We start from the raw sequence: 55,261 nt of genomic DNA on the forward strand, positions 1-55,261 counted from the left end.
GCCATTCTGTACGATGATCGCTTTATCCGTTCGATCCAGTAAAATGCATTCCGGCGAACCTGATGTGGGCACGTCTCAACCCGCCTCAAACACAAAAATCCTGACACTCCCTGCATTTCCTTCTCCCATGGAATTTTTTACCAACATTGTTCGCGATTTCATGGATATGCATGGGAGCAATAAAATTTGCCGGATGGTAATAATTTATCGAGAGATTTGAAAATCGTGCCTGCCATAAAAAAATGCGGTCCAAAACAGCTTCGTGAAAACCTATTTCGAGCAAGAGTGGTAACAACCTGTGCATGAGCAGGCATCTGCTTTGTAGCGATCTCGATCGCACCCTGATTCCGAACGGCGTGCAGCCCGAGTCGCCGGGCGCGCGTAACATCTTCCGGCGACTGGTCGCGCGCGACGATGTGCAGCTGGCTTATGTGAGCGGGCGACATCGCGAACTAATCGCACAGGCCATCGCCGAATACGATCTGCCAGAGCCGGATTTCGTCATCGCCGATGTGGGCACGACGCTGTATTAGGTCGAAGCGGGGAGCTGGCGGCGGCGGGATGAATGGGATGAGCTGATCGCACCCGACTGGGGCGAACTGTCGCGCGAAGGATTGGCACAGTTGCTGCAGGTGTTCGGCGATCTGCGCTTGCAGGAAGACAGTAAGCAGAACCTGCACAAGTTGAGTTTCTATGTCGATCTGACGGCGGACACTTCTGCATTGCAAGCGCAGATGCAACGATCGCTGGCCGAGCACGGCGTCAAAGCCAATCTGATCTGGAGCGTCGACGAGGCTGCGCACGTCGGCCTGCTGGATGTGCTGCCCGCTTCAGCCTACAAGCTGCATGCCATCGAGTTCCTCATGCAACAGCAGGGCTATGGCCGCCTCGACACCGTGTTCGCAGGCGATAGCGGCAACGATCTGGATGTGTTGCAGAGTGATGTGCCTGCGGTACTGGTTGCCAATGCAGCCCCAGAACTGAAGCGGCAGCTCACACACCTCCACAAAGCCTCGCTGTACACCGCACGCGGCGGCTTCCTCGGCATGAACGGCAATTACAGTGCGGGCATCCTCGAAGGCGCGGCGTATCATTGGCCCGAGATCGAAGCCTGGCTGCTGCAAACCAACTGAACGGGACACGATGTAAGAACAAGCCTCACACGCGATGCTGAACGAGATCCTGATCGAGCTGAACCCGGAGATCGGCAAGCTGCGCCTGCGACATTTCTATACGCGTCTCGGTGCGAATTTCTACAACATCCACAGTCTGTTCCACCGCCTGTACGGCGACCGCCCCGACTTCAAGCCGCAGATGGTCAGTCTGGTCGAAACGCTGGCGCAGCGTTACATCGAACGTGCGCCGCACCTGTGCAAATCCGACCTCGTGCGCGAGCGCGACTACAACTGGTTCCTCAGCCAGAAGTGGGTGGGCATGGCTCTGTACTGCGACCGCTTCGCCGGCGACCTGAAAGGGTTGCGTGCGAAGCTGCCATATCTGCAGGATATGGGCGTGAACATGGTGCATGTAATGCCCATCCTGGACTGTCCGGATGGCGCCAGCGACGGCGGTTATGCGGTGCGCGACTTCCACAAGGTGGACGCGCGCTACGGTACGAACGCGGATCTGGAAGCGCTCGCTGCCACGATGAAGAAGCGCGAGATGCTGCTGGTGCTCGATGTCGTGGTGAACCACACCTCGGACGATCATGTGTGGGCCAGGCAGGCGCGCGCGGGCGACAAGAAATTCCAGGACTACTACTACGTGTACGACGACCGCGAGACGCCGGACGCCTTCGAGCAAGGCATGCCGGAGATCTTCCCCAACACCGCGCCGGGCAACTTCACCTGGGACGAGGCGATGGGCAAGTGGGTGATGACGGTGTTCAACACCTACCAGTGGGACCTCAACTACCGCAACCCTGCCGTGTTCATCGAGATGGTGGACATCATCCTGTTCTGGGCCAACAAGGGTGTGGACATCCTGCGTCTGGATGCGGTGGCCTTCCTGTGGAAGAAGATCGGCAGCACTTGCCAGAACGAACGCGAGGCGCACCTGCTGCTGCAGCTGATGAAGGACTGCTGCCAGGTCACCGCGCCCGGCGTGCTGTTCATCGCCGAGGCCATCGTCGCGCCGGGCGAGATCACCAAGTATTTCGGCGAGGATGCGATCATGGCCAAGGAATGCGAGATCGCCTACAACGCCACCCTGATGGCCCTGCTGTGGGACGCGGTGGCGACCAAGAACGCCAAGCTGCTCAACCTGGGGGTGCAGCACCTGCCCGCCAAACTGGAGCGCGCCACCTGGCTCAACTATGTGCGCTGCCATGACGACATCGGTCTCGGCTTCGATGATAAAGATGCAGGACTCGCGGGATACGATCCCTACAGCCACCGCCGCTTCCTGATCGCTTATTTCACCGGTCGCTTCGAAGGCTCGCCCGCGCGCGGCCTGCCGTTCGGCGAAAACCCCAAGACCGGCGATGCGCGCATCTCCGGTTCGCTCGCCTCGCTGGCCGGCCTGGAATCCGCCATCGAATCCGGCGACGAGAACGCGATAGACGCAGCCATTCGCACTATCCTGCTGCTGCACAGCGTCATCCTGTCGTTCGGCGGCATCCCGCTGCTGTATTACGGCGACGGCATCGGCATGCTGAACAGCGTGGAGTATCTGGCCGATCCATCCCGACGCGACGATACACGGTGGGCGCACCGCTCCAGTTTCGACTGGGACAAGGCGGAACGCCGCCATCAACCGGGGACCGTGGAGTACCGCATTTTCAGCGGCTTGAAAAAGATGATCGCCCTGCGCAAGGAATTGCCCGCCTTCGCCGATTTCGATAACCGGCAGCAGGTGTTGGTGGACAACCCCAACCTGCTGGTGTTCGTGCGCAGCGATCCCGTGTCGCCGCGCAACCGCGTGCTGGTCGTGGCGAACTTCAACAACCAGCCGCAGTCCATGGCGCTCGAAGTGTTGCAGCCCTATGGTTTTTTCCAGCGCGGGCCGATGCGCGAACTGTGCAGCGGCATGACGGTCGATCCTGAGGAAGGCAGCCTGAATATTCCGGCGCTGATGTGCTGCTGGTTGACCGACTGACAGAAAGGCTGGGGCACGGTGGAGGTGGCGATGTAGCCTGCGCCGGAATCAGTTGATCTTTTCGCGCCAGAAATAGTACCAGAGGTAGTAAATACCGAGCGGCGTCCCGACTGGAAAAGTCAGCAACGACAACACCGCACAGGGCAGACCGAAACGCCAGGCACGCGGCAGTTTCGCCAGCAAAGCAAATCCGGCTACAAGATAAAGCATGCCCATGGTGACAGCCATTGCGCGCACCAGACGATCGAGTGTAGCCAGATTGAGCGCGACCAGCGACAGGATAAGGACGCCGAACACGAGCCAGCAGATGCCGATGATGCGTTGGTGAATGTTCATTTTAAAATTTCTGCTGATCTATAGCGAGGGGGCATTATGTGGGTCGGGTTTCAACCCGACGGTTTTGATTGTTGTGACTTGCTGTCGGACTAAAGTCCGACCCACAACCCCGCCTCTTCCTGCGGGTCGGGTTTCACACAAATGGTGCGAGAGCCCCGCGGGGAAGCCCGACAAAATCTCTGGGGTGAGCAATTTCGGACCGGTCGTGTTACTGCAACACCGCCAGCGCCGCAGCGTAGTTCGGTTCGTGCTTGATGTCGTCCACCAGTTCCGCGTGCAGGATTTTGTCGTGTTCATCCAGCACCAGCACCGCGCGCGCGGTGACGCCGGCCAGCGGCGTGTCGGCGATCTTCACGCCATAGTTGCGCATGAAGTCGCGGCCGCGCATCAGCGACAGGGTGACCACGTTCTCCAGACCTTCCGCCACGCAGAAGCGGCTCATCGCGAACGGCAGGTCGGCCGAGATCACCAGCACCACGGTATTGTCCAGTTGGCCCGCCGCTTCGTTGAATTTGCGCGCGGAGGTAGCGCACACGGCGGTGTCCAGGCTCGGCACGATGTTCAGCACCTTGCGTTTGCCTGCGTAGTCCTTCAGCGCGACGTCCTTCAGGTCCTTGTCCACCAGCGTGAATGCGGGTGCGGTTTGTCCGACTTCGGGGAATTTGCCGAACAAGGTGACGGCTGCGCCCGCGAGTTTGGTACCGGTCTTGTTTGCGATATCTTTGGCCATGCTATTCCCCTCAAAAGTACACTTCTATTGCACCCCGGCGTAACGAGGTTGAGTACGATTTAACCTAAATCCCATTTGCATTTTTGCATCGGGCAGGAAGCACCTTCCGGGCGATAACACAAGCGGTGCAAATTTCGGAGGCGCGCTTGCGACCATGGAACAAAGCGCCGAAGCCCCTTATCCCAGGCTGATCTTACAATCCATCTTTGCCATAGTGCGGCGAGCGCGGCCCCGGGAGCAGGGTGCCCAGCAACCGGGAACTGGTTACGCCGGCCACGTCGTGACTTTTATCCGAAACGCTTTCGGCAATCTGGTTGACAACGGCGCCTACCAGGACGCCGATGAGACCGCCGGAATTGTTGCGTCCTTCTGCACTGGAGGCACTGGCACTGCCGGTCCACAGCGTGGTGCCATCGCGCAGATCGACCAGGCGGGCGCTGGCCGCAACTACGGACTCACTGTTGATAATGGTGTAGCTCGTGCCATATTGGCTGATCTCAATATAGAGCGCCGCATCCGCACCAAAAATTTCACGCAGTTTGGGCAGTGGCGCAGTGTGCATTTCAGCCGGATTTTCCAGACCGTTTTGGCGGAAGGTTTCGTCAACCAGCGTTACCGGCAGCACGTAGTAACCCAATTCTGACAACGGTGCCGTCACCTGGGAGTAGAAACTATAGGAGGCTCCAACATCGGGTGAGCTGTTGACGGGCGGCAGGACAAGGATGGATGCGGGCTTGGCGGCGCGCAACGCGCTGTAGTCCTGTTTGACCGGAGTGGCGCAGGCCGTGAGCAATACAACACCGGCCAGCGCGGCCCACATTTTCAGACGAAGGATGGCAAAAGAGGTCATTTTGATTTTGTAGAATTCTTCAAGAGGAAATCGATATAGAAACCGCTTTCCGGAAAGCGGGTCTTTTCTTCAACGAGCTGTGCACGCATGCGATCAGTTTGTCCGGCCAGCCCATACAACAGGCCGAGGTGAGCCTGCTCCCCGGGAGGGAGCGGTTTGTTCGCGGCACGCGCCTTTTCGACATCAGCTTCCAGCGCCTGGATTTGTTCTTCGGGCGTTTGACCCTGGTTGAAGTGGGCATAAACCACGGGTTGATACTCACCCCAGTAGTACAGGGTTTCCGGAGGATGGGCGCAGCCGGAGAGAAGCGCCAGCGCGAATACGCCCGTTGCCAGGGCCGAAGTCCGGTAAATATTGTTTGGGGTCATGGTGATCTTTTCGTGATGTTTTTAACGATTCAGCTGCCAGCGTCCCGACTCGATGCCGCCAACCAGGTTGTCAACGGCTTCGCGGATGGCGAGGTCCAGCACCTTGCCGTTGAGGGTCGAGTCATAACCGGCGGTTCCGCCGAAACCCACCACTTGGCGTGCAGACAGTGCGTATTCTCCGGCCCCCTGGGAGGAGAAGATGACTTCAGATGTTTCCACATCAACGACATTCAGCGTGACCTTGGCGTAGGCAATCTGTTTTTTCCCGCGCCCCAGAATGCCAAAGAGCTGGGTATCGCCCACCGACTTCCGGCCAAATTCACTGACATCCCCGGTCACCACATAGCGCGCCCCTTTCAGCGTCTGCTTCGTGTTGGAGATGGCGGCTTCCTGTTTGATCTCGCTCATGTTTTCGCGGTCAAGCACGCTGAAACGTCCGGTTTGTTGCAGATGGCTGATCAGGATGGTTTTCGCCTGGCTGCCAAGACGGTCAACCCCATCGCTGAAGATACCGCGCATGAAATTGGAACGATTATCAAATTTGCCAACCGAGATCGGACTGCGAACCCCCTGGTAAGCTGTCGTCGCAGCAACCGTTTTGGCAACTTCAAGTTTTTGGGAGCTCTCCGTGGCGCAGCCACTGGTTAAAAGGGCAACGATTGCAAGCGCGGCGAGGCGCAGGATGTGTTGTTTCATGTCAATTCCTTTGGGGATGGGGGTTCTTAAAGGGGCTGCGATTCTAGCAGTTAGACGGTGGCGAGGTTAGGCAGACGCACACCAGATTCTTGTCGCCATAGACATTATCCACTCTCGCCACGCTCGGCCAGAACTTGTTTTCACGCACCCAAGGCAACGGGTAGGCCGCTTGTTCACGTGAGTAGGGGCGCAACCATTCGTTGGCGCTTACCTTGCTGGCCGTGTGCGGTGCGTGCTTGAGGATGTTGTCCTGCTTGTCCACCTTGCCGCTGATGACTTCCTCAATCTCCTTGCGGATAGCGATCATCGCATCGCAGAAGCGATCCAGCTCCGCTTTCGATTCGCTCTCGGTCGGCTCCACCATCAACGTATCGACGACGGGGAAAGAGGTGGTGGGCGCGTGGAAGCCGAAGTCCATCAGACGCTTGGCGATGTCGCCCACTTCCACGCCTGCTTTTTTCCATGCGCGGCAATCCAGAATCATTTCGTGCGCGCAGCGCCCCTGCGTGCCGCTATACAAGGTGGCGTAGTGATCCTTTAACGATTCCTTGATGTAGTTGGCGTTGAGAATTGCCATCTTGGTCGCCTCGGTGAGCCCCTTGCCGCCCATCATCTTGATGTAGGCATAGGAGATCAGCAGGACGAGCGCGCTGCCGTAAGGCGCGGCGGATACCGCGTGGATGCCCTGTTCGCCGCCCACGTTGACCAACGGATGCGAGGGCAAGAAGGGGGTGAGATGTTCTGCCACCCCGATAGGCCCCACACCGGGCCCACCGCCGCCGTGCGGAATGGCGAAGGTCTTGTGCAGGTTGAGGTGGCACACGTCCGCGCCGATGGTGGCCGGATTGGTCAGACCGACCTGTGCATTCATGTTGGCACCGTCCATATACACCTGACCACCGTTGGCGTGGATGATGGCTGTGATGTCTTTGATGGATTCCTCAAACACGCCGTGCGTGCTGGGGTAGGTCACCATCAGGCACGACAGGTCGGTTTTGTGTTCTTCCGCTTTCGCGCGCAGGTCTTCCACGTCGATGTTGCCCGCGCTGTCGCACTTCACCACCACGATGTGCAAGCCCGCCATCGCCGCACTGGCGGGATTGGTGCCGTGCGCGGAAGAGGGAATCAACACCGTGTTGCGCTGTGCTTCGCCGCGCGAACGGTGATACGCCTGGATCACCATCAACCCGGTGTATTCGCCCGCCGCACCGCTGTTGGGCTGGAAGCTCATCTGCGTGAAGCCGGTGATCTCAGATAAGGCAGAATCTAATGCCGCGATGAGAAGTTGATAGCCGATCGCTTGCGTCATTGGCACGAAGGGATGCAGGTTGGCGAATTCCGGCCAGGTCAGCGCCAGCATTTCCGCAGCCGCGTTCAACTTCATGGTGCATGAGCCGAGCGAGATCATCGAGTGTGTGAGCGACAGGTCTTTGTTTTCCAGCCGTTTGATGTAACGCATCATCTCCGTTTCGGAGTGGTAGCTGTTGAACACCGGATGGCTCAAGATGGCGGATTGGCGGGGTTTTACGCGCAGAGCTTGCGCGGCGATCTGTGCGGCGGTGACGCGTGGTGCGGGTTTCCCCGTCGCCTGCGCGAACACCGCAAGGATGGCGTTGAGGTCGTCCGCCGAGGTGGTTTCATCCAGCGCGATGCCGATGCCCGCATCGCTGTAACGTAAGTTGATCTGCGCGGCTTCGGCCAGTGCGCGAATCCTGCCGTGGTCGGTATGAATAAGTTTCAGGGTGTCGAAGAAAGTGTCGTAAGCCACCTGGTATCCGAGCTTTTTCAACTCGCTGGCGAGCAGTGCGGCAGATTTGTGTACCTGTGTGGCGATGGCGCGCAGCCCCTCCGCACCGTGATACACCGCATACATCGATGCCATGATGGCGAGCAGCGCCTGCGCGGTGCAGATGTTGGAGGTGGCCTTCTCGCGGCGGATATGTTGCTCGCGCGTTTGCAACGCCATGCGCAAGGCGGGGTTGCCGTCGGCGTCCACCGACACGCCGATGAGTCGTCCCGGCATGGCGCGTTTGAACGCATCGCGCGTGGCAAAGTACGCGGCGTGCGGCCCGCCGTAGCCCAGCGGCACACCGAAGCGTTGCGTCGATCCCAGCACCACGTCCGCACCCCATTCGCCCGGCGGCGTAAGCAACACCAGGCTCAGGATGTCAGCCGCGACCGCGACGGTCATGCCGTTGGCTTTGGCGCGCGCCACGAAATCCGCGTAGTCATGCACCACGCCATTGGCGGCCGGATATTGCAGCAGCGCCCCGTACAACTGGTCGTTCAAGGTGACGGTATTGAAGTCGCCGATCACCAGCTCGATGCCGAGAGGTTTGGCGCGCGTCTTCATGACCTCGATGGTTTGCGGGAAACATTCGTGCGACACGAAGAAAGCATTGCGTCCTGCGGCGGCATCTTCGCGCGAGCGCAGCCCGTGCAGCATGATCATCGCTTCCGCCGCCGCAGTCGCCTCGTCCAGTAGTGAGGCGTTGGCGATCTCCATGCCGGTCAAATCGACAATCATGGTCTGGAAATTCAGCAAAGCCTCCAACCGACCCTGTGCGATCTCGGGTTGGTAAGGCGTGTAGGCGGTGTACCAGCCCGGGTTTTCCAGCACGTTGCGCTGGATCACGGCGGGCAGCACCGTGCCGTAATAGCCCAGTCCGATGTAACTCTTGAACACCTTGTTCTTCGCCGCGATGCCGCGCAGATGGGCGAGAAACTCATGCTCGCTCATGCCGTCGGGCAGGTTCAGCGGCTGCTGCAAACGAATTGCGGCAGGCACGGTCTGCTCGATCAGCGCATCGAGACTGGGCGCGCCGATGGCTTTCAGCATGGCTCGCATCTCTTGCGCGTTCGAGCCGTTGTGGCGAGTGACGAATGGGTCGGCGTTGTTCATGTCAGGCTCGAAAATATTGGGGAATTTTGTAGGTCGGGTTTCAACCCGACGCGGTTTATATCGTTCATGTGTTGTCGGGCTGAAGCCCGACCCACATCGTACCCTCGGTCGTTTTAGTGTGCTTCGCTATCCACAGCAGCTTGATATTTGGCGGCATCCAGCAAGGCCGCCACATCCGCCGCGTTGTCCGGTTTCATCTTGAATATCCACGCGCCATACGGGTCGCTGTTGATATTCTCTGGCGAACTGTCCAGCTCGCCGTTGGCAGCAGTCACTTCGCCGGAAACGGGCGCGTACACGTCGGCGGCAGCCTTCACCGATTCCACCACGGCGCATTCTTCCTTGGCCTTCAGCTTGCGACCGGCAGTCGGCGCTTCGACGAATACCATGTCGCCCAGCAACTCCTGGGCGTGATCCGTAATGCCAACGGTAATCGTGCCATCGGCTTCTTGCTTCACCCATTCGTGGGAGGCGGTGTATTTCAGGTCGGTCGGGTTGCTCATGGTGTTCTCCTAATGTAGGTCGGGTTTTAACCCGACAAAGTTTGATCAAAACATAGCGTGTTGTCGGGTTAAAACCCGACCTACAACAAGCTTTTGCCGTTGCGGGCGAAAGGATACTTCACGACGGATGCATTCAATAATTTGTCGCGGATCTCGACTTGCACGGTGTCGCCGATCGTAACGGCATTCGGCACACGCGCCAGCGCGATGGATTTTTGCAGGGTCGGCGAGAACGAGCCGCTGGTGATCTCGCCTGCGCCGTGTGCTGTCTGCACTTTCTGATGGTCGCGCATCACGCCGCGATCCAGCAGCACCAGTCCGACCAGCTTGCGGGTCGGCGGATGGGCAAGCAAGGCGGCCTTGCCGATGAAATCGCGCGGACTCTTCAGATCGACCGTCCACGCCATCCCCGCCTCCAGCGGACTGATGCTTTCGTTCATGTCGTGCCCGTACAGGTTCATGCCGGCTTCCAGACGCAGGGTGTCGCGCGCGCCGAGGCCGATGGGTTTGACGCCTTTTTCGGCCAGGGTTGACCAGAAAAATGGCGCCGCTTTGGCGGGCAGCATGATCTCGAACCCGTCCTCGCCGGTGTATCCCGTGCGCGCGATAAACATCGACCCCATCTCCACTGCGCTGAACGGAATGAGATGCGCCGACAATTCCCGGCTGCCGGGCAGTGCCTCCCATACCTTGGCGCGCGCATTCGTGCCCTGCACCGCAATCATGGCCAATTCAGGATGGTCGGTGATGTCGAGTTGCGGTGCGTGTTGGCTGGCCTGTTGCTTCATCCATTCAATGTCGTTATCGGCTGTGCCCGCATTGACCACAATGCGAAACCAGGACTCGCGCATAAAGTACACGATGAGATCATCAATCACGCCGCCCTGTTCATTGAGCATGGCGGAATACAGCGCCTTGCCGGGCAGGGCCAGCTTGTCCACGTTGTTCGCCAGCAGGTAGCGCAGGAAAGCGCGTACGCCGTCGCCCCGCACATCCACCACGCGCATGTGCGACACGTCGAACATGCCGCAATCATTGCGCACCTGATGATGTTCGTCGATTTGCGAACCGTAGTTGACTGGCATGTCCCAGCCGCCGAAATCCACCATCTTCGCGCCCAGCGCGCGGTGACTGGCATTCAAGGGAGTTTGTTTGAGAGCGGTCATGGTTACCTCGGGAGGGGTGGGTAAAACAGCAGCAGGCGGTAGCCCGTCGGGTGCAATTCGGCGGTTGCGAGATGCAGCGCCAGCGCCAGCTCGTGCCTGGCGGCCAGAAAATCGACTTTTTCCGCCAATCCCGGCCGGTAATCGGCCGGATGAAAAATGCGCCGGGCAATCACCTGGTCCTGGGTGTCGGTCAGCGTCAATTCCAGGCTGGGCAGGGCTTGCGCGTGACCAGCGTGGTTGCGCAGCAAGACATGCAGGGTGAAGCGGTCGGGGTGTTTGGCATCCGCTTCCAGTTCCGACGACTCGATCGCAAGCAGGTCGGCGTCGCGCGGCAATTCAACGGTACAGGAGAGCAACTCGCAATACTGCACCAGCAGCGGTTTGAGTCCAGGCAGGCGCAGGGCCAGTTCGTTGCGGAAGAAGTAGGCCGCCTGCGCCAGAAGCACGAACAGCAGCAGCAATCCCAGCAGCCATGCACCAACTACACGGCGACGAGCGGGCACAGGCGCCGCCTCCGCCCCGTCCTCGTGGAACTGCACTTGCTGCGCCAAGGATGCCGGCGTTTCTTCCAGTCCGGCGAGACCGGCGACCCGCTCCAGGTCGGGCAAGTCGGGCGCTTCGGCGTTCAGGTCGGAAACTTCCGGGCCGATGAAGTGATCCTCCACCGGCGGATTTTCCTGCGGCAAGCGCTCGCTTGTCGCCGGCATTACCGCGTCATCCCCGATCGGCAGGCTGAGCTGGGGGCTGGGTTCATCCGGCAACATGTGGTCGCGCGCATTGAACACGGTTTCGCAGCGTCCGCAGCGCACCATGCCGTCACGCACCTCAAGCTGTGCCTCGCTGACATTGAAGCGGGTGGCGCAGGCCGGGCATTGCGTGACCGCGATATTCATCTTCTGGCTCCGGACAGGCAGCACCAGCCGTCCTCGATCACGGCGGGCGCAAGGTCGAACCATTGCGCGTAGATGCGCGCCACTTCCGCGGCCTGTTCGGCGAGGATGCCCGACAGTACGATGCGTCCGCCCGGACGCGTCGCCTGTGCCAGCAGCGGTGCCAGCGCGCGCAAGGGATTGGTCAGGATATTGGCGACGACGACATCGTATTGCGCCAGATGGATTCCATCCGGCAGGAAGAAGGTCGCCTGCACCTGATTGGCCAAGGCATTGTCGCGGCTGGCCTGCACGGCCTGCGCATCGACGTCCACGCCGACGGCGCTGCCGGCGCCGAGTTTCATGGCGGCGATGGCGAGAATGCCGGAACCGCAGCCGTAGTCGAGCACGGATTCACCACCGTGGAGTTGTGCATCCAGCCAGCGCAGACAGAGGCGCGTGGTGGGGTGGCTGCCGGTGCCGAACGCCAGGCCGGGATCGAGCGCGATGTTGATGGCGTCGGGATCGCTGGGGGTGTGCCAGGTCGGCACGATCCATAGGCGGTCGCTGATGCGAATGGGATCGAACTGGGATTGGGTCAGGCGCACCCAGTCGTTTTCGGCCAGCATTTCGATGCGGTGCGGCGGCACCACCGGGATGCCGAGCCCGGTGCAACAGGCTTGCAGGACGGCGGCGACATCGGTATCGCGCTCGAACAGGGCATTGACCAGATTGTGCTGCCAGACGCTGGCTGTCGGCTCGCCCGGTTCGCCGAAGATGGCCTGCTCGTCCGGGGTGTCGGCGTCCGCATCGAGCAGGTCAACCGACAGGGCGCCGTGCTCCAGCAGCGCTTCGCTCAATGCTTCGGCATGTTCGGCAGCCGCATGCACCGACAGCGTGAGCCAGGACACGGTCTATTTGCCTTGGGTGCGTTCTGCCAGCTTGTGCTCCAGATAATGGATGCTGGTGCCGCCACGGATGAAAGCCGCATCGTTCATCAGTTCCTGATGCAGCGGGATGTTGGTGTTGATGCCCTCCACCGCCATCTCCGACAGGGCGGTGCGCATGCGGGCGATTGCCTGCTCGCGCGTGTCGCCGTAGGCAATGACCTTGCCGATCATCGAGTCGTAATGCGGCGGGATGAAGTAGTTGGCATACACGTGCGAATCGACGCGAATGCCGGGACCGCCCGGCACGTGCCAGGTCGTGATGCGTCCGGGGGACGGCACGAAGGTGTAAGGGTGCTCGGCATTGATGCGGCATTCGATGGCATGGCCGCGGAACTGGATGTCGCGCTGGCGGAACGGCAATTTCTCGCCGGCGGCGATGCGAATCTGCTGCTGCACGATGTCGATGCCGGTGATCATCTCGGTGACCGGGTGCTCGACCTGAACGCGCGTGTTCATCTCGATGAAATAGAATTCGCCATTCTCGTACAGGAACTCGAACGTTCCGGCGCCGCGGTAACCGATCTTGCGGCAGGCTTCGGCGCAGCGTTCGCCGATCTTGTCGCGCAGCTTCGGGTTGAGCATCGGGGCCGGGGCTTCTTCCAGCACTTTTTGGTGGCGGCGCTGCATGGAGCAATCGCGCTCGCCCAGAAACACCGCGTTGCCGTGCTGGTCGGCCAGCACTTGAATCTCGATATGGCGCGGGTTCTCCAGGAACTTCTCCATGTACACCATGGGATTGTTGAACGCGGCCTGCGCCTCGCTCTTGGTCATGGTCACCGCGTTGAGCAGCGCCGCTTCGGTATGCACCACGCGCATGCCGCGCCCGCCGCCGCCGCCGGAGGCCTTGATGATGACCGGGTAGCCGATGGACTTGGCGATCTTGATGATCTCTGCCGGATCGTCCGGCAAGGCCCCTTCGACGCCGGGCACACAGGGCACGCCGGCCTTGTTCATCGCCATTTTGGCGCTGACCTTGTCGCCCATCAGACGGATGGTCTCGGCGCGCGGTCCGATGAAGACGAAGCCGGATTTTTCCACCCGCTCGGAGAAGTCTGCGTTTTCCGACAAAAAACCGTAACCGGGATGGATGGCTTGGGCATCCGTCACTTCCGCCGCGCTGATAATGGCGGGGACGTTCAGATAGCTTTGATTGGAAGGAGCGGGGCCGATGCACACCGATTCGTCCGCCAGCTTGACGTATTTGGCATCGGCATCCGCCTCAGAGTGGACCGCCACGGTCTTGATCCCCAGTTCACGACAGGCGCGCTGGATGCGCAGGGCGATCTCGCCGCGGTTGGCAATGAGGATCTTTTCGAACATGACGGGTTTGTCCGCCGCCACGATTCTGGGTTTGCGCTCGAATACGGCCATGATCGGTCAACCGATGAGGAACAGGGGTTGGCCGAATTCGACCGCCTGGCCGTTTTGGCTACGGCCGGCGCTGCGCGCCTTGACGTTCACTGCGTTCACGTCAGCCTGCGCCGAAACGGGCAAAGCCATTTTGCTGTGGGATATGCGCATGATCTTTATCCAATGAGAAAGAGAGGTTGGCCGAATTCGACTGCTTGCCCGTTTTCGACCAGGATGGCCTTGATCACGCCGGCCTTGTCGGACTCGATCTCGTTCAGCAGTTTCATCGCCTCGATGATGCACAGCGTCTCGCCTTCCTTCACGCTCTGCCCGATATCGACGAAGGACTTGGCGCCGGGGGAAGGCGCGCGGTAGAACGTGCCGACCATGGGCGACTTGACCACATGGCCTTCCGGCACGGCGGGTGCGGCAGGGGCTGCCGGGGTGGCGGGCGCAGCGGCAGGCGCGACGGCTATCTGCTGCGCCGGAGCGGCATACATCTGCTGCATCGGGGCTGCGACCGAGCTGGTGCGCGAAATGCGCACGTGCTCTTCGCCTTCAGTCAGCTCCAGCTCGGCGATGCCCGAGTTTTCCACCAGTTCAATCAGGGTTTTCAGTTTGCGCAAATCCATGGTTAGCTCCTTACAGAATGTTGTAATGCGAATTGCAAAGCGAGTTCATAGCCGGTCGCCCCGAGCCCGCTGATGACGCCGACCGCGATGTCGGAAAAATAGGATTCCTTGCGAAACGCCTCACGCGCGAACACGTTGGAGAGGTGGACTTCGACAAATGGAATGGCAACGGCCGCCAGCGCGTCGCGCAGGGCCACGCTGGTGTGGGTAAAGGCGGCCGGGTTGATGATGATGAAGTCGGTGCCATCTGCGCGCGCCTGTTGCACGCGTTCCACCAGGGCTGCCTCGGCATTGCTCTGCAGACAGTGCAGCTTCGCGCCGCCCGAATGTGCTTGTGCGGTCAACTTGGCGTTAATTTCATCCAACGTGACGCGACCATACACTTCCGGCTCGCGGCTGCCGAGCAGGTTCAGATTGGGTCCGTGCAAAACGAGGATGTGTTTCATGCCGCGCAGTTTGCCGCAAAATGGGTTAGATTGTCCATTTTTTCGGTGAAGTTCTGTTGAATCAGGGTCATAGACCGGCGCGCTTTAACGAAGCACCGAACATCTCACTATCCTGATAACCGATGACGCGAGAATCGGTTTTTTCCGTGCCGCTCTGATCGAAGAACAGGATCGCCGGCGGGCCGAACAGTTGGAAGTGTTGGAGCAAGGCCTTGTCTTCGGCATCATTGGCCGTGACATCGGCTTGCAGCAGCACGGCCTGTTTCAGTCTGGCCTGAATGGTGGGGTCGCTGAACGTGAAGCGCTCCATCTCTTTGCACGAGACACACCAGTCGGCATAGAAATCCAGCATCACCACTTTGCCCTGTGCCCGGGAAATGCGCGCCTCCAGCCCGGCCAGGCCCTTCACCCGCTCGAACGGCAGCGCCGGAGTCGCGGCAGGAGCGGTGCCGACCACGTTGCCCAGCGGGCGCAGGATGTCGCGCGCGCCGGACAGGGCACCGATCAGATAAGCCGCACCAAGCAGCAGGGCAAGCACGCCGAACGCCTTGCCCAGCCTGCGTGCGCCCCCTGCATTGGCGGGCAACGGATCGAGGGCATGCAGATGGATCGCGCTGAAGATCAGCAGGGCTGCCCAAAGCAGCATCTGTGCCGCGAGGGGAATGACCGGCATCACGATCCAGATCGCCAGCGCCAGCATCGTCACCCCAAAAAACTTTTTGACGCCCTCCATCCACGGCCCGGCCTTGGGCAACAGCGTGCCGGCGGATGTGCCGATCAGCAGCAGAGGCACGCCCATGCCGAGCGCGAGCACGAACAGCGCCGTGCCGCCCAGCACTGCGTCATGGGTCTGACTGATATAGAGCAGCGCGCCCGCCAGCGGCGCGGCGATGCACGGTCCCATGATGATGGCGGACAGCGCCCCCATGGCGAACACGCCGGAGAGATGGCCGCCGTGCAGTTTGTTGCTCGTGTCGGTCAACCTGCTTTGCAGCGCGGCAGGCAGTTGCAGTTCATACAAGCCGAACATGGACAGGGACAGCAGCACGAACAGCGCGGCAAACCCGCCCAGCACCCACGGCGTCTGCAACGCATTGGAGAGCAGGCTGCCGGAATATCCCGCTGCCACACCGACAAGGGCATACGTGACGGCCATCCCGAGCACATAAGCCAGCGACAGCAGGAAAGCGTGGGCATGGGTGATGTGATGGCCGCGCCCGACGATGATGCCGGACAGTATGGGGATCATCGGGAACACGCAGGGCGTCAGCGCCAGAAGCAGCCCGGCGCCAAAGAAGAAAGACACGATCAGCCAGAAATCGCCGGCGCGGAACAGGCGGGCGATCTGCGTGTTTTCGTTCTCCGCCGTCGTCGTTACCAGCACGGGCGCCGCGCTGACGACCTGGGTCAGGTCGAGCGTGTAACTTTTCTCGATCGGCGGATAGCACAGCCCATCGTCGCTGCAGCCCTGATAGACGGCCTCCAGTTGCAGCGGCATTTTCACATCGACCGCGTCGAGCGCCAACTCGCCCTGAAACGAATCATGGAACACTTGCAGCTTGCCAAAATTCGGATCGTCCTTGGTCTCGCCCGGCGGCAATGAAACGCGAGCGATCCGGGCCGTGCCGTTGGCGACACGGAACGAAATCTTGTCGCGGTACAAGTAATATCCGGGCGTGACGGAAAAATGCGCGCGCAGGGTGCGGCTATCAGCCGCCTCCACTTGCAGGACGAACGCCTGATCCGGGGGCAGGAATTGCGGTTTGCCGCCAAACGAAAGCAGGTCGGCCTGCACCGGCGGTGCAAGGCAAAACAGGGCGAGCAACAGCAATCGGCGCATCATTTTCATTCCTTGGTCTCCTGTGCCACCCAGTTCAGATAGGACGGCAGTCCGGCTGTCACCGCGATGGCGACGATTTCCGGCAGTTCATATGGATGCAGTGCGCGCAACGAATCTTCCAGCCGGGCATACGCCTCGCGCGTGGTCTTGATCAGCACGGGCACTTCGTCCGCCCGTTCCAGCTTGCCCTGCCAGCGGTACATCGAAGTGCAACCGGGCAGGATGTTGACGCAGGCGGCGACGCGGGCTGTGACCAGCGCTGCGGCGATACGTTCCGCCGTGCCACGGTCCGGCAGGTTGGTGAGCACCAGCAGCACCTCGCTCATCGTGCCCCCGCACGCGCGCAGCGCAAGCCCAGTTGCAGCAACTCGTCCCATACATCGCCCTGGCGCAGGCCCTTGATCAGACGGTCGATCTGCGCGGCGCGCTGCAAGGCACGCTCGGCAAACGCCGGACTGAAGCGGCGCACCGCGCGTTCCACCAGGGGCTTTTTCGCGCCCCAGACGCGCGCCTCGCGCAGCGCCTGATCCAGAGTGCCGCCGTGCTGCAATGCCCGGGCGGTTTTGCCCAAAAGACGGAGGTCGTCCGCCAGCGACCACAGGATCAGCACCGTGGCCGTGCCTTCGGCGCGCAGCCCGTCGAGGATGCGGGCAAAACGCGCCGCGTCGCCGTTCAGCATCGCCGCCGACAGCTTGAGCACGTCATAGCGCGCCACCTCCATCACGGCACCGCTCACCTGCTCGAAAGTAAGCGGGCCGGGCGGAAACAGCAGCGCGAGTTTCTGGATTTCCTGCAAGGCGGCGAGCAGATTGCCCTCCACCCGCTGGGCAAGAAAGGCCAGCGTTTCCTTGTCCGCACTTTGCTGCTGGTGTTGCAGACGACGGGCGATCCAGTTCGGCAGCGCCGCCAGCGGAACATCGTCGGCGCTGACCACCAATCCGTGCTGTTCCAGAGCGCCGAACCATTTACTCTTGAAGGCGGCGGGCTCGAGTTTGGGCAGCGAGATCAGAGTGACGGTGTCCGGCGGCAGATTTTCGCAATGCGCCTGCAGGGCCAGCGCACCTTCCACGCCCGGTTTGCCCGAAGGAATGCGCAGGTCGATCACCTTGCGCGCGGCGAACAACGACAGGCTTTGCGCGCTGTTGCGCAACTCCGCCCATTTGAAATACTGCTCGGCGATGAACACCTCGCGTTCGCTATAGCCGGCCGCGCGCGCGGCGGCACGGATCGCGTCCGCCGCTTCGATGGCGAGCAGCATCGCCTCGCCGTGGATCACGTACAGGGGCGACAGCCACTTGGCGAGATGGCGCGGCAGATCTTCGCTATTGATCTTCATCGCGCTACTCCCTCGGCTTGGCGCGATTCAGGCGACGCAGGGTCTGCGCCACGGCATCGGCGCGCATGTCCTTGTAAAGCTGCGTCTCTTCCTGTTCCTTGGCCAGCAGTTGCTCGTCGTCGAAGGTCAGCAGGCGTGTCAACTGCACCTCGCCGGCGGACAACCAATCGATGCGCTGCGCGTCGTAAGCGCGCAACGCGACCGTGTAACGCAACTCATACTCGCGCACCCGCCCGCTGCCGGAAAGGGAGAGGATATTCTTGCTGCTTTGTTCCGACAGGACTTCCAGCACCAGGTCCGCCTGTTCCGGGGTATCGGTCAGCGCGACCTCGTGGGCGGCGAGCGCGCGGCGCAGGTCGGCGACGAACAGCGTTTCGCCGGGCACTTTCAGGTACAGCGTCTTGAAGGCGAACTGCACGTCCTGCGGCGTGCTGCCGCGCAAGTGAAAGCCGCACGCCGACAGGGCCAGCGTCGTCAGCAACAAGAATGCGCGGAGCGCCTTCATCAGATCACCACATTCACCAGCCGGCCCGGCACCACGATCACCTTCTTCGCCGCGCCGCCGTTGAGCTGTTTCTGCACCGCCTCGTGCGCCAGCGCCAGGTGTTCGATGACCGCTTTGTCCGCCTCCCTGGACACGCGCAGACTGCCGCGCAATTTGCCGTTCACCTGGATCACCAGTTCGAGCTCGTCCTGCACCAGCGCCGCCTCGTCCACTTCCGGCCAGGGTGCGGCGAGGATGTCGTCGCCGTAGCCCAGTTCTTGCCACAGGGTTTGGGTAATATGCGGCGTGACGGGTGAGAGCAGGCGCAACAGGATCGAAAAACTTTCGCGCAGCACCGCCTCGTTTGTCGCGGGCAGGCGCTCCAGGGTGTTCAGCATCTTCATGGCGGCCGAGGCGACCGTGTTGAACTGGTGCTTGTCCATGTCATAGTTCGCCTGTTTCAGCACCGAATGGATCTCGAAACGCGCGGTCTTCAGCGCGGCAGGATCGATCGCCGAATGGCTGCCGTCCTTGATTTTCAGGCCGAAATTCCACACGCGCCGCAAGAACCGGAACGCGCCTTCCACCCCCGCATCCGACCATTCCAGTTGTTGCTCGGGCGGCGCGGCGAACATCATGAACAGGCGCGCCGTATCCGCGCCATAGGCATCAATAATCGCCTGCGGATCGACACCGTTGTTCTTGGACTTGGACATCTTCTCGGTGGCGCCGATGACGACAGGCAAGCCATCGGTTTTCAGCTTTGCACCGACGGGACGCCCCTTGGCATCGACTTCCACCTCCACCTCGGCCGGATTGATCCACAGCTTCTTGCCGCCCTCAACATCGCGGTAGAAGGTGGGCGCGACCACCATGCCTTGCGTGAGCAGGTTTTTGAAGGGTTCGTCCAAGGGGTTAAATGCGCGTGGCGTGGCGGCATCCCCCTCTCCCACCGGGGGGGGGTTAGGGTGGGGGAACACTCGTGACTCACCGCCGAACAGCCCTTCGTCGCGCATCAGCTTGTGGAAGAAGCGTGCGTACAGCAGGTGCAAAATGGCGTGTTCGATGCCGCCTATGTACTGGTCCACCGGCAGCCATTTTTGTGCGGCCGCCTTGTCCACCATGCCGGTGTCGCATTGCGGGCTGGCGTAGCGCGCGTAGTACCAGGACGATTCCACGAAAGTGTCCATGGTGTCGGTCTCGCGGCGCGCGGGGCCAGAGCAAGTGGGGCAGTTGCATTCGTAGAACTCTGGCATCTTCGCCAGCGGGGAACCCGCGCCGTCCGGCACGACGTTCTCGGGCAACACCACGGGCAGTTGTTCGTCCGGTACGGGCACATCGCCGCAGCTCGGGCAGTGGATGATGGGGATCGGGCAGCCCCAGTAGCGTTGGCGCGAGATGCCCCAGTCGCGCAAGCGGAACTGCACCTTCTTCTCGCCCAACCCTTTCGCGGCGAGATCGGCGGCGATCGCATCGACCGCGGCATCGTGGTTCAGGCCGTCGTATTTGCCCGAATTCACGCACACGCCGTTCTCTTTGTCGGCATACCACTCTTGCCAGGCGGTGTCGCTGAAGGCTTGGCCTTCGACGGAGATGGATTGCTTGATGGGCAAGTCATATTTCTTCGCGAAACCGAAATCGCGCTCGTCATGCGCCGGCACCGCCATCACCGCGCCTTCACCGTAGCCCATCAATACATAGTTGCCGACCCATACCGGCACTTGTTCGCCGGTCAGCGGATGGGTGACTTTCAGGCCGGTGTCCATGCCCTTCTTTTCCATCGTGGCGATGTCGGCCTCGGCAACGCCGCCGCGTTTGCATTCTTCGATGAACTCGGCCAGCCTGGCATTACCTTGTGCGGCACGTGTCGCCAGTGGGTGCTCGGCAGCCACGGCAACGAAAGTCACGCCCATGATGGTGTCGGCACGTGTGGTGTAGACCCAGAGCAGTTGTTTACCCGCGAGTGTTCCCCCACCCTCAGTCCCGTTAATACTCCCTCTCCCTCCGGGAGAGGGCATGGGGAGAGGGAAGGGAGAGGGAAGAGTGGCGCCGACTTCGTCGGCGATTTCAAACGCGAAGCGTACGCCATAGCTCTTGCCGATCCAGTTGGCCTGCATGGTCTTCACCTGCTCCGGCCAGCCGGACAGCGTGTCGAGACCGGCAAGCAACTCCTCGGCGTATTGCGTGATGCGGAAGAAATACATCGGTATCTCGCGCTTCTCCACCACCGCGCCAGAGCGCCAGCCGCGCCCGTCGATGACCTGCTCGTTGGCCAGCACGGTGTTGTCCACGGGGTCCCAGTTCACGGCCGAGGTCTTCTTGTAGATCACGCCCTTTTTGAACAGCTTGGTGAACAACCATTGTTCCCAGCGGTAATACTCCGGCGTGCAGGTCTTCACCTCGCGCGTCCAGTCGATGCCCAAGCCCAGCGCCTTCAACTGCCGCCTCATATAGCCGATGTTGGAGTACGTCCAGGTGGCGGGCGGTACATTGTTCGCCATCGCGGCGTTCTCGGCAGGCAGGCCGAACGCGTCCCAGCCCATCGGCTGCATCACGTTGAAGCCCTGCATGCGGTGGTAGCGGCTCAATACGTCGCCGATGGTGTAGTTGCGCACATGGCCCATGTGCAACTTGCCGGAAGGATAGGGAAACATCGACAGGCAATAGTATTTGGGCCTGCCGTTGTTTTCCTGGGCGACGAAGGCCTGCGTGGATTCCCACTGCTGCTGGGCGGCCGCTTCGATTTCGTTGGGTGTGTAGTGCTGTTGCATGATGGGCGTTTATTTTTGAGCCGAATCGTAAAGAGGCGCCATTATATCGGTAAGGCGCGCCCCGAAGTGATACGTTAGCTGCCTGCGGGAGGTTCTGCTAGAATCGGCCTCCAAAAATTTTATTCATAATCGTTCAGGAGAGATCGTTATGTCAGCCAAGCACCCCGTCATTGCCGTCACCGGTTCTTCCGGCGCAGGGACCACCTTCGTCAAACGCGCCTTCGAAAACATCTTTCGTCGCCAAAGCATCAAGGCTGCCGTAATCGAAGGCGACAGCCTGCACAGCCTGGACCGCATGGCGTTCCGCGCAGCCGCCGCCGAAGCCGCCAAGGCCGGCAACAACACGTTCAGCCACTTCGGCCCGGAAGCCAACCACTTCGACAAGATCGAAGGCATGTTCAAGCAATACGGCGAAACCGGCAAGTGCCAGCGCCGTTTCTATGTGCACAGCGAAGAAGAAGCGGCGCTGCACAACAAGCACTTTGGCCTGACCGACCTCAAACCCGGCGTGTTCACGCCCTGGGAAGACATCGAAGCCGGTTCCGACCTGCTGTTCTACGAGGGCCTGCACGGCTTGGCCAAGGATGACAAGCAGGGCATCGATGCGCGCCGCTACGTCGATCTGGGCATCGGCGTGGTGCCGGTCGTCAATCTGGAATGGATCCAGAAAATCTTCCGCGACAAGGAAGAGCGCGGCTACTCGGCCGAAGCGACAGTGGACACCATCCTGCGCCGCATGCCGGACTACATCAAATACATCACGCCGCAGTTCACCCACACCGACATCAACTTCCAGCGCGTGGCCACGGTGGACACCTCCAATCCGTTCATCGCGCGCGACATTCCGACCCCGGACGAGAGTTTTGTCATTATCCGTTTCCGCAATCCGAAGGGCGTGGATTTCCCCTACTACCTGCAAATGATTCCCAATTCCTTCATGTCGCGCGCCAACACCATCGTGGTGCCCGGCGGCAAGATGAGCCATGCCATGGAAATCATCCTGACCCCGATCATGCACGACATGATCGAGAACAAGAAAAAGTAAAGCACGGCAGACCGGAGTGATCCGGCACGGCACGAACGGGGAAGCGGCAGCGCTTCCCCGTTTTGTTTGCGCCAGCGGAAGGGAAACAGGGCAACGCGGTCGCCTGTGGGATAATGCGCGCATGAATTCCTCCCTGCTTTCCGGCCTCAATCCCGAACAACGCGCCGCCGTCGAACTCCCCGCCCAGTCCGCACTGATATTGGCGGGTGCGGGCAGCGGCAAGACGCGCGTGCTGACCACGCGCATCGCCTGGCTCATCAGCACCGGACAGGTAACGCCCTCCGGCATCCTGGCGGTGACCTTCACCAACAAGGCGGCGAAGGAGATGGTGACGCGCCTGGCGGCGATGCTGCCGATCAACACGCGCGGCATGTGGATCGGCACCTTCCACGGCCTGTGCAACCGCATGTTGCGCGCACACTTTCGCGAGGCGAACCTGCCGCAGACGTTCCAGATCCTCGATTCCGGCGACCAGCTTTCCGCCATCAAGCGCCTGATGAAGACGATGAACGTGGACGACGAAAAATACCCGCCGCGCGAGATGCAGCACTTCATCAGCGGCAGCAAGGAGCAGGGCCTGCGCGCCTCCGAAGTCGAGGCCTACGATCCCTACACGCGGCGCAAGGTGGAAGTGTTCGCGGAATACGACATGCAGTGCCAGCGCGAAGGCGTGGTGGATTTTTCCGAGCTGTTGTTGCGTTGCTACGAGTTGCTGGCGCGCAATCAGGCGCTGCGCGAGCATTATCAGGCGCGTTTCAAGCACATCCTGGTGGACGAGTTCCAGGACACTAATCCTTTGCAATATCGCTGGCTGAAACTATTGGCGGGAGTGGGTGAGCGGCGACAACCCCCTCCCCAACCCTCCCCCGAGGGGAGAGGGGGTGAAGGTCATAGGGGGTTCCCCCTCCCCAACCCTCCCCCGGAGGGAGAGGGGACGAACGTATCGCTGCGCGATGATGCTTCAACCTCTGCGCTTTTTGCGGTCGGGGACGACGACCAGTCCATCTACGCCTTTCGCGGCGCAAACGTCGGCAACATGCAGGAGCTGTTGCGCGACTTCCATGTCGAGAACGTAATCAAGCTGGAGCAGAACTATCGCTCGCACGGCAACATCCTCGATGCAGCCAACGCCCTCATCAGCAACAACAAGAACCGGCTCGGCAAGAACCTGTGGACGGCGGAGAACGGCGGCGAGCAGTTGCGCGTGTACGAGGCGGAAACGGATGTGGACGAGGCCGCCTTCATCGTGGAAGAGATTCGGGAACTCCGGCGGGAAGGCGTGAATTTGAGCGAGATGGCCCTGCTGTACCGCTCCAACGCGCAGTCGCGGGTGCTGGAGCACGCACTGGTGTCGGCGGGATTGTCCTATCGGGTGTATGGCGGCCTGCGCTTCTTCGAGCGGCAGGAGATCAAGCACGCGCTGGCCTATCTGCGCCTGATGGAAAACACGGATGACGACAACGCGCTGTTGCGCATCATCAACTTTCCGGCGCGCGGCATCGGCGCACGCAGCCTTGAGCAGTTGCAGGAGGCGGCCAGGCAATACAACACCCCCTTGTGGGATGCGGCGGCGCGCGCGGGCGGAAAGCTCACGGCTTTTGTCGGACTGGTCGAATCCTTGCGCGGCGGGGCGACCGGTCTGCCCCTGCCGGAAATCATCGACCACGTGTTGCAACACAGTGGTCTGCTGGCGCATTACGAGAACGAAAAAACCATCGCCTCGAAGCGGCGCGAAGCCGAAGAACGCCTGGAGAACCTGAACGAACTCGTCAATGCCGCAACGTTGTTCGTGCATGAGAATGAGGATGACAGTCTCACCGCCTTTCTTGCGCACGCTTCGCTGGAATCCGGGGAGCATCAGGCGGGCGACAGCGAGGATGCGCTGCACCTGATGACGGTGCATGCCGCCAAAGGCCTGGAATTCCACAGCGTGTTCATCACCGGGCTGGAAGAGGGCTTGTTTCCGCACCAGAACAGCATCGACAACGGCGAACTCGACGAGGAACGGCGCCTGATGTACGTGGCGATCACGCGCGCGCGCCGCCGCCTCTACCTCACCTTCGCGCAGCGGCGCATGCTGCACGGGCAGACGCACTACAGCCGGGTGTCAAGTTTCCTGCGCGAGTTGCCGGAAGCCTTGTTGCGCTGGATCACGCCGCGTTTCGCCGCCGCCAGGCCATATGCCGGCGACAGCCGCGACACCCGGAGTTACCTCGATGCCTTTGCCGCGGCACCCATGGCGACTGCGCCGCCCGCGCCGGGCTCAATCTGGCGCATCGGCCAGCGCGTGTTTCACCAGAAATTCGGCGAGGGCGTGGTGACCGGGACAGAAGGCGGCGGCAGCGAAGGACGGGTGCAGGTCAATTTCAAACGCGCCGGCAGCAAGTGGCTGGCGCTGGAATACGCCAAGCTCGAAGCGCTTTAACGGGAACGGCCAATGTGCCGACCATGATGATGAAGCGCGCCATGCCAGTTTCCCCCACCCCAACCCTCCCCCGGAGGGAGAGTGGGGCGATCAAATCGCTGCGCGAGTTTTGTTAAAGCGGAGCGGACGGCGGGTATTTCGCGGCCAGTTTGTCCGGCACTTCGCCTTTTGCAGCCTGCGCGGCGGCGCTGAATTCCAGCACGGCAGTGACCAATACCATGATCAGCGTAGGCAACAGCGCGATACGGGTGAGCGCGATCCAGAGGATGTGCCCCATGTGCGCGTCGTTCGAAGTCTGGCTCAACAGCCAGGCAAGCAGGATCAGCGTGGCCGAGACGGCATAACCCAGCAACAACAGCCGGCCGCGCCCCCAGGCCAGACGCCAGTGCAGGGCGACAAACCCGTCTTCCAGAGTGCGGCTGCGCCACCCGATCCATACCAGCAGCGAGCCGGAGCAGACGAGAGGAATCAACAGGCCGATCATGCCGATCTTCATGCCAATCACGGCCGGGGTCAGCAGCAGGTCGAAGGCAAACAGGCCAATAATGAACAGGTTGTGGGGCGTTTGGGCGCGTTGCAGGGCGCGGGCATCGGCTGGATATTGCATGGGTCAGTCACCTTGGGGAATGGCGGGTTGCGGTTCGTCCAGCCAGGGAAAGATGTTGCGGTAGCTGACATAGAGCGAGACCAGGCCGAGGGGCAGCAGCAGAATCATGCCCAGGCCGTAGGGCAGGATGCCGAGCACCACTGCGACCAGTTGCATGATGAGGCTGTACACCGTGTAGGGAATGATGTTGCGCAGCGTGCCGAGGAAACTGGCCTGCAGCGCCAGCCACGGCGAGATGCCGCTGAAGAACACCAGGATCGGCGCGTATTGCCACGCAACGACCAGCACCAGCAGCAGCGAGAAGCCAAGCAGGAGCGCCAGCGCGACCTGGCTGTCGGCATTATTCAGCGCCTCCACCAGCACTTGCATGTCCTGCGCGCCGTGGACCTGTTCCATCACAGAGGCAAACCCTGCGCCGCCGACAAACACCATCAGGGTGGAGATGAAGAACATGCCCAGCATCAACATTGCGCCGAGCGTGATCAGGCTGCGCGTGTGTTGCCTGAATCCGGCGAGCAGCAGGGACAGATCGGCCGGTTCATTTTCTTCCAGCGCGCGGCAGAGCCGCATGTAGCCTGCCAGCATGATGGGAAGCAGGGCGATCGCCAGCAGCGGGCCCAACAGCGGCAGCAGCAGCACGGCAAACACGGCCAGGGTGCTGGCGAGTGCGCCGCTGATACCGAGCAGCGGGTTGCGCAGCAGAAGCTGGTAAGCATGCCGGATCCACAGCCAGCCGCGCGCGGCTTTCAATTTGCGAATTTCCATGGTGTTCTCTTATAACCAGACCGTTTTTGTATGTGCAATGTGCTGGCGCAAAATGCGCTCGAAGTGCGCCGGATCGTGTGCATTGACCAGCTCGCCGTCGCGCGGCAGGTGCAGATCGTACAGGCGCGACAGCCAGAAACGCAATGCCGCCCGGCGCAGAATCAGCGGCCAGGCCTCTGCTTCTTCCGCCGTGAACGGGCGCACCGCCTGGTAGGCGCGCAACAGGGCGCGGGCGCGCGTCGCGTCGAGCGTCCCCGCCGCCCCCATGCACCAGTCGTTGGCTGTGATTGCCACGTCGTACAGCAGCGCGTCGTTGCAGGCAAAATAAAAATCGATCAGCCCGCCGACGCGCTCTCCGTCCATCAGCACATTGTCGCGAAACAGGTCGGCGTGAATCACGCCCTGCGGCAAGGTGGCGCCGTTCGTGCGCGCGTGCAGGGCGACTTCATCCGCCAGCAACGCCCGCGCTTCCGCCGGCAGGAAACGCGCGACCTCGGCGGCAGCGTTGGCGCGCCAGGCCGCGCCGCGCGGGTTTTCCATCCGCTCGCCGAAGCTCTGTCCGGCCAGGTGCATCTGTCCCAGCATCGCGCCCACGGCGGCGCAGTGCGCCGCGGTCGGCTGGGTGACCGACTTGCCGTGCAGGCGGCTGACGATGCAGGCCGGCTTGCCGTTCAGCTCGCCGAGGAAGCGGTTATCGCGGTCTGCCACCGGCGCCGGACAGGGGATGCCGTGCCGCGCCAGGTGCGCCATCAGGTTCAGGTAGTAAGGCAGCTCGGACGCGGTGAGTTTCTCGAACAGCGTGAGCACGAAACGGCCGTTGCTGGTGGTGACGAAATAATTGGTGTTCTCGATGCCGGACGGGATGCCTTGCAATTCCAGCAGGGTGCCGAGGGAATAGTGGGACAGCCATGCCGTGATGTCGGCATCGGTGACGCGGGTGAATACGGCCATTTGTCTTGACCGTCAAAAACTGAACAAGGTCCAGCGCGGCACGCGCAGGCCGGAATCCAGACCTTCATGGCGCGAGAACTTGCCATCACCGAGATCATCCACCAGATAGTAGGGCACACCGTGTTTCGGCGTGATCTTGATCATGTAGAGCTTGCCGTTGGCGCGGTATTCCTCCACCGTCTGTCCGGCTTCGCGCGAGATGGTCACGGCGGGCTGGTCGGTGGCGTCGCCGCTCACGCTGGGCGGGATTTGCGGTTGTTCGGCCGCTTGGGCGAGCGGGGTCAGCAGGCAGGCAATGCACAGGACGAGAAGGCGCATGATGGTTTCCGTGGTCAAAGGTTGAGTTGCATTTCGCGTTCCGCCGCCGAAGGCTCGAAGCCGCGTGTTTCATAGTGCTTGAAGATGGCGGCCACGACCTGTTCCGGCGCGTCGATGACCTGCAGCAGGTCGATGTCGCCGGGATTGATCATGCCTTCGGTGAGCAGGCTGTTGCGGATCCAGTCCACCATCCCGCCCCAGAAGCGGCTGCCGACCAGGATGATCGGGATGCGCCGCGTCTTGCCGGTCTGCACCAGCGTCAGCGCTTCCATCAATTCGTCCAGCGTGCCGAAACCGCCGGGCATCACCACATAGGCGCTGGCGAATTTGACGAACATCACCTTGCGCGTGAAGAAATGATGGAAGGTCTGGCTGATGTTCTGGTAGGGGTTGTTGTGCTGCTCGTGCGGCAACTGGATGTTGAGACCGACGCTGGGCGACTTGCCGTAAAACGCCCCTTTGTTGGCCGCCTCCATGATGCCGGGACCGCCGCCGGAGATGACCGAGAAACCCGCATCGGACAACAGGCGCGAGATTTCTTCGGCCAGTTGGTAGTACGGATGGTCGTGCGGGGTGCGCGCGCTGCCGAACAGGCTGACTGCCGGATGGATGTTGGAGAGGCGTTCGGTGGCGGAGACGAATTCTGACATAATGCCGAACACCCGCCACGACTCCTTCGACTGCATCAATTCGGGCGATTGCGCCGGCGGCAGTTTCATTTCGTTGTTCATAGCGGATCCCTGAAAGATGAAAACCCTGTTGTTGGTGGACGGCTCGTCCTATCTCTACCGCGCTTTCCACGCCATGCCCGATCTGCGCAGCCCGCAGGGCGAACCGACCGGCGCCATCCACGGCGTGCTCAACATGCTGCGCCGGCTGCGCGCCGATTTCCCGGCGGATTATAGCGCCTGTGTGTTCGATGCGAAGGGCAAGACGTTCCGCGACGACTGGTTCCCCGAATACAAGGCGCATCGGCCCCCGATGCCGGACGACCTGCGCGCGCAGATCGAGCCGCTGCACGAGGTCGTGGCCGCCGCCGGCTGGAACATCCTGATGGTGGACGGTGTGGAGGCAGACGACGTGATCGGCACGCTGGCCCGCGAAGCTTCGCGCAACGGCGCGCGCTGCATCATTTCCACCGGCGACAAGGACCTCACGCAACTGGTGGATGATCGTACGCTGTGGGTGAACACCATGAGCGAGGAGCGACTGGATGTCGCCGGCGTTACCGCCAAGTTCGGCGTGCCGCCCGAGCGCATCGTGGATTACCTCGCGCTGGTCGGCGACACCGTGGACAACGTGCCCGGCGTGCCCAAGTGCGGACCCAAGACTGCCGTCAAATGGCTGGCAGAATACGGCACGCTGGACAACCTGATCGCGCATGCCGATGACGTGAAAGGCGCGGTCGGCAACAACCTGCGCGATGCATTGGCATGGCTGCCCATGGGCAAACAACTGGTCACGGTGAAATGCGACGTTCAGCTTCCCAAACATTTCGACGAACTGGTCGCGCCCGCTGCCGATACCGAAAAACTGCAAGCCCTGTATGAACGCTTCGGCTTCCGCACCCTGATGCGCGAGCTGACCGGCAATGCGTCTGCCCCCAAGCCGCGCGCCGCGGGCAGCACCGCGCAGCGCGACTTCTCGCAACCCGCAGCGCCGCAAGACCTGTTCCAGAACGACACCTCCCATTACGAAACCCTCCTCACCGCAAGCCAACTTGATGCCTGGCTGGAAAAACTGGGGGCGGCACCGCTGGTGAGCCTCGACACCGAGACCACCGGCCTGGATCCGATGACCGCGCAACTGGTCGGCATTTCCTTCTGCATCGATCCGCACCAGGCCGCCTATCTGCCGCTGGCGCACCACTATCCCGGCGCGCCGGACCAGCTCGGGCGCGAACAGGCGTTGCAAATATTGCGGCATTGGCTGGAAAGCGGGCAGCACAAGAAGCTCGGCCAGAACCTCAAATACGACCAGCATATCTTTGCCAACCACGGCGTCAACCTGCGCGGCATCGCCGAGGACACCCTGCTGCAATCCTATGTGCTGGAATCGCACAAGCCGCACGAACTGGGCAATCTCGCGCTGCGCCATCTCGGCATGAGCACCCTCAGCTACACCGATATCGTGGGCAAGGGCGCCAAGCAGATTGGCTTCGATCAGGTCGATGTCGAAACGGCGACGAAGTACGCGGCAGAGGATGCCGACATCACCCTGCAATTACACAACACGCTGTCGCCGCAGTTGCAGGGCCGATTGGCCGAGGTGTACCGCGACATCGAGATTCCGGTGCGAGAAGTATTGTTCAAGATGGAGCGCAACGGCGTGCTGATCGACAGCGGCAAACTCTCGCGGCAAAGCCACGAGCTGGGCTTGCGGATAAACGAGATCGAGCAGCAGGCGTTCGAACTGGCCGGGCAGCCGTTCAACCTCGCTTCGCCCAAGCAGTTGCAGGAGATCCTGTTCGACAAGCTGGGCATCCCGGCCAAAAAGAAGACGGCCACGGGTGCGCGTTCGACGGACGAGGAAGTGTTGCAGGAGCTCGCGCTGGATTATCCGCTGCCGAAAATCCTGCTCGAGCATCGCGGCATGGCGAAACTCAAATCCACCTATACCGACAAACTGCCGCAGATGGTGAATGCCAAGACCGGCCGCGTGCACACCAGCTACGCGCAGGCCGTGGCCGTGACCGGGCGCCTGGCATCGAGCGATCCCAACCTGCAGAATATCCCGGTGCGCACCCCCGAAGGCCGCCGCATCCGCGAAGCCTTCATCGCGCCGCAAGGCAGCCGCATCGTCTCCGCCGATTATTCGCAGATCGAGTTGCGCATCATGGCGCACCTGTCCGGCGACGAAGGATTGCTGAAAGCCTTTGCGGCCGGCGAGGACATCCACCGCGCCACCGCCGCCGAAGTGTTCAACGTTGCGCTCGACGCGGTGAGCAGCGAGCAGCGCCGTTACGCCAAGGTCATCAACTTCGGCCTCATCTACGGCATGTCGGCCTTCGGCCTGGCCGGTCAGCTCGGCATCGAGCGGGCAGCCGCGCAGCAATACATCGACCTTTATTTTGCGCGTTACCCCGGGGTGAAACGCTACATGGACAGCACGCGCGAACAGGCGAAAGCGCAAGGGTTCGTCGAGACCTGGTTCGGGCGCAGATTGTGGTTGCCCGAGATCAACGGGGCCAACGGCATGAGAAGACAGGCTGCCGAGCGCGCGGCGATCAATGCGCCGATGCAGGGCACCGCCGCCGACCTCATCAAGTTGGCGATGATCGCGGTGCAGGATTGGCTGGAGAAAGAGAAGTTGGCAACCCAGCTCATCATGCAGGTGCATGACGAACTGGTGCTGGAAGTGCCACAGGGCGAATTGTCCGTCGTGAAAGCTGAACTGCGCGCGCTGATGTGCGGCGTTGCCGAACTCAAGGTACCGCTGGAGGTGGGATTGGGCGAGGGGCAGAACTGGGACGAGGCGCACTAGTGCAGTGTTGCATTCTTGATGGCACTTATTTCGAACATTTGTGGGTCGGACTGAAGTCCGACCCACACAGGCTTTCCCGCGCATTGACATAAGTTCCAGATAGCGCGCAACACTTCACTAGCAGCCTGTCTGGCAATCGGCAGCGCGCGATGGGTTCGCCGGATCACCGGCGGACCGCTCACTTTTCCCGGTTCGGGAAAAACCGGTTCAGGGTACGCAAGTGCCACGGCACGGTCGGCTCGGCGCCTTTGTCGTGGTGTTGTTTTACAAAGTGCGCGTAATCCAGGTCTTCGCCCTGGATATGGCTGACCATCCAGGGTTTGACGAGCGCCAGCGCCTTCTGCGCGACATATTCGCCCTGCTGCGCGCGCCGCAGATAGGCGCGGCATTCCTCGATATATTCATCGTGAGCATGCTTGTGCGGCTTGAGGAAGGGGTAGCCTGATTCTTTCAACAGCCTTTCCTCGTAGGCGCAGTGGGCAACCTTGTGCTCGACCAAGAGAGCCAGCGTCTGGTTGGCCAGGGTCAATTCGCCGCGCTCGAGGTTGCCCTGCAATTCGTTGATGAGCTCGACGATCCGGCGATGTTGTTCGTCGATCAAGGGGATGTGGGTCGCCAGTTTTTCCGACCAGATTATTTTTTGCATGTCCTGTCTTTGCAGTAATTGCGGGGTGAAGGCGGCAGAACGATCCGGTTCAGCCGAAGAATTTCTTCAGCATGCCGCCCAGCCAGCCCCCCGTTGTTTTGGCTTGTTTCAGTTCGACGCCGAGCGACTTGACCACGTCGTCCACATAGTCGGCATCGTCCCCCTTGATGTGGTTGACCAGCCACGTCTTCAGCATGCTGAGCACTTCGGGGACCACGTTCTCGCCGGCCGCCGCGCGCTGCTGGAATTCACCCACGCGTTTGGTGAAAATCTCGTGCACGCGCTTGTGCGCCTTGTAGAAGGGGTAGTTTGCCTTGAGCTGCAATTCCTCTTCGAAGCTGAAATGCGACAGGGTGTAATCGACGAGCTCGGTCAGCACGTGCTTGATGACGGCGGGGTCGCCTGTCTCGTTGGCGGTATTCAGTTCGTTGATCAGTTCGACGATGCGATGATGCTGCGTGTCGATGACCTCTATCCCTGTGTCCAAATCATTGGACCAGTGCAGGTATGCCATAATCTCCTCCCGGATATTTCGTGAAATATCGTTATATTTTTTTAACTGCGGGGCGCATTCTTTTCTACCCCAACCGTGGTGTCAACTTGGATGAGACAAATTTTGTGCCTGCCGCCCCCTATTTGAGCCAAGAGGTGTTTTCCACGCGCCGCGCCTTGTTGCGTCGATATCTGCTGGCCTGCTATGTGCTGATGATCGTGTATGCAAGCCTGTCGCCGTTTGTGGGCTGGCACGTGCCGGAAAGCGATTTCCGGCACGTGCTGGCAACCCCTCTGCAGCAGGCCTATACCGCGTTCGATGCCCTGACCAACTGGCTGGCCTATTTGCCGCTGGGCCTGTTGTTGGCGCTCACCCTCATGACCCGCCAGAACATCCGGCGCAGCCTGTTATTCGCCACCCTGGGGGGGCTGCTGCTGTCGGGGCTGATGGAGTATGTGCAGTACTTCCTGCCCTCCCGCGCCAGCGCCCTGATCGATGTGCTGACCAACGGCGCGGGCGCTTTTTGCGGCGCACTGCTGGCGGTGATCATTGCGCCCCAAGCCTGGTTTGCCCGGATCACCCGCTGGCGCATCGATCTGTTGCAGCGCGGGGCGGGGGTGGACTTCGGCCTGGCGCTGACCGTGTTGTGGATGTTCGCGCAGATCAATCCGTCCCTGCCGATGCTGGGCAATGTGTTCATTACCGCAACGCCGGCATTCCCCGCCCTGGCGGAAGTTTCGTTCAGCCCCCTGGGCGGTCTCGCCGTGGCGCTCAATCTCTGGCTGGCCGGAATGCTGCTGCTGACGTTGTTCCGCCACCAGCGTGCCGCTGTATCCTCGCTGCTCCTCATTTTGTGCGGGGTGGCGCTGGGCAAATTCATCATGGCGGCCGTGTTGCTGAAATCTTGGGCGCTCATGTTGTGGCTCAATGGCGAAACCATGCTGGGACTGGTGCTGGGGCTGGTGTTGCTGGGGCTGAGCGCCTGCCTGCGCGGCACGCAGTTGCTGCCGCTGCTGTTCCTGACGGCCGGAGGCTATATGCTGCTGGTGTTCAGGGTGATGGACAGCGACGCACCATCGGCCGCCATGCAGCTTTATCATTGGCACTACGGCCATTTGCGCAATCTCAACCGCATGGCGCAAACCGTATCGGTGCTGTTTCCCCTGCTGCTATGGCTTTACCTCGGGCTGGCGCACCAACGTATTCTCGATCACAACAGGAGATTTCGATGACACCGTATTACGACAAACACGTGTTTTTCTGCACCAACCAGCGCGCAACCGGGGAAGATTGCTGCAACAATCGCGGGGCGCAGAAGGCGCGCGATTATGTGAAGGATCGGGTCAAGGCGCTGGGACTCTCCGGCCGCGAGAACCGCGTCCGCATCAATTCGGCGGGGTGCATGGATCGTTGCGACGACGGCCCGGTGATCGTGGTTTATCCCGAAGGGGTCTGGTACACCTACGTGGACGAAAAAGACCTGGACGAGATCATCGAGTCGCACCTGAAAAACGGCAAAATCGTCGAGCGCCTGAAAATCTGATGGCGATCGCACTGCAAAAATTCTCGCTGTCCGGTCCGGCGGGGCATCTCGAAGGGGTGGCACACATCCCCGACGGTGCGCCGCGCGCCGTCGCGGTGGTGGCGCATCCGCTGCCGACAATGGGGGGCACCATGGAAAACAAGGTTGCAGTAACGCTGGGCAAGACGTTCTCCGAACTGGGCTGCGTGGCGCTGCGGTTCAATTTTCGCGGCGTGGGTGCGAGCGAGGGAGAATTTGACGGCGGCGAAGGGGAAACGGAAGACCTGGCCGCCGTCGCGCGTTATGCCCAGGAACAGTTCGGGGAAGCCCTGCCGCTGCTGCTGTCCGGATTTTCCTTCGGCGGGTACGTGGCCGCGCGCGCCGCGCAAAAACTGAAGCCGCAACATCTGGTGTTGGCCGCGCCTGCCGTGGGACGTTTCGCCATGCCCGCCGTGGTGCCGGACACCCTGGTCATCCACGGCGAACACGACGAGGTGGTGCCGCTGGCCGATGCGCTGGCCTGGGCGCGGCCACAACACCTGCCGATTGTGGTGTTGCCCGACGCCGGGCATTTCTTCCACGGACGGCTGACGCAGTTGCGCGACATCGTGAAGCGGCATTTCAGCGGAGTCGAGTTGTGAGTCAAAAGCAAATCAGCCACAAAGGAAACAGAGCGCACAGAGAAATACCAAACACAGACTTCTCTGTGAACGCTGTGGCAAAAGGGTTCTAAAGAATGAATGCAGTCATCAAAGCTTCCGGGTTACAAAAGTCCTACGCCGGCCATCGCGTGGTGGACGGACTCGACCTCGCCATCCAGAGCGGCGAGTGCTTCGGCCTGTTGGGCCCGAACGGGGCGGGCAAGACCACCACCTTGCGCATGCTGCTCGGCCTGATCGAGCCGGATGCCGGAAGTGCCACCCTGCTCGGCCTGCCGGTGCCGCAGGCGGCGCGCGAGGCGCGCATCCGCGTCGGCGTGGTCCCGCAGATGGACAACCTCGACCCCGACTTCAGCGTGGCCGAGAACCTGCTGGTGTACGGGCGATACTTTGGCTTGAAGGATGCGGAAATTGAAGCGCGCATTCCCGCGCTGCTGGAATTCGCCAGCCTCACCCACAAGCGCGATGCCAAGGTGCCGACATTGTCCGGCGGCATGAAGCGGCGCCTCACGCTGGCGCGCGCGCTGGTGAACGACCCCGATGTCATTTTCCTCGACGAGCCGACCACCGGGCTCGACCCGCAGGCGCGCCACCTGATCTGGCAGCGCCTGCGCGAATTGACGCGGCAGGGCAAAACGCTGCTGCTCACCACCCATTTCATGGACGAGGCCGAGCGCCTGTGCCATCACCTCGCGGTGCTCGACAAAGGGTGCCTGATCGCGCAGGGCAGTCCGCGCGAATTGATCGAGATGCACATCGAGCCGCAGGTGGTGGAGGTGTTCGGCGAACCGGCAGCGGCCTGGGCGGCGCAGGCCGCGATCGCGTTCTCGCAGCGTTTTGAGGTGAGCGGCGAATCGGTGTTCTGCTATGTGCGCGACGCGCAACCGCTGCTGGAACATCTGCAAATGCAGAAAGAACTGCGCTTTGTGCATCGCCCGGCAAATCTGGAAGATGTGTTTCTGAAACTTACCGGACGGGAGATGCGGGAATGAACCTGATTTTCCGCATGCTGTGGGTCATTGGCCGCGCCTTCTTCCTGCCGCGCATGGAACGGGATGGTCTCGCCAGCACGCTGAACCTGCGCGTGTTGCCCAATGACATCGACATCAATTTCCACATGAACAATGGCCGCTATCTGACCATCTGCGACCTCAACCGGGTGGATGTGTTTGCGCGCACCGGCCTGCTGAAAGCGATGTTCAGGCGCAACTGGATCCCGGTCATCGCCGAACACACCATGACCTACAAAAAACCGCTCAACCTGTTCCAGCCTTATCAGGTGAGCCTCGAAGTGCTGCACTGGGACGAGAAATATTTCTACATGGCCCACCGCTTCCTCGTAGGCGATCGCGTCATGGCGGAGGGCACATCCAAAGGCTGCGTGTACGAGCGCGGCGTGGGAGTGGTGGCGCCCGAGCGCGCGCTGGCGGCAGTGGAGGCGGATCGAAAAGCATGAATGGCCATTTTTACAGCCTGCCCCACCTGAGCCTGCGCTTCCTGCCCATCTGGCGCCGCCACTGGCTGGTCTGGCGCAAGGTTGCCGCGCCCTCCATCCTCGGCCATCTGGCCGACCCGGTGATCTACATGCTCGGCCTGGGTTACGGGCTCGGCAGCCTGCTGCCCGAGATGGGCGGCATGCCTTACATCAACTTTCTGGCAGCGGGGACCCTGTGCTATTCGGCGATGAACAGCGCCAGTTTTGAAGCCCTGTATTCGGGGTTTTCGCGCATGCACGAACAGCGCACGTGGGAAGCGATTCTCAACACGCCAGTCTCGCTTGACGATGTCGTGTTGGCCGAGATGCTGTGGGCGGCGAGCAAGGCGCTGATGTCCGGCGCGGCGGTGCTGCTGGTGATCTGGCTGCTCGGCCTGTCGCATGCGCCCCTGTCGCTGTGGATGATCCCGCTGTCTTTGCTGATCGGGCTGACCTTTGCCGCCATCGGTCTGATCGTCACCGCACTGGCGCCGGCGTATGATTTTTTCATGTACTACTTCACCCTGGTGATCACGCCGATGATGCTACTATGCGGCGTTTTTTTTCCGGTGACACAATTGCCGCCGGGCCTGCAAATGCTGGCGGGCGGATTGCCGCTGACGCATGCGGTGGAACTGGCGCGCCCCCTGATGAGCGGCAGCGTGCCGCCGCAGGCCCTGCTCCATATCGCGGTGTTGCTCGGTTATACCGCATGCGGTTTTTATCTTTCTCTGGTGCTGTTTCGTCGTCGCCTGTCCCGCTAAACTGGAAGGCGCGGGCAGCATCCAGGTTTTTTTAAGGAGTTGAATCATGTTGTGGTTGAAAGCCTTTCATATCGTGTTCGTCGTAAGCTGGTTCGCCGGGCTGTTCTATCTGCCGCGCATCTTCGTCAACCATGCGATGGCCGAAGAGCCGGCCGTGCGCGAGCGCCTGAAACTGATGGAGCGCAAGCTGTACCGTTTTGTCACGCCCATCGGCGCGCTGGCGGTGATTACCGGTCTGTGGCTGTGGTTCGGCTACGGTTTCAGCGGCGGCTGGTTGCATGCCAAGACCACGCTCGTCGCGGGCTTGGTCGGGTATCACTTCTATTGCGGCCATCTGGTGCGTGAATTCGCCGCCGACCGCAACACCCGCAATCATGTGTGGTTCCGCTTTTTCAACGAAGTGCCGGTGCTGGTGCTGCTGGCAGTGGTGATACTGGTGGTGGTAAAACCCTTTTAGCCACTGAGGCACAGGGATCCACGCGGATGAAGGCGGCGTTATCCGTGTTTCATCCGTGTGCATCAGTGGCCGAGTTGTTTTTTGGAAAATTGAATGCCTGATTTTTTTGCGACCTGTCCGCGCGGACTGGAAAAGCTCCTGGCCGATGAGTTGGGCGGATTTGGTGCGGACAACGTCCGCCCCAGTGCCGGCGGTGTCGGCTTTGCCGGCGACTGGCTGCTGTGCTATCGCGCCAACCTGCAAAGCCGCCTGGCCTCGCGCATCCTGTGGCGCGTGAAGGATGCCATGCCGTACCGCAACGAGCAGGACGTGTACCAGGCCGTGTACGACCTGCCGTGGCCGCGCTGGTTCGACGTGGGCAACACCATTCTGGTCAAGGTCACCGCGATCAAGTGCCCGCTGAAGAGCCTGGAATTCATCACGCTCAAGATCAAGGACGCGGTGTGCGATAAATTCCGCAAGGAAAAGAACGCGCGTCCCAGCGTGGCCAAGCTCGATCCCGACATGCGCATCCACGCCTTCTTTCAGGGCGAGCAGTTCACCCTGTATCTGGATACCTCCGGCGATGCGCTGTACAAGCGCGGGGTGCGCACGCATACCAACATCGCGCCGCTGCGCGAGAATCTGGCCGCAGGCATCTTGAAGATGACCGGCTGGCAGCCCGGCACCCCGCTGCTCGACCCGATGTGCGGCAGTGGCACTTTTCTCATCGAGGCTGCCCAGATGTCGCTCAACATCATGCCCGGGATCGGCCGCCATTTCGCGTTCGAGCACCTGAAGAACTTCGACGCCAAAACCTGGAATGCGCTGCGCGCAGCCGCGCTCGCCGCGCAACAGCCGGTGAGCGAACTGCCGATCTATGGCAGCGATCTGTATGGCGACGCGCTCAAGGCGGCGCACCAGAATCTGGAAGAGGCGGGTATCCGCGAAACGGTCGATCTGAAACAGTGCAACGCGCTGGAGGCGTCACCGCCCGAGAAAGAAGGCATCCTGGTCGCGAACCTGCCCTACGGCGAGCGCATGGGCGACGAGGACGAACTGGCCGAGCTGTACCCGCAACTGGGCGACGCGCTGAAACAACGCTTCGGCGGCTGGAGCGCCTGGCTGTTCACCGCCGACCTGCGCATCGTCAAACTGATGCGCCTGACGCCGTCCAGGCGCATTCCGCTTTACAACGGCGCCATCGAATGCCGTTTGTTCGAATACCGGATCGTGGCGGGAAGCAACCGCACGTAAGGTGCTCCGTGGGGCACGTTCAAGGCGGCGGTCAACTTTCCATATCTGCCGGTTGATGGCAATCCGCGCGCCCGATGTTGGCATATGAAAACTAGAAGTTAGGCCTCTCCTGCTTCCGTCAACCGTTTGTTAAAGCGTGCAGGCCGCGTTTCTTGCCACAAATTGAAAATCGGCAAATCCGGCATGCGCGGTTTCACCCGTGTTATCGGTATCGGAAGCGACGGCGAGCTGGGTCAGACGGGCGCGCGGCTGGCCAAACTCCGCGATCACATCCTGCAATACATCTCGTCGCTCCACCATCCATTTCCCCGCGTTGGCAAAGCCGGATTGGGCCACAATCATGCGCGCCCGGTCGGTATAGGCATTCGGTTGGCGCGTGCCAACCAAATGGCGGTTGTCCCACACATAATTCAGCGCGGCATCCGGCACGGCATCGCCCCATATCGCGCGCGCCAATTTGAGTTTATTCCGCAGCACAAAGCCAAGTTCTTCCTGCGGCAGGGTGAATGACACATACACGCGCGCGGCGTAATCGTCGCCTGCCTTGGTTGACATGTTGGCGCTGACGAGCGGCGCATCCACGCGCCAGCGCCAACACAGTACCGGCGTGGCATTCAGATCCACCGTGAGCGGACGAGCCAGGAGGGCCATGCTGTTGTTGGCGCGCGCCTCGATCGCCAGCACCCCTTGCCAGTGCGCCATCCGGTAGTCCGTAGGATCGACATCCTTGCTGAGTTGTAAAATCCGCCAAGGCTCTGGAATGGGTCCGAACTCAATTGCAGCAGTGTCCGTCCCGACAATTTCGTTTGCCTGTGCCAGCATGGCAACAACCCCAAGCGTGAATAAAACCGTTCTATGCAACAATACGATCACTCCATTCTAGATTCAGATATTTAAGGTCCTGCGGCTCATCCACATCGTGCAGCATTTGCCCGACATGCACCGACCAGCCCAATTGTGCCAGGCGTGCCAGCGTCGTGGTGGCGACGGCGTTGGTGCTCCATGGGATGTCGTTGAAGAGGGTGGTGCTGAAGCGATTTAACCCAAGCAGGGCATAGCCGCCGTCCGCAGTGCAATGCAAAAGCGCGTCGTGATTAAACAGGACATCTCTCGCGTCATGCAGCAGTTGCGGTGACATTTCCACACAATCGGTGCCGATCAATATCGCGCACTCCCCGCGTTCGATACTGCGCTGCGCCGCCCGGGCCAGCCGTTCGCCGAGTTCGCCGTCACCCTGCTCCGAAATGATGATATCCGCCGGCAGCCCGAGGGCGGACCAGGCCGCCACTTCGGTCACGGCCGGCGTTGCACATAATTCGACACTGCCCACCCGGCTTTCCAGCGCGGCATGGACGGTATGCAGCAACATTTCCCTCGCCAGGGCGGCCGCACCGCTTGCCCCCAGCGCGGGAATCAGCCGCGTCTTGGCGAATCCCGCCAACGGGGCTTTGGCGAAAATGATGATGCGCACGGGTGAGTGGGCTGGGGTGCTCATCGGTACAACCTCGCCAATTCAACCGCGTCCGTGCCGCGCCAGTAAGCCCAGCGCAGCCACCACATCAGCAGGATGGTGTGCCACACGCCGTGCGTCTCCCAGCGGCGACCCGCGGTCGTCACGCATTGGCGCAGGCAGGCAGGATGCGAGAAAGACTTCAGGCGTTTGCACAGCTCCACATCTTCCATCAGCGGCTGTTCGGGAAAGCCCTGCAGGTGCTGGAACACATCACGCCGCACGAATAGGGCCTGATCGCCGGTGGCGATGCCGGTCAGGCGCGAGCGCCAGTTCATCAGGTGCGCGATCACGCGCAACATGCGGGAATGCCCGGTGATACACACGTCAAATCGGCCCCAGCAGTATTGTTCCCGTGCCAGGGCCTGTGCGATCAGCTGCGCTGCGGCAGGCGGCAAACGTGTATCGGCATGCAGAAACAACAGCACCTTGCCGCTGGCGCGAGCGGCGCCGGCATTCATCTGGTGCGCCCGGCCACGCGCGGCGTGCACCACGGTAAATCCGGCAACGGCAGCGAGATCGGAAGAACCATCGCGGCTGCCGCCATCGACAAAGATGACTTCGCAGCCACCCCGGCATAGCGGCAGCAAATGGGCAAACAAGTCCGGTAATTGTGCCGCCTCATTGAGCATGGGGACGATGATGGAGAGGGCGGGGGACGGAACCATGAGGGCGGACACGGGTTAAGTATTACCGTTGGCGGCAATGATGGCGTTCGCATCCGCGCGGCCGTGCCGTTTGCGGATCCAGAGTTTCAATACGATGAAAACCAGCAGCATCAGCCCGGCCACCAGCAGGACCCCATCGCGCACGCCTTCCAGTTGCCCGACCACGCCGTTGATTTGATCGGCCAGCAACCAGCCACCGCTGCTCACCACCGTTGCCCACAGCACGGCTCCGATGCTGTCGAACAGGATGAATTGACCCAACGGCAGCCGCGAGATGCCGGCCATCGGGGCGGCGAAGGTGCGGAAGCCCGGAATAAAGCGCGCAAAAATCAGGTTTTTTGGACCGAATTTTTGCATCATTTGCTCGGTATGGGCATGGCAGGCACCGGAGCCAAAACTGACGCGGCAATAGAGGCGTATCAAGTGCGCGGCTCCCAGACGGCCGATGCTGTACCACAGCAAATCACTGACCAGCGCGGCCAATGCGCCCGTCATAATGATGGGAGGCAGATGAAAACTGCCGCTGGCGACCAGGCTGCCCGACAGCAGCAGAGTTAATTCGCCCGCCATCGGAATACCGGCGTTGTCCAGCATCACGCCGACAAATACCGCCGCATAGCCGTACTGGGAAAACAGGCCAAACAACTGATTGACGAGTTCTTTCATGGTGGTTCCTGCGTTGTCTTTATCCGCGCCGCCAAGTGTGAAAATGCGCCAGCCAGGCCAGCACGCGCTGCGGCGCATGCGCGCGCTTCCATTCGCCGGCGGCATATTTGTTGGCTTCTGCCAGCGTCGGATAGGTATGGATGGTGCCGAGTATCTTGTTCAATCCCAGCCCGTGCTTCATCGCCAGCACAAATTCTGCCAACAGGTCGCCCCCGTGTTCGCCCACGATCGTCACGCCGAGAATCTTGTCCTTGCCGGGAACGGTGAGCACCTTGACGAAGCCGTGCGCGGTGCCGTCGGCGATGGCGCGATCGAGTTCTTCGTTGTTGAACTTCACCACCTCGTAGGGGATGCCCCGCTCGCGCGCCTCCTGTTCGTTGAGGCCGACGCGCGCCACTTCCGGTTCGATGAAGGTTGCCCAGGGGATGACCGAGTAGTCCACCTTGAAGCGCTTGAAGTCTCCGAACAGCGCATTCACCGCCGCATACCACGCCTGATGCGCGGCGGTGTGGGTGAACTGGTACGGCCCGGCCACATCGCCCGCAGCAAAGATGTTGGGATACAGCGTTTCCAGATAGTCGTTGGTGGTGACGGTGCGCTGGACGGGGATGCCCAGCTCTTCCAGGCCGAAACCCTTGAGGCGTGCACTGCGCCCGACCGCCGCGATCAGTGCATCGAATTCAATGCGGCGCGCTTGACCGTCATGTTCCACCACGATGTATTTGTGCTCGCCGTCCTTCTCGCAGCGCACCGCCTTGTGGTCGGTCAGCACTTCCACGCCGTCGGCGGTGAGCGATGCACGCGCCAGTTCCGAGATTTCCTCATCTTCGCGCACCAGAATGCGTGCGCCCATTTCAATCTGCATTACGGTTGAACCCAGCCGCGCAAAACTCTGCGCCAGCTCGCAACCGATGGGGCCGCCGCCCAGTACCACCAGACGTTTTGGCGCAGCATCCAGTTCGGCGAAGGTGGACCACAGCGTGTCGCTGGTGACGTAACCCACCTCGTCCAGCCCAGGCAGCGGCGGCACGAAGGGGCGCGCGCCGGTGGCAATGACGATGCTGCGCGTGGTGAGTTTTTGCGTCGTGCCGTCATTCAATTTGATCTCCACCGTCCACGGGTCGGTGATGCGCGCATAGCCGTTCAGCACTTCCACACCGAGGCTGGTGTAACGCTCTGCACTGTCGTGTGGCGCGACCTCGCTGATGACTTGATGCACGCGCGCCATCACTTTGCGAAAACTGAATTCGGGTGCGCCCGCGTTCAGACCGTAGTGCTCGCCGTGGCGAATCAGATTGGCCAGCTTTGCACTCTTGATCAGCGCCTTGCTCGGCACGCAGCCGTAGTTCAGGCAATCGCCGCCCATCTTGTGCGTCTCGATCAGCGTGACTTTCGCCTTCACCGCCGCCGCGATATACGCCGACACCAGCCCCGCCGCGCCGCCGCCGATGACGATCAGGTTGCGGTCGAATTTTTCTGGACGATTCCACTTGGCATACACGCGACGGCGTTGCAGCCAGGTGGTGATTTTTTTGGCAATCATGGGAAACACTCCTAACAGAACGAAAGAGAGCAACAAGCCGGGAGACAGAATGTCGGACAGACTTTGCAGCGCGGCCAACTGTGTGCCCGCGTTCACGAACACCAGCGTGCCGGCCAGCATGCCGACCTGGCTCACCCAGTAAAAGGTGCGCGTCTTCATCGGCGTCAGCCCCAGCAACAGGTTGATGAGAAAGAACGGGAAGATCGGCACCAGGCGCAGAGTGAACAGATACAGCGCGCCGTCGCGCGCGATGCCGTCATTGATTGCCTTCAATTTGTCGCCGAAGCGGCTTTGCACCGCATCGCGCAACACAAAGCGCGAAGCGAGAAAGGCCAGCGTCGCGCCGATGCTTGATGCGAACGACACCAGCACCGTACCTTCCAGCAAACCAAACAACGCGCCTGCCGCCAACGTGAGAATCACCGCGCCGGGCAGCGACAAAGCGGTTGCCACCACATACAGCACAAAGAACACGCCCGCCACCTGCCACGGCGACTGCGCATTCAACGCGGCGAAATCGTGCTGGCCTTGCTTGAGCGCTTCCAGCGTCAGGTAGCGATCCAGATCGAACGCGAAGAACGCGCCGATCAACGCAACGACGAGCGCAATGATGAGGGCGCGTTTCATGCCGCATCCTTGAGAGCTTGGTGCGAAGGGGTTGCTGCTGTGTGGTTGATCGCACCGCCGCAACTGCTGCCCTGGCCTGCGGTGCAGCCATAGCAATGGTCGGCGACGCGAATGGGATGATGCTGCAAATCCTGATTGAGCAAGTCGCGCAAGTGCGGTCTGCCGTTGCCTGGCAAAGCCAGCCCCAGTTGCTGATTGAAATCGCAGTCGTACAGAAAGCCCTGCCAGTCCACACTCACCAGATTGCGGCACATCACCGTGTCGAGATTGGCGGCGGCGAAGTTCTCGTGCAGCAAGCGCAGGTAGTCGTTGAATTGCCCTTTGGAGATCAGCATCGAGCCGAAACGCTGGATCGGCATGTTGGCGATGGCCAGCAACTGGTTGAACACGATGCCGAAGTGATCGAACAACTCGCGCTTGTAATCGGCTTCCAGCGCGGCTTGCGGCGGGGGCAGCACCGCGCCTTGCGGATTGAACACCAGATTCAGCACCAGTCCGCTCCCCGCCACACCGTAGCCCAACTTATTCATCTGTTGCAGGGCGAGAATGCTTTTGTCGAACGCGCCTTTGCCGCGCTGCTTGTCCACGTTTTCCAGCGAGTAGCACGGCAGCGAAGCCACAATCTCGACCTGATTGTCGGCAAGGAATTGCGCCAAGTCTTGCTGTCCAGGTTCGAACAAAATGGTCAGATTGCAGCGGTCAATGACCTTGCAACCCTGCACGCGGGCGGCCTTCACCAGATCGCGGAATCCTTCATGCAATTCAGGCGCGCCACCAGTCAAATCCAGCGTGTGCAGATTGCGTGCCGCCAGCACTTGCGGGATCAAAGCCAGTGTCTCCGCATCCATCATTTCGGTGCGACTCGGGCCAGCATTCACGTGGCAATGCTGGCAACTCATGTTGCATTTATAGCCGAGGTTGACTTGCAGAATCTCCAGCGCGCGACGGCGCAAGGCAGGAAATTCGGTGGCTTGCAGTAACGGTAACGTGGCGTGCATGGTATTCCCTTAATGGTTTGAAGCCGGGTGCGTGGCAATGATTGAGTCGATACCGGAAACAGATTCTTACAAAAGCATCTTTGGATTCAAGAATGAAGTGCAATTTTGAACAAGACGGGTCGAGCGGGATAGCTGCGATCGCCTCTGAGCCTTTTGACCGGCCAGTTGATATTGGACTGATGATCTGTACCCGCTTCACCCGAGAAGAACGATACCAGATTCACGCCCTGTAGAAAGCCGGACATCGCCAAAGCAAGATCGCCCGGGTGCTCGACCGCCAAAAATCGCAAGCGGATTGACAATTGGGAAGCCAACACTCTGATCGGCAAGAACCGCGACTCCACCATCCTCGCGCAACAGGAGATCAATCACGCGATGAAGCGACCGGATAACAGACCGAGAAAACGGCTTGGATTTCTGACACCCGCTCAGGTATTCTTCAAGTCAGGCGTCGCACTTCAAAATTAAATCCAGGCAATCCGCCAACAATTTAGTCCGATAACCATGCCACTCTCCAACTACCTCAACACTTCCCCCGTCCTCGGTGAACGTGTCTATCTGCACCCCTCCTGCCAAGTCATCGGCGATGTGAAGCTGGGTGACGACAGTTCCATCTGGTGCAACACCGTGTTGCGCGGCGACGTGAACCGCATCGTGGTCGGGCGCGGTTCTAATATCCAAGATTTGACGATGTGCCATGTGTCGCACAAGACCGCCGACAAACCCGAAGGCTCGCCGCTGATCATCGGCGACTATGTGACGGTGGGGCATTCGGTCATTTTGCATGGTTGCCGTATCGGGAATGAATGTCTGATCGGCATGGGCTCCATCGTCATGGACGACGTGGTGGTCCCCGACCATGTGATGGTCGGTGCGGGCAGCCTCATTTCGCCCGGCAAGTTGTTGGAGAGCGGGATGTTGTACATGGGGCGACCGGCGAAGGCCGTGCGCGCGCTGACGGACGACGAGATCAACTATCTGCGCTATTCGGCCGATCATTACATTGAGGTCAAAAACAATTTTTTACGGACGGAACAGAATAAGTGAACGCCATGGCCAGGATGCCGCCCGAGGAATTTTCCCGCGCCCAATTGAATCTGGAAACGGCGCAAATCGCCTGGCGCGAGTTGCAACCGTATTTCGCGCGCGGCGTGGCCATTGCAGTGAGTGCGGAACTGGATCTGGTGGAAGTGGCTTATCAGGTATCGTGCGACAACACGACCCAGGTGACAAGCTGGCTGCAGAATGGGCAGCTCGCCCGCATCACGGACGAACAGGCGTTGGCGTGGTATAAAGCCGATGCGCTGGTGTGGGCTGTCGTGGCGCGGCCTTATGTGTTAGTTCAGGAGAGCAGAAATGTATTACACCGTTGAGAGCAAAAAATCTTTCGAGCAGGCCGCAGCCGATCTGGAGGCGGCGGTGAAACGCAACGGCTTTGGCGTGTTGCATGTGCACGACATCGGCAATACGTTGCGCGGGAAGGGCGTGGAGTTCGCCAACCAATGCCGCGTGTTCGAGGTGTGCAACCCGTTGCAGGCCTCCAAAGTGATGGCGGAGGATATGCGTCTGAACATGGCCCTGCCTTGCCGTATATCGGTTTACACCGAAGGCGGCAAGACCCTTATCGGCATGATCAGGCCGGCGGCAATTCTGGCCTCGCTTTCACAAAGTCCGGCGCTGGCTGAAATCGCGCGGGAAGTCGAACTAAAAACCACGCAGATGATTGACGAAGCGAAATAGCCGCGGCTATTTGGTTTTCTTCATTGCGGCCTCGATGCGCGCGCACAGGGTTTTCAAAATCTTGATGCGCGCAAAATTCTTGTCGTTGGCCTCGACCAGCGTCCACGGCGCGATTTCGGTGCTGGTGCGATCCACCATGTCGCACACCGCGCTTTCGTAGTCGCCCCATTTCTTGCGGTTGCGCCAATCTTCTTCGGTGATCTTGAACCGCTTGAAGCCGATCTTCTCGCGCTCCTTGAAGCGGCGCAACTGTTCTTCCTTGGTGATGGCCAACCAGAACTTGACCACGACTGCGCCACTCTCCGCGAGCTGTTCTTCGAAGTCGTTGATCTCGCCGTAGGCGCGCATCCAGTCGGCTTCGCTGCATAATTTCTCGACGCGCTCGACCAGGACGCGCCCGTACCAGGAACGGTCGAAGATGGTGAATCGTCCGATGCGCGGAACGTGCCGCCAGAAGCGCCACAGGTAGGGCTGGGCGCGCTCTTCCTCGGTCGGCGCGGCCACCGGAATAATCCGGTAATGCCGCGCATCCAGCGCGCCGGTAATGCGGCGGATCGCCCCGCCCTTGCCACCGGCATCCGATCCTTCGAACACGGCGATCACGGAGATCTTGCGGAATTTCGGATCGCGCGTGAGCAGCGCCAGCTTGCCCTGATATTTTTCCAGCTCGGTGTCGAATTTCTTTTTGGCGATCTTCTGCGTCATGTCGAGTTTGTCCAGCACATCGAGCTGATCGATCGGCGGCTGCAAGGGGGCGACACGCGCAACCGGCTTTGCCGTGTTGTCCAGGCGGTCGCGCAGCGCCTGCAACAAAGTCTTGCCGACCGTCAGGTTGCGGTAACGCGCATCGCTGCCTTCGACCACGACCCAGGGCGCTTCCGCCGTGCTGGTCTCGCGCAGGGTGTGCTCCGATACCTTGCGGAACTTGTCATACAGCTTGAAGCGCTGCCAATCCTGGGCGGTTACACGCCAGCGCGTCTTGGGGTCTTTCTCCAGCGCTTTGAGACGTTTGCTTTGGGCTTCCTTGGACAGATGGAACCAGAACTTGAGCACCAGCGCGCCCTCGTTGGTCAGCATGCGCTCGATGTGTTTGATGCGCTCGATGTGCTGGCTGAGCTCGGCGGTACTGCTTTGCTTCAGGACACGGCGCACGATGGGCGCGGTGTACCAGGAACCGAAGAACACGCCGATCTTGCCTTTCGGCGGCAGGGCGCGCCAGAAACGCCACATGGGGGGACGCTCCCGTTCCTCGTCCGATTGCTCGCCCATCGCGTGCGCCTGGATGTGGCGCGGGTCCATCCATTCATTGAGCAGGTTGACGGTCTCGCCCTTGCCGGCGCCATCGACGCCGCCGACCAGAATGATGACCTGAAACTTGCCTTTTTCCGCCAGATCGAACTGCGCGTTGAGGAGGTCCTCGCGCAGTTGCGGCACCTCCCTGTCATAGCTGGCCTTGTCGATCTTGTGCCCGAGTTCCGCTGATTCAAACATGAGCCACACCCTCCCAATCAAAGATTCTCCGGGGCAATCGCCAGGCGCAGATTGGTCTGGTAATCGCCCTCGCTGGTGTGGCGGCTGAGCCACCAGATCGCACCCTTCCTGATGCTGAAGCCATTGCCGGAGTCGGCCAGCAGGAGCGCGGCGATCTGTCCCAGCACGGGCTGGTGCCCCACCACCAGCACCGTACCCTCGGCATCGGGCCAGCCAGCCGCCTGCAATACCGACTGTGCCGAAGCGCCCGGCCCGACGGCTGGATCGGTGGTGAAGGACTTGCTGAAGGCGTGCGCGGTCTGTTGGGTTCGCTTGGCCGGACTGACCAGGATGCGTATCGGTTCGGACAGCCGGTTACGCAGAAAAGCGGCCATCTTCTCCGCCTGCTTGTGTCCCTTGTGCGTCAATGCTCGCTCGAGATCGGGTGCGCCGTCTTCCGCTTCGGCGTGCCGCCACAGAATCAGCTCCATCATGCTCTCCCTTCGCATCGTCCGGGTGCAGCTTATACCTCGCCCGCGAGGGTTTCCAGTGGTGTGCTAGCGATCGCTCAATCTTGTACTGGCGCGCTCGCCATTGCGGCCAGCAACGCCGCTTGCGCATTGACGGGCTTGCCGCGCCCGCTGCGTTTGCGGTGCCAGAATCCGTTGCGATCCATTTCCCATGCCTGGACATTGTCCTGCAGATTGATCTTCAGGCCCTCGTCAAGGACGCGTTTTTTAAGCTTCTTGTCGAGGATGGGGAAACAGGTCTCGATACGGCGGAAGAAGTTGCGGTCCATCCAGTCGGCGCTGGCCAGATAAACATCGTGCTTGCCGTCGCGATGAAAATAAAAGATGCGCGAATGCTCGAGAAAGCGCCCGATGAGGGAGCGCACCCGGATGTTCTCCGACAGCCCCTTGACCCCGGGACGCAGGGCGCACACGCCGCGCACGATCAGATCGACCTTGACACCCGCCTGCGAGGCTTCATACAGCGCGTTGATGGTTTCCGGTTCCAGCAGCGCGTTCATCTTGGCGATGATGTGGGCACGCTTCCCGGCCGTCGCCAGCAGCGTCTCGTTGCGGATCGCTTCCAACACCTTGTCGTGCAGGGTGAAGGGCGATTGCCACAGATAGCGCATCTTGCTTGCCTTGCCGAGTCCGGTGAGCTGGATGAACACCTCGTTCACGTCGGCGCAAATATCCTCGTTGCTGGTGAACAGGCCGAAGTCGGTATAAAGCCGCGCCGTGCGTGGATGATAGTTGCCCGTGCCCAAGTGCGCGTAACGGCGCAATTTGCCGTCCTCGCGCCGCACCACCATCAGCAGTTTGGCATGCGTCTTGTGGCCGACCACGCCGTACACCACGTGCGCGCCGACCTGTTCCAGACGCGCCGCCCAGTTCAGGTTGGCCTCTTCGTCAAAACGCGCCAGCAGCTCCACCACCACCGTCACTTCCTTGCCGCGCTTGGCTGCCGCAATCAGGGATTCCATCAACTCCGAATCGGCGCCGGTGCGATACACCGTCTGCCTGATGGCCACCACCTCCGGGTCGCTGGCAGCCTGCTGGATGAAGTCGATCACCGGCTTGAACGACTGATACGGGTGATGCAGCAGGACATCGCCCTTGCGGATCACCTTGAACATGTCCGCCCCTTTCTTCTGCAGCAGCGCGGGCATGCCGGGTACGAACGGCGCAAATTTCAGGTCCGGCCGGTCCACCTTGTCGGGGATGCCCATCAGACGCACCAGGTTGACTGGGCCGTGCACGCGGAACAGGTCGTCCGCGCCCAGCTCGAACTGTTGCAGCAGGAATTCGGCCAGTTCCTGCGGGCAGTTGTCCGCCACCTCCAGGCGCACCGCATCGCCGAAATGGCGCTGCGGCAATTCGCCCTGCAGGCTGATGCGCAGATTCTTCATTTCCTCCTCGTCCACGAACAGGTCGCTGTTGCGCGTCACGCGGAACTGGTAGCAGCCCTGCACCGTCATGCCGGCAAACAATTCACCCACGTGGGCGTGCAGGATGGAGGAGAGAAACACGAAACCATGTGGACAGCCCGCGATCTCGGGCGGCATCGGGATCGCGCGCGGCAACACGCGCGGCGCCTGCACGATGGCTTTGGCGGAGTTGCGGCCGAAGGCGTCCTTGCCCTGCAACTCGACGGCAAAATTCAGGCTCTTGTTCAGTACGCGCGGAAAGGGATGCGCCGGATCAAGACCGATCGGGGTGAGCACCGGCATCACGTCGCGCAGGAAAAATTCCTTCACCCAGGCCTGTTGCGCATCGTTCCAGTGGGTGCGGCGCAGGAACCTGATGCCCTGTGCCGCCAGGGCGGGCACCAGTTCTTCGTTGAACAACTGGTACTGGCGTCCTATCAGTTGATGGGTCGGATCGAACAGCCGTTTCATCACCTGGGCCGCCTCCAGCCCGTCGGGGCCGGCGGCAATGCCGCCCAGCTTGATCTGCTCTTTCAGGCCGGCGACGCGAATCTCGAAGAATTCATCCAGGTTGCTGCTGACGATGCACAGGTACTTGAGCCGTTCGAGCAAAGGGACGGCAGCGTCCTCCGCCTGCGCCAGCACGCGGCGATTGAACTCCAGCAAGCCGAGTTCACGGTTGAGGAAATTCTGCGGGAAACTACCCTTGCTCACTTTCAGTTCGTGGGCGGCACGTAACCGGCTGGCATCTGCGCCTCCGCTCCGAAGAAATAGTTCTCCATCTGTTGCGCCAGAAACTGGCGCGCCTTGGCATCCGCCAGATTGAGGCGATTCTCGTTCACCAGCATGGTCTGGAATTTGATCCAGCCCTGCCAGGCCTCCTTCGACACGCTGTTGAAAATGCGCTGTCCCAGCGCGCCGGGATAGGGCTGACGTTCCAGCCCTTCCGCTTCGCGTCCCAGTTTTACGCATTGCACCATTCTCGTCATTGCTGTTCTCCATAATCGGTTGAGGATAGGCGCCCAATATTACACGCCGATGAAGCACGCCGCGTCATTTCAGATTCTTGACGAAGACCTTGGAGCGGCGCTGGTAGTTATACAACGCCTTCTTCTGTTTCGGCAGCTGGCCCACATCGGCTTCCCTGAAATCGCGCTCGATGAACCAGTGCGCGGTGCGGGTGGTCAGCACAAACAGTTTTTTCATTCCCTGCGCTTTGGCCAGTCCGCTCATGTGCTTGAGAATGGCTTCGCCGTAACCGTGGTCGCGGCAGGACGGCTCCACCGCAAGGCAAGCCAGTTCGGCCGCCGCCTCGTCGGGGAAAGGATAGAGCGCGGCGCAGCCGATGATGCGATGGTCGTGTTCCAGCACAATAAAGCGCGCGATCTCCTTTTCCAGCAATTCGCGCGAACGCCGCACCAGGATGCCTTGTTCCTCCAGCGGCCGCAGCAGTTGCAGGATGCCGCCCACATCCTCGATGGTCGCCGCGCGCAGCGTGTTCAACGTGCTCTCCACCACCATGGTGCCGATGCCCTCGTCGCTGAACAATTCCTGCAGCAGCGCGCCGTCGGTGTGCCGGCTGATGAGATGGGTGCGCGCCACGCCCGCTTCGCAGGCCCGCAACGCGCAGGGCAGAAACAGGCTCACGTCATCCGGCCATTTGCGCTTCTTGCCCAGCACCGCCTGCGCGTCGGCAATCGTGAGTTCCTTGATCAGTTTGCCCTTGCCGTCCGTCACGCCGTCGGTATCCATCAGGAACACCAGCTTGTCCGCATCCAGCGCGACGGCGGTGGCGGTGGCGACATCTTCCAGGGTGAGATTGAACACCTCCCCGGTGGGCGAATAGCCGAGCGGCGAAAGCAGCACGACTTCGCCAAACTCCATGCGGTCGCGCAGCGCCGCCACGTCCACCTTGCGCACGCTGCCGGTGTGCATCATGTCCACGCCGTTGATGACGCCAATCGGTTGCGCGGTGATGAAGTTGCCTCCCGCCACGCGAATATCGGCATTCGCCATCGGCGAGTTGGCCAGCCCCATCGACAACAGCGCCTCGATCTCCAGCCGCACCCGCCCGACCGCTTCCTTCACGCACAGCATGGTCTCGGCATCGGTCAGGCGGATGCCCTGATGATAGGTGTCCGCCAGACTGTGTTTGGCCAGATGCTGCTCGATCTGCGGCCGTGCGCCATGCACCAGCACCAGACGGATGCCGAGCGCGGCCAGCAGATTGAAATCGTGCGCCAGCTCGACAAACTTGCCGTCCGCCACTACCTCGCCCCCGAACGCGATGACAAAGGTCTTGCCGCGAAAGGCGTTGATGTAAGGCGCAACGGAACGGAACCAGGCAACGAAATCGGCGGGTGATGAGGTGGCAGGCATGGCAGTCCTTTCAGGTTGATGCGCTATCTTGGCGCGCTACTCCTCATCGAGCAACGTGCCGCCGATCGCCCAGTTCTCGTCGGGCAGTTCGTCGAAAGCGATATAGGTATAGCGTTTCGGCTTCAGCGCGATGCGCTCCAGCGTGTCCGTGATTTCTGCGGCGATCTTCGCCTTCTGTTCGCGGCTTAATTCGCCCGCGATGCGGATATTGACGTAGGGCATTGGCGCTCCTTTGCATTCAGTTGAAATCTCCCCACAGGGTTTGCAGCGCGGCAATCCCGGCGATGGCGGCGGTTTCGGTGCGCAGCACGCGCGGTCCGAGCAGGACCGGAACGAAGCCGGCCTGCTGGGCGACATTCGCCTCGTCTGCGGTAAAGCCCCCTTCCGGACCGATCAGCAGGATGGCACTGCCCTGTGGCTTGGGTTGTGCCTGCAACCCGCCCGCGCCGCCGGGCAACAGAATGAATTTGCCGCCTTCCGCACCGCGCATTGCCTGCACCCATTCCGCCAAACTCTGCGGCGCCTGCAGCTGCGGCAACTCGTTGCGCCCGCACTGTTCGCAGGCAGCCACCGCGACATTATGCCAATGCAGGGCACGCTTGTCGGCGCGATTCGCGGCCAGTTTGGCCACGCTGCGCTGGGTCTGAATCGGAATGATCTCGGCCACCCCCAGTTCGGTTGCCTTCTGCACCACCCAGTCCATCTTTTCGCTGCCGCACAGCGCCTGCGCCAGCACGATGCGCAGCCCGCCCGCCGGTGTCGGCATGCAGGTTTGCAGGTTGCCCAGCAACACGTGCTTGCCGTGGATGGCATGCAGGGTGGCATCCAGCGCATTGCCCAGCCCGTCGAAGATCTGCACCGCATCGCCGACCCGCAGCCGCAACACGCGGCTCGCGTGATGCGCCGCCTCGGGGGGCAACTCGCAGTTGGCGCCGGCGGGCAGGGGCGGCGGGCAATAGAATCTGGGTGCGGACATGGCGACGCAGGAGCTGGACGATGGGCGTGATAATATAACGCCGCAAAAAATCACGCTGTTCTTCAGGAGGAAGTCCCATGATCAGTCTGCAACCCCCGTTGTGCGATTTCGGCTGGAAAGCCCGCCCCTTCGATTTGCCGGGCGTGGACGGCAGGCGCCACACGCTGGAGACGGCACGCGGTCCCAAGGGGCTGCTGGTCATGTTCATCTGCAATCACTGCCCCTACGTGAAATCGGTCCGCGACCGCATCATCCGCGATACGCGCGAGCTGCAGCAGCACGGCATCGGCAGCATCGCCATCCTGTCGAACGATCCGGCGGAGTACGCCGAAGACTCGTTCGAAAACATGCAGCAGGTGGCGCAGGAATTTTCCTACCCTTTCCCGTATGTGTGGGATGAATCGCAGCAGGTCGCCCGGGACTACAGCGCGGTCTGCACGCCGGATTTCTTCGGCTTCAATGCGGCCCTGGAGTTGCAGTACCGGGGCCGCCTCGACGCTTCGCGCAAGGAAGCCGTGCCAGGCGCCGCGCGCGACCTGTTCAACGCCATGGTGCAGGTGGCGCAAACCGGACAGGGGCCGCGCGAGCAGATCGCCAGCATGGGTTGCTCGATCAAGTGGAAAGGTGAAGCGGCGTGAAAATCCTGATTCTGGGTGCGGGACAGGTCGGTTCCACCGTGGCCGAAAGCCTGGTCGGCGAAGCCAATGACATCACCATCATCGATTCGGACGGCGAAAAATTGCGCCTGCTGCAGGACCGCCTCGATCTGCGCACGGTGGTCGGCAATGCCGCCCACCCTTCGACGCTGGAGCAGGCGGGGATCAAGGATGCCGACATGCTGCTGGCCGTAACGCAGAGCGATGAAGTGAATCTGGTCGCCTGCAAGCTGGCCGCCAGCCTGTACAACACGCCGACCCGCATCGCGCGTATCCGCGCCGCCGATTACCTCATGCGGGATGAGCTTTTCAACGCGGACAATTTCTGCGTCGATTTTTCCATCTGCCCGGAACAGATCCTGACCGAATACATCGCCAAGCTGATCGAATTCCCGGAAGCGCTGCAAGTGCAGAAATTCTCGCAGGGCAAGGCATCGCTCGCCGCGGTGCGCGCCTACCTCGGCGGGCCGCTGGTCGGCCAGCCCCTGAGTTTCCTGCGCAAGGATATGCCGCAGGTGGAAGCGCGGGTGGCGGCGATCTTTCGCCAGGATCGTCCCATCATCCCGGAGGGAGACACCGTCATCGAGGAGGGGGATGAAGTGTTTTTCATCGCCGCCAGCGAGAACATCCGCAGCGTGTTGCAGGAAATGCGGCGCATGGACAAGCCGGCGAAACGGGTGGTGATTGTCGGGGGGGGCAATATCGGCTTCCGCCTGGCGCGGGAGATCGAGCATCACTATCAGGTCAAGCTGATCGAATTCGACAAGAAAGCCTGCGAGCGCCTGGCTGGAAAACTGACGAACACCTTGGTGCTGCACGGCGACGGCACGGACGAGAAACTGATGCAGCAGGAACATATCGGCGAGGTGGATGTGTTCTGCGCGCTCACCAACGACGATGAAAACAACATCATGGCCGCCCTGCTGGCCAAACAGGCCGGCGCGCGCAAGGTGATCGCCCTGATCAACCGTGGCGCCTATGTCGATCTGTTGCAGGGCGGCAAGATCGATATCGCCCTGTCCCCGGCGCAGATCACCATCGGGTCGCTGCTGGCCTATGTGCGCCAGGGCGATGTCGCAGCCGTGCATTCCCTGCGCCGGGGCGCGGCCGAGGCTCTGGAACTGGTGGCGCATGGCGACCGCGAATCTTCGCGCGTGGTCGGGCGTCGCATCGACGAGATCGAACTGCCCAAGGGGGCGACCATCGGTGCGATCGTGCGCGACCAGCAAGTGGTCATCACCCATCACGATACGGTGATCGCGGCGGAAGACCACGTGATCGTGTTCGTGGTGGACAAGAAGATGCTGAAGAAAGTCGAGAAATTATTTCAGGTTAGCCTCGGGTTTTTCTGATGCATCGCACCCTGACCGTCATCAATGCGCTGGGACTGTTGCTGGTCATGTTCAGCCTGACCTATTTGCTCCCCCTCTTCACCGCGCTGATCTATCACGACGACAGTTTATTCATCGATTTCCTGCTGGCAATGGTGCTGACCGCCGGGTCGGGCATCCTGATGTGGCTGCTCACCCGGCGTTACAAGGGCGAACTTTCCACGCGCCACGGCTATTTGCTGGTGGTGACCATGTGGACCTCGATGCCGCTCTTCGCCACCCTCCCGTTGTTGCTCGCCCTTCCGGACCTGTCCTTCACCGACGCCTACTTTGAAACGATGTCCGGCATCACCACCACCGGCGCCACGGTGCTGACCGGGCTGGACATGCTGGCACCCGCCCTCAATCTCTGGCGCCATGAACTGGAATGGCTGGGCGGCCTGGGCATCATCGTGCTGGCGGTCGCGGTGCTGCCGCTACTGGGCGTCGGGGGGCGCCAATTGTTCAAAGCCGAGACACCGGGGCCGATGAAAGACTCGGCGCTGACGCCGCGCATCGCCGACACCGCACGCAGCCTGTGGGTCGTTTATG

At 61.2% G+C, this 55,261-nt stretch carries 59 protein-coding genes and 1 pseudogene (1 of these 60 cut by a window edge); 20 read left to right on the forward strand and 40 right to left on the reverse strand.

Going from position 1 to position 55,261, the window contains the following annotated elements; all coding sequences use genetic code 11:
- From ACKTSJ_RS04260 to ACKTSJ_RS04270, 3 genes and pseudogenes are all read left to right on the forward strand, one after another.
- Positions 1–220: hypothetical protein (locus ACKTSJ_RS04260; protein ID WP_407897727.1), on the forward strand; the 220-nt coding region annotated here is incomplete at its 5' end.
- Between the two features lie 82 nt (positions 221–302).
- Positions 303–1,133, forward strand: a pseudogene (locus ACKTSJ_RS04265) (HAD-IIB family hydrolase).
- Between the two features lie 34 nt (positions 1,134–1,167).
- Positions 1,168–3,096: an amylosucrase gene (locus tag ACKTSJ_RS04270; protein ID WP_407897728.1), complete on the forward strand. Its 1,929-nt coding sequence runs from the start codon at positions 1,168–1,170 to the stop codon at positions 3,094–3,096.
- 48 nt (positions 3,097–3,144) lie between these two features.
- Here ACKTSJ_RS04270 and ACKTSJ_RS04275 read toward each other — a convergent pair whose 3' ends face one another.
- The 19 genes from ACKTSJ_RS04275 to leuS form a co-directional block, all read right to left on the reverse strand.
- A complete protein-coding gene (locus tag ACKTSJ_RS04275) occupies positions 3,145–3,432 on the reverse strand; it encodes a hypothetical protein (RefSeq protein ID WP_407897730.1) in 288 nt (95 codons plus the stop codon).
- A gap of 208 nt (positions 3,433–3,640) precedes the next feature.
- On the reverse strand, positions 3,641–4,162 hold the full coding sequence (gene tpx, locus ACKTSJ_RS04280) for a thiol peroxidase (protein WP_407897732.1): 522 nt from the start codon (positions 4,160–4,162) through the stop codon (positions 3,641–3,643).
- 193 nt (positions 4,163–4,355) lie between these two features.
- The gene (locus ACKTSJ_RS04285) at positions 4,356–5,012 is read right to left on the reverse strand and encodes a DUF799 domain-containing protein (protein WP_407897734.1); all 657 of its coding nucleotides are present in this window, start codon (positions 5,010–5,012) and stop codon (positions 4,356–4,358) included.
- On the reverse strand, positions 5,009–5,380 hold the full coding sequence (locus ACKTSJ_RS04290) for a DUF4810 domain-containing protein (RefSeq protein ID WP_407897736.1): 372 nt from the start codon (positions 5,378–5,380) through the stop codon (positions 5,009–5,011). The genes ACKTSJ_RS04285 and ACKTSJ_RS04290 overlap by 4 nt, the downstream gene beginning before the upstream one ends.
- 21 nt (positions 5,381–5,401) lie before the next feature.
- Complete coding sequence (locus tag ACKTSJ_RS04295) at positions 5,402–6,076, reverse strand: CsgG/HfaB family protein (RefSeq protein ID WP_407897738.1); 675 nt, start codon at positions 6,074–6,076, stop codon at positions 5,402–5,404.
- Positions 6,077–6,119: 43 nt separating this feature from the next.
- Positions 6,120–8,978 carry an aminomethyl-transferring glycine dehydrogenase gene (gene gcvP / locus ACKTSJ_RS04300; protein ID WP_407897740.1) on the reverse strand — a complete coding sequence of 953 codons (2,859 nt, stop codon included), beginning with the start codon at positions 8,976–8,978 and terminating at the stop codon, positions 6,120–6,122.
- A 113-nt stretch (positions 8,979–9,091) separates the two neighbouring features.
- Positions 9,092–9,481, reverse strand: coding sequence for a glycine cleavage system protein GcvH (gcvH, locus tag ACKTSJ_RS04305; protein WP_407897742.1), 390 nt, complete (start codon positions 9,479–9,481; stop codon positions 9,092–9,094).
- 80 nt (positions 9,482–9,561) lie between these two features.
- Positions 9,562–10,647, reverse strand: a complete 1,086-nt coding sequence (gcvT, locus tag ACKTSJ_RS04310) for a glycine cleavage system aminomethyltransferase GcvT (RefSeq protein ID WP_407897744.1) — start codon at positions 10,645–10,647, stop codon at positions 9,562–9,564.
- 2 nt (positions 10,648–10,649) lie between these two features.
- Complete coding sequence (locus ACKTSJ_RS04315) at positions 10,650–11,540, reverse strand: DUF3426 domain-containing protein (RefSeq protein ID WP_407897746.1); 891 nt, start codon at positions 11,538–11,540, stop codon at positions 10,650–10,652.
- Positions 11,537–12,427 (reverse strand): 50S ribosomal protein L11 methyltransferase, encoded by an 891-nt coding sequence (gene prmA / locus ACKTSJ_RS04320; RefSeq protein WP_407897748.1) that lies wholly within the window; start codon positions 12,425–12,427, stop codon positions 11,537–11,539. Before prmA ends, ACKTSJ_RS04315 begins: the two co-directional genes overlap by 4 nt.
- A gap of 3 nt (positions 12,428–12,430) precedes the next feature.
- On the reverse strand, positions 12,431–13,786 hold the full coding sequence (accC, locus tag ACKTSJ_RS04325; RefSeq protein ID WP_407897882.1) for an acetyl-CoA carboxylase biotin carboxylase subunit: 1,356 nt from the start codon (positions 13,784–13,786) through the stop codon (positions 12,431–12,433).
- Between the two features lie 57 nt (positions 13,787–13,843).
- The gene (locus tag ACKTSJ_RS04330; protein ID WP_407897750.1) at positions 13,844–13,987 is read right to left on the reverse strand and encodes a hypothetical protein; all 144 of its coding nucleotides are present in this window, start codon (positions 13,985–13,987) and stop codon (positions 13,844–13,846) included.
- Between the two features lie 5 nt (positions 13,988–13,992).
- A complete protein-coding gene (gene accB / locus ACKTSJ_RS04335; RefSeq protein ID WP_407897751.1) occupies positions 13,993–14,448 on the reverse strand; it encodes an acetyl-CoA carboxylase biotin carboxyl carrier protein in 456 nt (151 codons plus the stop codon).
- A gap of 2 nt (positions 14,449–14,450) precedes the next feature.
- On the reverse strand, positions 14,451–14,894 hold the full coding sequence (gene aroQ, locus ACKTSJ_RS04340) for a type II 3-dehydroquinate dehydratase (protein ID WP_407897753.1): 444 nt from the start codon (positions 14,892–14,894) through the stop codon (positions 14,451–14,453).
- 67 nt (positions 14,895–14,961) lie between these two features.
- Entirely contained in the window at positions 14,962–16,737 is a 1,776-nt protein-coding gene (gene dsbD / locus ACKTSJ_RS04345; RefSeq protein WP_407897884.1) for a protein-disulfide reductase DsbD, read from the reverse strand.
- Between the two features lie 2 nt (positions 16,738–16,739).
- Positions 16,740–17,060 carry a divalent-cation tolerance protein CutA gene (cutA, locus tag ACKTSJ_RS04350; RefSeq protein ID WP_407897755.1) on the reverse strand — a complete coding sequence of 107 codons (321 nt, stop codon included), beginning with the start codon at positions 17,058–17,060 and terminating at the stop codon, positions 16,740–16,742.
- Positions 17,057–18,070, reverse strand: coding sequence for a DNA polymerase III subunit delta (gene holA, locus ACKTSJ_RS04355; protein ID WP_407897757.1), 1,014 nt, complete (start codon positions 18,068–18,070; stop codon positions 17,057–17,059). The genes cutA and holA overlap by 4 nt, the downstream gene beginning before the upstream one ends.
- Positions 18,071–18,074: 4 nt before the next feature.
- Positions 18,075–18,575 carry an LPS assembly lipoprotein LptE gene (gene lptE, locus ACKTSJ_RS04360; RefSeq protein WP_407897759.1) on the reverse strand — a complete coding sequence of 167 codons (501 nt, stop codon included), beginning with the start codon at positions 18,573–18,575 and terminating at the stop codon, positions 18,075–18,077.
- Positions 18,575–21,325 (reverse strand): leucine--tRNA ligase, encoded by a 2,751-nt coding sequence (gene leuS / locus ACKTSJ_RS04365; RefSeq protein ID WP_407897761.1) that lies wholly within the window; start codon positions 21,323–21,325, stop codon positions 18,575–18,577. The genes lptE and leuS overlap by 1 nt, the downstream gene beginning before the upstream one ends.
- A 148-nt stretch (positions 21,326–21,473) precedes the next feature.
- Between leuS and ACKTSJ_RS04370 the strand changes: the two genes are divergently transcribed.
- Positions 21,474–22,370 (forward strand): phosphoribulokinase, encoded by an 897-nt coding sequence (locus ACKTSJ_RS04370; RefSeq protein WP_407897763.1) that lies wholly within the window; start codon positions 21,474–21,476, stop codon positions 22,368–22,370.
- Between the two features lie 121 nt (positions 22,371–22,491).
- Positions 22,492–24,795 (forward strand): UvrD-helicase domain-containing protein, encoded by a 2,304-nt coding sequence (locus ACKTSJ_RS04375; protein ID WP_407897765.1) that lies wholly within the window; start codon positions 22,492–22,494, stop codon positions 24,793–24,795.
- A 112-nt stretch (positions 24,796–24,907) separates the two neighbouring features.
- Here ACKTSJ_RS04375 and ACKTSJ_RS04380 read toward each other — a convergent pair whose 3' ends face one another.
- From ACKTSJ_RS04380 to ACKTSJ_RS04400, 5 genes are read right to left on the reverse strand one after another with little or no spacing between them, the layout of a single operon-like run.
- Positions 24,908–25,402, reverse strand: a complete 495-nt coding sequence (locus ACKTSJ_RS04380) for a hypothetical protein (RefSeq protein WP_407897767.1) — start codon at positions 25,400–25,402, stop codon at positions 24,908–24,910.
- Positions 25,403–25,405: 3 nt separating this feature from the next.
- Entirely contained in the window at positions 25,406–26,167 is a 762-nt protein-coding gene (locus ACKTSJ_RS04385; RefSeq protein ID WP_407897769.1) for a BPSS1780 family membrane protein, read from the reverse strand.
- A 9-nt stretch (positions 26,168–26,176) separates the two neighbouring features.
- Positions 26,177–27,118 carry a homoserine kinase gene (locus ACKTSJ_RS04390; protein ID WP_407897771.1) on the reverse strand — a complete coding sequence of 314 codons (942 nt, stop codon included), beginning with the start codon at positions 27,116–27,118 and terminating at the stop codon, positions 26,177–26,179.
- Positions 27,119–27,130: 12 nt separating this feature from the next.
- Positions 27,131–27,436 carry a DUF2782 domain-containing protein gene (locus tag ACKTSJ_RS04395; RefSeq protein ID WP_407897773.1) on the reverse strand — a complete coding sequence of 102 codons (306 nt, stop codon included), beginning with the start codon at positions 27,434–27,436 and terminating at the stop codon, positions 27,131–27,133.
- Between the two features lie 14 nt (positions 27,437–27,450).
- On the reverse strand, positions 27,451–28,167 hold the full coding sequence (locus ACKTSJ_RS04400) for a TIGR00730 family Rossman fold protein (protein WP_407897775.1): 717 nt from the start codon (positions 28,165–28,167) through the stop codon (positions 27,451–27,453).
- Positions 28,168–28,183: 16 nt separating this feature from the next.
- On the opposite strand from ACKTSJ_RS04400, the gene polA reads away from it, so the two are divergent.
- On the forward strand, positions 28,184–30,919 hold the full coding sequence (gene polA / locus ACKTSJ_RS04405; RefSeq protein ID WP_407897776.1) for a DNA polymerase I: 2,736 nt from the start codon (positions 28,184–28,186) through the stop codon (positions 30,917–30,919).
- Positions 30,920–31,097: 178 nt separating this feature from the next.
- Here polA and ACKTSJ_RS04410 read toward each other — a convergent pair whose 3' ends face one another.
- Positions 31,098–31,565, reverse strand: coding sequence for a bacteriohemerythrin (locus ACKTSJ_RS04410; protein ID WP_407897778.1), 468 nt, complete (start codon positions 31,563–31,565; stop codon positions 31,098–31,100).
- 49 nt (positions 31,566–31,614) lie between these two features.
- Positions 31,615–32,079: a bacteriohemerythrin gene (locus ACKTSJ_RS04415; RefSeq protein WP_407897780.1), complete on the reverse strand. Its 465-nt coding sequence runs from the start codon at positions 32,077–32,079 to the stop codon at positions 31,615–31,617.
- 86 nt (positions 32,080–32,165) lie between these two features.
- Here ACKTSJ_RS04415 and ACKTSJ_RS04420 point away from each other — a divergent pair, with 86 nt between their 5' ends.
- From ACKTSJ_RS04420 to ACKTSJ_RS04455, 8 genes are all read left to right on the forward strand, one after another.
- A complete protein-coding gene (locus tag ACKTSJ_RS04420; protein WP_407897782.1) occupies positions 32,166–33,290 on the forward strand; it encodes a VanZ family protein in 1,125 nt (374 codons plus the stop codon).
- A complete protein-coding gene (locus ACKTSJ_RS04425) occupies positions 33,287–33,601 on the forward strand; it encodes a (2Fe-2S) ferredoxin domain-containing protein (RefSeq protein ID WP_407897784.1) in 315 nt (104 codons plus the stop codon). Before ACKTSJ_RS04420 ends, ACKTSJ_RS04425 begins: the two co-directional genes overlap by 4 nt.
- A complete protein-coding gene (locus ACKTSJ_RS04430; RefSeq protein ID WP_407897786.1) occupies positions 33,601–34,221 on the forward strand; it encodes an alpha/beta hydrolase in 621 nt (206 codons plus the stop codon). The genes ACKTSJ_RS04425 and ACKTSJ_RS04430 overlap by 1 nt, the downstream gene beginning before the upstream one ends.
- 95 nt (positions 34,222–34,316) lie before the next feature.
- Positions 34,317–35,231: an ATP-binding cassette domain-containing protein gene (locus tag ACKTSJ_RS04435; protein ID WP_407897788.1), complete on the forward strand. Its 915-nt coding sequence runs from the start codon at positions 34,317–34,319 to the stop codon at positions 35,229–35,231.
- Positions 35,228–35,695 (forward strand): thioesterase family protein, encoded by a 468-nt coding sequence (locus ACKTSJ_RS04440; RefSeq protein ID WP_407897790.1) that lies wholly within the window; start codon positions 35,228–35,230, stop codon positions 35,693–35,695. Before ACKTSJ_RS04435 ends, ACKTSJ_RS04440 begins: the two co-directional genes overlap by 4 nt.
- Positions 35,692–36,477, forward strand: coding sequence for an ABC transporter permease (locus ACKTSJ_RS04445; RefSeq protein WP_407897792.1), 786 nt, complete (start codon positions 35,692–35,694; stop codon positions 36,475–36,477). The genes ACKTSJ_RS04440 and ACKTSJ_RS04445 overlap by 4 nt, the downstream gene beginning before the upstream one ends.
- A 46-nt stretch (positions 36,478–36,523) precedes the next feature.
- Positions 36,524–36,934: a CopD family protein gene (locus ACKTSJ_RS04450; RefSeq protein ID WP_407897794.1), complete on the forward strand. Its 411-nt coding sequence runs from the start codon at positions 36,524–36,526 to the stop codon at positions 36,932–36,934.
- A 93-nt stretch (positions 36,935–37,027) separates the two neighbouring features.
- Entirely contained in the window at positions 37,028–38,170 is a 1,143-nt protein-coding gene (locus ACKTSJ_RS04455; RefSeq protein ID WP_407897796.1) for a class I SAM-dependent RNA methyltransferase, read from the forward strand.
- Between the two features lie 129 nt (positions 38,171–38,299).
- Here the strand turns inward: ACKTSJ_RS04455 and ACKTSJ_RS04460 are convergent, their stop codons facing one another.
- The 7 genes from ACKTSJ_RS04460 to ACKTSJ_RS04490 all read right to left on the reverse strand — a co-directional run bounded on the left by ACKTSJ_RS04460 (position 38,300) and on the right by ACKTSJ_RS04490 (position 44,511).
- A complete protein-coding gene (locus ACKTSJ_RS04460; RefSeq protein ID WP_407897797.1) occupies positions 38,300–38,992 on the reverse strand; it encodes a DUF3047 domain-containing protein in 693 nt (230 codons plus the stop codon).
- A 31-nt stretch (positions 38,993–39,023) separates the two neighbouring features.
- A complete protein-coding gene (locus ACKTSJ_RS04465) occupies positions 39,024–39,665 on the reverse strand; it encodes a TIGR04282 family arsenosugar biosynthesis glycosyltransferase (protein ID WP_407897798.1) in 642 nt (213 codons plus the stop codon).
- Positions 39,662–40,360, reverse strand: coding sequence for a TIGR04283 family arsenosugar biosynthesis glycosyltransferase (locus ACKTSJ_RS04470; protein ID WP_407897799.1), 699 nt, complete (start codon positions 40,358–40,360; stop codon positions 39,662–39,664). The genes ACKTSJ_RS04465 and ACKTSJ_RS04470 overlap by 4 nt, the downstream gene beginning before the upstream one ends.
- Positions 40,361–40,363: 3 nt before the next feature.
- Positions 40,364–41,014, reverse strand: coding sequence for a DedA family protein (locus tag ACKTSJ_RS04475; protein WP_407897801.1), 651 nt, complete (start codon positions 41,012–41,014; stop codon positions 40,364–40,366).
- A gap of 19 nt (positions 41,015–41,033) precedes the next feature.
- Positions 41,034–43,184: an FAD-dependent oxidoreductase gene (locus ACKTSJ_RS04480; RefSeq protein WP_407897802.1), complete on the reverse strand. Its 2,151-nt coding sequence runs from the start codon at positions 43,182–43,184 to the stop codon at positions 41,034–41,036.
- The gene (gene arsS / locus ACKTSJ_RS04485) at positions 43,181–44,182 is read right to left on the reverse strand and encodes an arsenosugar biosynthesis radical SAM (seleno)protein ArsS (RefSeq protein WP_407897804.1); all 1,002 of its coding nucleotides are present in this window, start codon (positions 44,180–44,182) and stop codon (positions 43,181–43,183) included. The genes ACKTSJ_RS04480 and arsS overlap by 4 nt, the downstream gene beginning before the upstream one ends.
- An 86-nt stretch (positions 44,183–44,268) precedes the next feature.
- The gene (locus ACKTSJ_RS04490; protein WP_407897805.1) at positions 44,269–44,511 is read right to left on the reverse strand and encodes a hypothetical protein; all 243 of its coding nucleotides are present in this window, start codon (positions 44,509–44,511) and stop codon (positions 44,269–44,271) included.
- Between the two features lie 175 nt (positions 44,512–44,686).
- On the opposite strand from ACKTSJ_RS04490, the gene ACKTSJ_RS04495 reads away from it, so the two are divergent.
- From ACKTSJ_RS04495 to ACKTSJ_RS04505, 3 genes are read left to right on the forward strand one after another with little or no spacing between them, the layout of a single operon-like run.
- Positions 44,687–45,229 carry a gamma carbonic anhydrase family protein gene (locus tag ACKTSJ_RS04495; RefSeq protein ID WP_407897807.1) on the forward strand — a complete coding sequence of 181 codons (543 nt, stop codon included), beginning with the start codon at positions 44,687–44,689 and terminating at the stop codon, positions 45,227–45,229.
- Positions 45,230–45,234: 5 nt separating this feature from the next.
- Entirely contained in the window at positions 45,235–45,555 is a 321-nt protein-coding gene (locus ACKTSJ_RS04500; RefSeq protein WP_407897886.1) for a DUF2288 domain-containing protein, read from the forward strand.
- The gene (locus ACKTSJ_RS04505; protein ID WP_407897809.1) at positions 45,539–45,922 is read left to right on the forward strand and encodes a DUF302 domain-containing protein; all 384 of its coding nucleotides are present in this window, start codon (positions 45,539–45,541) and stop codon (positions 45,920–45,922) included. The genes ACKTSJ_RS04500 and ACKTSJ_RS04505 overlap by 17 nt, the downstream gene beginning before the upstream one ends.
- Before the next feature lie 6 nt (positions 45,923–45,928).
- Here ACKTSJ_RS04505 and pap read toward each other — a convergent pair whose 3' ends face one another.
- The 7 genes from pap to ACKTSJ_RS04540 form a co-directional block, all read right to left on the reverse strand.
- A complete protein-coding gene (gene pap / locus ACKTSJ_RS04510; protein WP_407897811.1) occupies positions 45,929–47,413 on the reverse strand; it encodes a polyphosphate:AMP phosphotransferase in 1,485 nt (494 codons plus the stop codon).
- A 17-nt stretch (positions 47,414–47,430) separates the two neighbouring features.
- Positions 47,431–47,886, reverse strand: coding sequence for a phosphohistidine phosphatase SixA (sixA, locus tag ACKTSJ_RS04515; protein ID WP_407897813.1), 456 nt, complete (start codon positions 47,884–47,886; stop codon positions 47,431–47,433).
- A 74-nt stretch (positions 47,887–47,960) separates the two neighbouring features.
- Positions 47,961–50,042, reverse strand: coding sequence for a polyphosphate kinase 1 (ppk1, locus tag ACKTSJ_RS04520; RefSeq protein WP_407897815.1), 2,082 nt, complete (start codon positions 50,040–50,042; stop codon positions 47,961–47,963).
- 2 nt (positions 50,043–50,044) lie between these two features.
- Positions 50,045–50,317: an oxidative damage protection protein gene (locus ACKTSJ_RS04525; RefSeq protein ID WP_407897816.1), complete on the reverse strand. Its 273-nt coding sequence runs from the start codon at positions 50,315–50,317 to the stop codon at positions 50,045–50,047.
- Between the two features lie 64 nt (positions 50,318–50,381).
- The gene (gene argA / locus ACKTSJ_RS04530) at positions 50,382–51,707 is read right to left on the reverse strand and encodes an amino-acid N-acetyltransferase (protein ID WP_407897818.1); all 1,326 of its coding nucleotides are present in this window, start codon (positions 51,705–51,707) and stop codon (positions 50,382–50,384) included.
- Positions 51,708–51,743: 36 nt separating this feature from the next.
- Complete coding sequence (locus ACKTSJ_RS04535) at positions 51,744–51,929, reverse strand: tautomerase family protein (RefSeq protein WP_407897819.1); 186 nt, start codon at positions 51,927–51,929, stop codon at positions 51,744–51,746.
- Positions 51,930–51,945: 16 nt separating this feature from the next.
- Entirely contained in the window at positions 51,946–52,683 is a 738-nt protein-coding gene (locus ACKTSJ_RS04540; protein ID WP_407897821.1) for a 16S rRNA (uracil(1498)-N(3))-methyltransferase, read from the reverse strand.
- 77 nt (positions 52,684–52,760) lie between these two features.
- Here ACKTSJ_RS04540 and ACKTSJ_RS04545 point away from each other — a divergent pair, with 77 nt between their 5' ends.
- The 3 genes in view from ACKTSJ_RS04545 to ACKTSJ_RS04555 are tightly spaced (each overlapping or abutting the next) and all read left to right on the forward strand, a layout consistent with a single transcriptional unit that may run on beyond the window.
- Complete coding sequence (locus ACKTSJ_RS04545) at positions 52,761–53,321, forward strand: thioredoxin family protein (protein WP_407897823.1); 561 nt, start codon at positions 52,761–52,763, stop codon at positions 53,319–53,321.
- Positions 53,318–54,691 (forward strand): Trk system potassium transporter TrkA, encoded by a 1,374-nt coding sequence (gene trkA, locus ACKTSJ_RS04550; protein WP_407897825.1) that lies wholly within the window; start codon positions 53,318–53,320, stop codon positions 54,689–54,691. The genes ACKTSJ_RS04545 and trkA overlap by 4 nt, the downstream gene beginning before the upstream one ends.
- A protein-coding gene (locus ACKTSJ_RS04555; protein ID WP_407897826.1) for a TrkH family potassium uptake protein crosses the window boundary here: on the forward strand, positions 54,691–55,261 show its 5' end (the start). The gene runs 890 nt beyond the window's last position; the window shows 571 of its 1,461 coding nt (coding positions 1–571); its start codon is at positions 54,691–54,693; its stop codon lies beyond the right edge, outside the window. The genes trkA and ACKTSJ_RS04555 overlap by 1 nt, the downstream gene beginning before the upstream one ends.

Source organism: Ferrigenium sp. UT5, from assembly GCF_045866295.1.
Classification (GTDB): domain Bacteria; phylum Pseudomonadota; class Gammaproteobacteria; order Burkholderiales; family Gallionellaceae; genus Sideroxyarcus.

Coding starts and splice junctions, on each gene's coding strand:
- ACKTSJ_RS04270 (WP_407897728.1), top strand. CDS start 1,168: ATGCTGAACGAGATCCTGATCGAGCTGAACCCGGAGATCGGCAAGCTG.
- ACKTSJ_RS04275 (WP_407897730.1), bottom strand. CDS start 3,432: ATGAACATTCACCAACGCATCATCGGCATCTGCTGGCTCGTGTTCGGC.
- tpx (WP_407897732.1), bottom strand. CDS start 4,162: ATGGCCAAAGATATCGCAAACAAGACCGGTACCAAACTCGCGGGCGCA.
- ACKTSJ_RS04285 (WP_407897734.1), bottom strand. CDS start 5,012: ATGACCTCTTTTGCCATCCTTCGTCTGAAAATGTGGGCCGCGCTGGCC.
- ACKTSJ_RS04290 (WP_407897736.1), bottom strand. CDS start 5,380: ATGACCCCAAACAATATTTACCGGACTTCGGCCCTGGCAACGGGCGTA.
- ACKTSJ_RS04295 (WP_407897738.1), bottom strand. CDS start 6,076: ATGAAACAACACATCCTGCGCCTCGCCGCGCTTGCAATCGTTGCCCTT.
- gcvP (WP_407897740.1), bottom strand. CDS start 8,978: ATGAACAACGCCGACCCATTCGTCACTCGCCACAACGGCTCGAACGCG.
- gcvH (WP_407897742.1), bottom strand. CDS start 9,481: ATGAGCAACCCGACCGACCTGAAATACACCGCCTCCCACGAATGGGTG.
- gcvT (WP_407897744.1), bottom strand. CDS start 10,647: ATGACCGCTCTCAAACAAACTCCCTTGAATGCCAGTCACCGCGCGCTG.
- ACKTSJ_RS04315 (WP_407897746.1), bottom strand. CDS start 11,540: ATGAATATCGCGGTCACGCAATGCCCGGCCTGCGCCACCCGCTTCAAT.
- accC (WP_407897882.1), bottom strand. CDS start 13,786: ATGTTCGAAAAGATCCTCATTGCCAACCGCGGCGAGATCGCCCTGCGC.
- ACKTSJ_RS04330 (WP_407897750.1), bottom strand. CDS start 13,987: ATGCGCATATCCCACAGCAAAATGGCTTTGCCCGTTTCGGCGCAGGCT.
- accB (WP_407897751.1), bottom strand. CDS start 14,448: ATGGATTTGCGCAAACTGAAAACCCTGATTGAACTGGTGGAAAACTCG.
- aroQ (WP_407897753.1), bottom strand. CDS start 14,894: ATGAAACACATCCTCGTTTTGCACGGACCCAATCTGAACCTGCTCGGC.
- dsbD (WP_407897884.1), bottom strand. CDS start 16,737: ATGATGCGCCGATTGCTGTTGCTCGCCCTGTTTTGCCTTGCACCGCCG.
- cutA (WP_407897755.1), bottom strand. CDS start 17,060: ATGAGCGAGGTGCTGCTGGTGCTCACCAACCTGCCGGACCGTGGCACG.
- holA (WP_407897757.1), bottom strand. CDS start 18,070: ATGAAGATCAATAGCGAAGATCTGCCGCGCCATCTCGCCAAGTGGCTG.
- lptE (WP_407897759.1), bottom strand. CDS start 18,575: ATGAAGGCGCTCCGCGCATTCTTGTTGCTGACGACGCTGGCCCTGTCG.
- leuS (WP_407897761.1), bottom strand. CDS start 21,325: ATGCAACAGCACTACACACCCAACGAAATCGAAGCGGCCGCCCAGCAG.
- ACKTSJ_RS04370 (WP_407897763.1), top strand. CDS start 21,474: ATGTCAGCCAAGCACCCCGTCATTGCCGTCACCGGTTCTTCCGGCGCA.
- ACKTSJ_RS04375 (WP_407897765.1), top strand. CDS start 22,492: ATGAATTCCTCCCTGCTTTCCGGCCTCAATCCCGAACAACGCGCCGCC.
- ACKTSJ_RS04380 (WP_407897767.1), bottom strand. CDS start 25,402: ATGCAATATCCAGCCGATGCCCGCGCCCTGCAACGCGCCCAAACGCCC.
- ACKTSJ_RS04385 (WP_407897769.1), bottom strand. CDS start 26,167: ATGGAAATTCGCAAATTGAAAGCCGCGCGCGGCTGGCTGTGGATCCGG.
- ACKTSJ_RS04390 (WP_407897771.1), bottom strand. CDS start 27,118: ATGGCCGTATTCACCCGCGTCACCGATGCCGACATCACGGCATGGCTG.
- ACKTSJ_RS04395 (WP_407897773.1), bottom strand. CDS start 27,436: ATGCGCCTTCTCGTCCTGTGCATTGCCTGCCTGCTGACCCCGCTCGCC.
- ACKTSJ_RS04400 (WP_407897775.1), bottom strand. CDS start 28,167: ATGAACAACGAAATGAAACTGCCGCCGGCGCAATCGCCCGAATTGATG.
- polA (WP_407897776.1), top strand. CDS start 28,184: ATGAAAACCCTGTTGTTGGTGGACGGCTCGTCCTATCTCTACCGCGCT.
- ACKTSJ_RS04410 (WP_407897778.1), bottom strand. CDS start 31,565: ATGCAAAAAATAATCTGGTCGGAAAAACTGGCGACCCACATCCCCTTG.
- ACKTSJ_RS04415 (WP_407897780.1), bottom strand. CDS start 32,079: ATGGCATACCTGCACTGGTCCAATGATTTGGACACAGGGATAGAGGTC.
- ACKTSJ_RS04425 (WP_407897784.1), top strand. CDS start 33,287: ATGACACCGTATTACGACAAACACGTGTTTTTCTGCACCAACCAGCGC.
- ACKTSJ_RS04430 (WP_407897786.1), top strand. CDS start 33,601: ATGGCGATCGCACTGCAAAAATTCTCGCTGTCCGGTCCGGCGGGGCAT.
- ACKTSJ_RS04435 (WP_407897788.1), top strand. CDS start 34,317: ATGAATGCAGTCATCAAAGCTTCCGGGTTACAAAAGTCCTACGCCGGC.
- ACKTSJ_RS04440 (WP_407897790.1), top strand. CDS start 35,228: ATGAACCTGATTTTCCGCATGCTGTGGGTCATTGGCCGCGCCTTCTTC.
- ACKTSJ_RS04445 (WP_407897792.1), top strand. CDS start 35,692: ATGAATGGCCATTTTTACAGCCTGCCCCACCTGAGCCTGCGCTTCCTG.
- ACKTSJ_RS04450 (WP_407897794.1), top strand. CDS start 36,524: ATGTTGTGGTTGAAAGCCTTTCATATCGTGTTCGTCGTAAGCTGGTTC.
- ACKTSJ_RS04455 (WP_407897796.1), top strand. CDS start 37,028: ATGCCTGATTTTTTTGCGACCTGTCCGCGCGGACTGGAAAAGCTCCTG.
- ACKTSJ_RS04460 (WP_407897797.1), bottom strand. CDS start 38,992: ATGCTGGCACAGGCAAACGAAATTGTCGGGACGGACACTGCTGCAATT.
- ACKTSJ_RS04465 (WP_407897798.1), bottom strand. CDS start 39,665: ATGAGCACCCCAGCCCACTCACCCGTGCGCATCATCATTTTCGCCAAA.
- ACKTSJ_RS04475 (WP_407897801.1), bottom strand. CDS start 41,014: ATGAAAGAACTCGTCAATCAGTTGTTTGGCCTGTTTTCCCAGTACGGC.
- ACKTSJ_RS04480 (WP_407897802.1), bottom strand. CDS start 43,184: ATGAAACGCGCCCTCATCATTGCGCTCGTCGTTGCGTTGATCGGCGCG.
- arsS (WP_407897804.1), bottom strand. CDS start 44,182: ATGCACGCCACGTTACCGTTACTGCAAGCCACCGAATTTCCTGCCTTG.
- ACKTSJ_RS04495 (WP_407897807.1), top strand. CDS start 44,687: ATGCCACTCTCCAACTACCTCAACACTTCCCCCGTCCTCGGTGAACGT.
- ACKTSJ_RS04500 (WP_407897886.1), top strand. CDS start 45,235: ATGGCCAGGATGCCGCCCGAGGAATTTTCCCGCGCCCAATTGAATCTG.
- ACKTSJ_RS04505 (WP_407897809.1), top strand. CDS start 45,539: ATGTATTACACCGTTGAGAGCAAAAAATCTTTCGAGCAGGCCGCAGCC.
- pap (WP_407897811.1), bottom strand. CDS start 47,413: ATGTTTGAATCAGCGGAACTCGGGCACAAGATCGACAAGGCCAGCTAT.
- sixA (WP_407897813.1), bottom strand. CDS start 47,886: ATGATGGAGCTGATTCTGTGGCGGCACGCCGAAGCGGAAGACGGCGCA.
- ACKTSJ_RS04525 (WP_407897816.1), bottom strand. CDS start 50,317: ATGACGAGAATGGTGCAATGCGTAAAACTGGGACGCGAAGCGGAAGGG.
- argA (WP_407897818.1), bottom strand. CDS start 51,707: ATGCCTGCCACCTCATCACCCGCCGATTTCGTTGCCTGGTTCCGTTCC.
- ACKTSJ_RS04535 (WP_407897819.1), bottom strand. CDS start 51,929: ATGCCCTACGTCAATATCCGCATCGCGGGCGAATTAAGCCGCGAACAG.
- ACKTSJ_RS04540 (WP_407897821.1), bottom strand. CDS start 52,683: ATGTCCGCACCCAGATTCTATTGCCCGCCGCCCCTGCCCGCCGGCGCC.
- ACKTSJ_RS04545 (WP_407897823.1), top strand. CDS start 52,761: ATGATCAGTCTGCAACCCCCGTTGTGCGATTTCGGCTGGAAAGCCCGC.